This is a genomic window from Sorangium sp. So ce295, assembly GCF_051527405.1.
GTDB lineage: Bacteria > Myxococcota_A > Polyangia > Polyangiales > Polyangiaceae > Sorangium > Sorangium cellulosum_B.
In genome coordinates this window covers 10,731,830-10,787,920 of the sequence record NZ_CP150324.1, presented here as the reverse complement: position 1 = coordinate 10,787,920, position 56,091 = coordinate 10,731,830, and the positions used below count along the sequence as shown (strand labels likewise).

At 71.2% G+C, this 56,091-nt stretch carries 52 protein-coding genes (2 of these 52 only partly in view); 25 read left to right on the top strand and 27 right to left on the bottom strand.

Features of this window, described 5'->3' with window-relative positions:
- From WMF11_RS40955 to WMF11_RS40915, 9 genes are all read left to right on the top strand, one after another.
- Positions 1-267, top strand: partial view of a DegT/DnrJ/EryC1/StrS family aminotransferase gene (locus WMF11_RS40955; protein WP_437974635.1) — the 3' portion only. The gene continues 852 nt to the left of window position 1, outside the view; the window shows 267 of its 1,119 coding nt (coding positions 853-1,119); the start codon falls outside the window, past its left edge; the stop codon is at positions 265-267.
- Positions 268-412: 145 nt separating this feature from the next.
- On the top strand, positions 413-1,519 hold the full coding sequence (locus WMF11_RS40950; protein WP_437904536.1) for a hypothetical protein: 1,107 nt from the start codon (positions 413-415) through the stop codon (positions 1,517-1,519).
- Positions 1,516-2,073, top strand: coding sequence for a hypothetical protein (locus WMF11_RS40945; RefSeq protein WP_437974634.1), 558 nt, complete (start codon positions 1,516-1,518; stop codon positions 2,071-2,073). Before WMF11_RS40950 ends, WMF11_RS40945 begins: the two co-directional genes overlap by 4 nt.
- Before the next feature lie 5 nt (positions 2,074-2,078).
- A complete protein-coding gene (locus WMF11_RS40940) occupies positions 2,079-2,855 on the top strand; it encodes a formyl transferase (RefSeq protein WP_437974633.1) in 777 nt (258 codons plus the stop codon).
- 161 nt (positions 2,856-3,016) lie between these two features.
- Complete coding sequence (locus tag WMF11_RS40935) at positions 3,017-3,967, top strand: LysR family transcriptional regulator (protein ID WP_437974632.1); 951 nt, start codon at positions 3,017-3,019, stop codon at positions 3,965-3,967.
- A gap of 97 nt (positions 3,968-4,064) precedes the next feature.
- Positions 4,065-5,156: a redox-regulated ATPase YchF gene (gene ychF, locus WMF11_RS40930; protein ID WP_437545263.1), complete on the top strand. Its 1,092-nt coding sequence runs from the start codon at positions 4,065-4,067 to the stop codon at positions 5,154-5,156.
- A gap of 178 nt (positions 5,157-5,334) precedes the next feature.
- Positions 5,335-5,739 (top strand): hypothetical protein, encoded by a 405-nt coding sequence (locus tag WMF11_RS40925; RefSeq protein WP_437974631.1) that lies wholly within the window; start codon positions 5,335-5,337, stop codon positions 5,737-5,739.
- A gap of 162 nt (positions 5,740-5,901) precedes the next feature.
- Positions 5,902-6,540 carry a hypothetical protein gene (locus WMF11_RS40920; RefSeq protein WP_437904532.1) on the top strand — a complete coding sequence of 213 codons (639 nt, stop codon included), beginning with the start codon at positions 5,902-5,904 and terminating at the stop codon, positions 6,538-6,540.
- Positions 6,537-7,163, top strand: a complete 627-nt coding sequence (locus tag WMF11_RS40915) for a hypothetical protein (RefSeq protein WP_437545257.1) — start codon at positions 6,537-6,539, stop codon at positions 7,161-7,163. The genes WMF11_RS40920 and WMF11_RS40915 overlap by 4 nt, the downstream gene beginning before the upstream one ends.
- 61 nt (positions 7,164-7,224) lie before the next feature.
- On the opposite strand, the gene WMF11_RS40910 is transcribed toward WMF11_RS40915, so the two are convergent.
- Positions 7,225-7,485, bottom strand: a complete 261-nt coding sequence (locus WMF11_RS40910; RefSeq protein WP_437904531.1) for a DUF4142 domain-containing protein — start codon at positions 7,483-7,485, stop codon at positions 7,225-7,227.
- Here WMF11_RS40910 and WMF11_RS40905 point away from each other — a divergent pair.
- Positions 7,466-7,741 (top strand): hypothetical protein, encoded by a 276-nt coding sequence (locus WMF11_RS40905; protein ID WP_437741649.1) that lies wholly within the window; start codon positions 7,466-7,468, stop codon positions 7,739-7,741. The two genes, WMF11_RS40910 and WMF11_RS40905, sit on opposite strands and share 20 nt — an antisense overlap.
- A 53-nt stretch (positions 7,742-7,794) precedes the next feature.
- On the opposite strand, the gene WMF11_RS40900 is transcribed toward WMF11_RS40905, so the two are convergent.
- From WMF11_RS40900 to WMF11_RS40870, 7 genes are all read right to left on the bottom strand, one after another.
- Complete coding sequence (locus tag WMF11_RS40900) at positions 7,795-8,151, bottom strand: 2Fe-2S iron-sulfur cluster-binding protein (protein ID WP_437295123.1); 357 nt, start codon at positions 8,149-8,151, stop codon at positions 7,795-7,797.
- On the bottom strand, positions 8,151-10,157 hold the full coding sequence (hscA, locus tag WMF11_RS40895) for a Fe-S protein assembly chaperone HscA (RefSeq protein WP_437974630.1): 2,007 nt from the start codon (positions 10,155-10,157) through the stop codon (positions 8,151-8,153). The genes WMF11_RS40900 and hscA overlap by 1 nt, the downstream gene beginning before the upstream one ends.
- Positions 10,154-10,690 (bottom strand): Fe-S protein assembly co-chaperone HscB, encoded by a 537-nt coding sequence (gene hscB / locus WMF11_RS40890; RefSeq protein ID WP_437974629.1) that lies wholly within the window; start codon positions 10,688-10,690, stop codon positions 10,154-10,156. The genes hscA and hscB overlap by 4 nt, the downstream gene beginning before the upstream one ends.
- 55 nt (positions 10,691-10,745) lie before the next feature.
- Complete coding sequence (locus WMF11_RS40885) at positions 10,746-11,222, bottom strand: HesB/IscA family protein (protein WP_437545247.1); 477 nt, start codon at positions 11,220-11,222, stop codon at positions 10,746-10,748.
- A gap of 73 nt (positions 11,223-11,295) precedes the next feature.
- Positions 11,296-11,745, bottom strand: coding sequence for a Fe-S cluster assembly scaffold IscU (iscU, locus tag WMF11_RS40880; protein WP_437904528.1), 450 nt, complete (start codon positions 11,743-11,745; stop codon positions 11,296-11,298).
- 72 nt (positions 11,746-11,817) lie between these two features.
- Positions 11,818-13,035, bottom strand: a complete 1,218-nt coding sequence (locus WMF11_RS40875) for an IscS subfamily cysteine desulfurase (RefSeq protein ID WP_437555576.1) — start codon at positions 13,033-13,035, stop codon at positions 11,818-11,820.
- Between the two features lie 18 nt (positions 13,036-13,053).
- Positions 13,054-13,581 (bottom strand): MerR family transcriptional regulator, encoded by a 528-nt coding sequence (locus WMF11_RS40870; RefSeq protein ID WP_437545243.1) that lies wholly within the window; start codon positions 13,579-13,581, stop codon positions 13,054-13,056.
- A gap of 513 nt (positions 13,582-14,094) precedes the next feature.
- Between WMF11_RS40870 and WMF11_RS40865 the strand changes: the two genes are divergently transcribed.
- The 5 genes from WMF11_RS40865 to WMF11_RS40845 all read left to right on the top strand — a co-directional run bounded on the left by WMF11_RS40865 (position 14,095) and on the right by WMF11_RS40845 (position 19,492).
- Positions 14,095-15,201, top strand: a complete 1,107-nt coding sequence (locus tag WMF11_RS40865) for a glycosyltransferase family 4 protein (RefSeq protein ID WP_437974628.1) — start codon at positions 14,095-14,097, stop codon at positions 15,199-15,201.
- Positions 15,198-15,662 carry a serine O-acetyltransferase gene (locus tag WMF11_RS40860; RefSeq protein WP_437904526.1) on the top strand — a complete coding sequence of 155 codons (465 nt, stop codon included), beginning with the start codon at positions 15,198-15,200 and terminating at the stop codon, positions 15,660-15,662. Before WMF11_RS40865 ends, WMF11_RS40860 begins: the two co-directional genes overlap by 4 nt.
- 364 nt (positions 15,663-16,026) lie before the next feature.
- Complete coding sequence (locus WMF11_RS40855) at positions 16,027-16,719, top strand: class I SAM-dependent methyltransferase (protein WP_049876490.1); 693 nt, start codon at positions 16,027-16,029, stop codon at positions 16,717-16,719.
- 404 nt (positions 16,720-17,123) lie between these two features.
- Complete coding sequence (locus WMF11_RS40850) at positions 17,124-18,689, top strand: glycosyltransferase family 4 protein (RefSeq protein WP_437974627.1); 1,566 nt, start codon at positions 17,124-17,126, stop codon at positions 18,687-18,689.
- A gap of 56 nt (positions 18,690-18,745) precedes the next feature.
- Complete coding sequence (locus WMF11_RS40845) at positions 18,746-19,492, top strand: class I SAM-dependent methyltransferase (RefSeq protein WP_437904524.1); 747 nt, start codon at positions 18,746-18,748, stop codon at positions 19,490-19,492.
- A gap of 20 nt (positions 19,493-19,512) precedes the next feature.
- On the opposite strand, the gene WMF11_RS40840 is transcribed toward WMF11_RS40845, so the two are convergent.
- The 5 genes from WMF11_RS40840 to WMF11_RS40820 all read right to left on the bottom strand — a co-directional run bounded on the left by WMF11_RS40840 (position 19,513) and on the right by WMF11_RS40820 (position 27,248).
- Complete coding sequence (locus tag WMF11_RS40840) at positions 19,513-21,069, bottom strand: heparinase II/III domain-containing protein (RefSeq protein ID WP_437974626.1); 1,557 nt, start codon at positions 21,067-21,069, stop codon at positions 19,513-19,515.
- Positions 21,066-22,331, bottom strand: a complete 1,266-nt coding sequence (locus tag WMF11_RS40835; protein ID WP_437974625.1) for a glycosyltransferase family 4 protein — start codon at positions 22,329-22,331, stop codon at positions 21,066-21,068. Before WMF11_RS40835 ends, WMF11_RS40840 begins: the two co-directional genes overlap by 4 nt.
- 59 nt (positions 22,332-22,390) lie before the next feature.
- Complete coding sequence (locus WMF11_RS40830; protein WP_044966717.1) at positions 22,391-23,200, bottom strand: hypothetical protein; 810 nt, start codon at positions 23,198-23,200, stop codon at positions 22,391-22,393.
- A gap of 169 nt (positions 23,201-23,369) precedes the next feature.
- On the bottom strand, positions 23,370-24,923 hold the full coding sequence (locus tag WMF11_RS40825) for a hypothetical protein (protein ID WP_437974624.1): 1,554 nt from the start codon (positions 24,921-24,923) through the stop codon (positions 23,370-23,372).
- A gap of 12 nt (positions 24,924-24,935) precedes the next feature.
- Complete coding sequence (locus WMF11_RS40820) at positions 24,936-27,248, bottom strand: GumC family protein (RefSeq protein WP_437974623.1); 2,313 nt, start codon at positions 27,246-27,248, stop codon at positions 24,936-24,938.
- A gap of 265 nt (positions 27,249-27,513) precedes the next feature.
- On the opposite strand from WMF11_RS40820, the gene WMF11_RS40815 reads away from it, so the two are divergent.
- The gene (locus WMF11_RS40815) at positions 27,514-30,993 is read left to right on the top strand and encodes an FG-GAP repeat domain-containing protein (protein ID WP_437974622.1); all 3,480 of its coding nucleotides are present in this window, start codon (positions 27,514-27,516) and stop codon (positions 30,991-30,993) included.
- Here the strand turns inward: WMF11_RS40815 and WMF11_RS40810 are convergent.
- Together WMF11_RS40810 and WMF11_RS40805 are read right to left on the bottom strand one after the other, a co-directional pair.
- Positions 30,990-32,252 (bottom strand): hypothetical protein, encoded by a 1,263-nt coding sequence (locus WMF11_RS40810; protein WP_437974621.1) that lies wholly within the window; start codon positions 32,250-32,252, stop codon positions 30,990-30,992. The two genes, WMF11_RS40815 and WMF11_RS40810, sit on opposite strands and share 4 nt — an antisense overlap.
- 58 nt (positions 32,253-32,310) lie before the next feature.
- Positions 32,311-34,989 (bottom strand): O-antigen ligase family protein, encoded by a 2,679-nt coding sequence (locus WMF11_RS40805; protein ID WP_437974620.1) that lies wholly within the window; start codon positions 34,987-34,989, stop codon positions 32,311-32,313.
- A gap of 149 nt (positions 34,990-35,138) precedes the next feature.
- Between WMF11_RS40805 and WMF11_RS40800 the strand changes: the two genes are divergently transcribed.
- The gene (locus WMF11_RS40800) at positions 35,139-35,774 is read left to right on the top strand and encodes a phenylalanine--tRNA ligase beta subunit-related protein (protein ID WP_437911074.1); all 636 of its coding nucleotides are present in this window, start codon (positions 35,139-35,141) and stop codon (positions 35,772-35,774) included.
- Positions 35,775-35,839: 65 nt separating this feature from the next.
- Here the strand turns inward: WMF11_RS40800 and WMF11_RS40795 are convergent, their stop codons facing one another.
- Positions 35,840-37,144, bottom strand: coding sequence for a hypothetical protein (locus tag WMF11_RS40795; RefSeq protein ID WP_437974619.1), 1,305 nt, complete (start codon positions 37,142-37,144; stop codon positions 35,840-35,842).
- 322 nt (positions 37,145-37,466) lie between these two features.
- Entirely contained in the window at positions 37,467-38,717 is a 1,251-nt protein-coding gene (gene metK / locus WMF11_RS40790) for a methionine adenosyltransferase (protein WP_437545213.1), read from the bottom strand.
- A gap of 274 nt (positions 38,718-38,991) precedes the next feature.
- Here metK and WMF11_RS40785 point away from each other — a divergent pair, with 274 nt between their 5' ends.
- Positions 38,992-39,387, top strand: coding sequence for a YbjN domain-containing protein (locus tag WMF11_RS40785; RefSeq protein WP_437545211.1), 396 nt, complete (start codon positions 38,992-38,994; stop codon positions 39,385-39,387).
- A gap of 18 nt (positions 39,388-39,405) precedes the next feature.
- Here WMF11_RS40785 and WMF11_RS40780 read toward each other — a convergent pair whose 3' ends face one another.
- Entirely contained in the window at positions 39,406-39,774 is a 369-nt protein-coding gene (locus WMF11_RS40780) for a PDZ domain-containing protein (protein ID WP_437904514.1), read from the bottom strand.
- Between the two features lie 413 nt (positions 39,775-40,187).
- On the opposite strand from WMF11_RS40780, the gene WMF11_RS40775 reads away from it, so the two are divergent.
- Positions 40,188-41,141 (top strand): CDP-alcohol phosphatidyltransferase family protein, encoded by a 954-nt coding sequence (locus WMF11_RS40775; RefSeq protein ID WP_437974618.1) that lies wholly within the window; start codon positions 40,188-40,190, stop codon positions 41,139-41,141.
- A gap of 56 nt (positions 41,142-41,197) precedes the next feature.
- Here WMF11_RS40775 and WMF11_RS40770 read toward each other — a convergent pair whose 3' ends face one another.
- The 5 genes from WMF11_RS40770 to WMF11_RS40750 all read right to left on the bottom strand — a co-directional run bounded on the left by WMF11_RS40770 (position 41,198) and on the right by WMF11_RS40750 (position 45,297).
- Positions 41,198-41,905 (bottom strand): NTP transferase domain-containing protein, encoded by a 708-nt coding sequence (locus tag WMF11_RS40770; protein ID WP_437974617.1) that lies wholly within the window; start codon positions 41,903-41,905, stop codon positions 41,198-41,200.
- Positions 41,902-42,465 carry a thiamine pyrophosphate-dependent enzyme gene (locus tag WMF11_RS40765; protein WP_437904511.1) on the bottom strand — a complete coding sequence of 188 codons (564 nt, stop codon included), beginning with the start codon at positions 42,463-42,465 and terminating at the stop codon, positions 41,902-41,904. The genes WMF11_RS40770 and WMF11_RS40765 overlap by 4 nt, the downstream gene beginning before the upstream one ends.
- Positions 42,462-42,983 carry a thiamine pyrophosphate-binding protein gene (locus tag WMF11_RS40760; protein WP_437325131.1) on the bottom strand — a complete coding sequence of 174 codons (522 nt, stop codon included), beginning with the start codon at positions 42,981-42,983 and terminating at the stop codon, positions 42,462-42,464. The genes WMF11_RS40765 and WMF11_RS40760 overlap by 4 nt, the downstream gene beginning before the upstream one ends.
- A gap of 4 nt (positions 42,984-42,987) precedes the next feature.
- Positions 42,988-44,652 carry an isocitrate lyase/phosphoenolpyruvate mutase family protein gene (locus WMF11_RS40755; RefSeq protein ID WP_437904510.1) on the bottom strand — a complete coding sequence of 555 codons (1,665 nt, stop codon included), beginning with the start codon at positions 44,650-44,652 and terminating at the stop codon, positions 42,988-42,990.
- 333 nt (positions 44,653-44,985) lie between these two features.
- Entirely contained in the window at positions 44,986-45,297 is a 312-nt protein-coding gene (locus WMF11_RS40750) for a 2Fe-2S iron-sulfur cluster-binding protein (RefSeq protein ID WP_437904509.1), read from the bottom strand.
- 80 nt (positions 45,298-45,377) lie between these two features.
- Here WMF11_RS40750 and WMF11_RS40745 point away from each other — a divergent pair, with 80 nt between their 5' ends.
- Entirely contained in the window at positions 45,378-46,667 is a 1,290-nt protein-coding gene (locus WMF11_RS40745) for an NAD(P)/FAD-dependent oxidoreductase (RefSeq protein ID WP_437545200.1), read from the top strand.
- Positions 46,668-46,734: 67 nt separating this feature from the next.
- Here the strand turns inward: WMF11_RS40745 and WMF11_RS40740 are convergent, their stop codons facing one another.
- The 3 genes from WMF11_RS40740 to WMF11_RS40730 form a co-directional block, all read right to left on the bottom strand.
- Complete coding sequence (locus WMF11_RS40740; RefSeq protein ID WP_437904507.1) at positions 46,735-47,076, bottom strand: hypothetical protein; 342 nt, start codon at positions 47,074-47,076, stop codon at positions 46,735-46,737.
- Between the two features lie 165 nt (positions 47,077-47,241).
- On the bottom strand, positions 47,242-48,543 hold the full coding sequence (locus WMF11_RS40735) for a DNA methyltransferase (protein ID WP_437974616.1): 1,302 nt from the start codon (positions 48,541-48,543) through the stop codon (positions 47,242-47,244).
- The gene (locus WMF11_RS40730; protein WP_437974615.1) at positions 48,521-49,462 is read right to left on the bottom strand and encodes a zinc ribbon domain-containing protein; all 942 of its coding nucleotides are present in this window, start codon (positions 49,460-49,462) and stop codon (positions 48,521-48,523) included. The genes WMF11_RS40735 and WMF11_RS40730 overlap by 23 nt, the downstream gene beginning before the upstream one ends.
- Positions 49,463-49,470: 8 nt before the next feature.
- Between WMF11_RS40730 and WMF11_RS40725 the strand changes: the two genes are divergently transcribed.
- Positions 49,471-50,079: a CPBP family intramembrane glutamic endopeptidase gene (locus WMF11_RS40725; protein ID WP_437545191.1), complete on the top strand. Its 609-nt coding sequence runs from the start codon at positions 49,471-49,473 to the stop codon at positions 50,077-50,079.
- Positions 50,080-50,118: 39 nt separating this feature from the next.
- On the opposite strand, the gene WMF11_RS40720 is transcribed toward WMF11_RS40725, so the two are convergent.
- On the bottom strand, positions 50,119-51,411 hold the full coding sequence (locus tag WMF11_RS40720; RefSeq protein ID WP_437545190.1) for a response regulator: 1,293 nt from the start codon (positions 51,409-51,411) through the stop codon (positions 50,119-50,121).
- 214 nt (positions 51,412-51,625) lie between these two features.
- Here WMF11_RS40720 and mnmA point away from each other — a divergent pair, with 214 nt between their 5' ends.
- From mnmA to WMF11_RS40700, 4 genes are all read left to right on the top strand, one after another.
- Positions 51,626-52,783 (top strand): tRNA 2-thiouridine(34) synthase MnmA, encoded by a 1,158-nt coding sequence (mnmA, locus tag WMF11_RS40715; protein WP_437904504.1) that lies wholly within the window; start codon positions 51,626-51,628, stop codon positions 52,781-52,783.
- Entirely contained in the window at positions 52,780-53,433 is a 654-nt protein-coding gene (locus tag WMF11_RS40710; protein ID WP_437545186.1) for a hypothetical protein, read from the top strand. The genes mnmA and WMF11_RS40710 overlap by 4 nt, the downstream gene beginning before the upstream one ends.
- Positions 53,434-53,623: 190 nt before the next feature.
- The gene (locus WMF11_RS40705; RefSeq protein ID WP_437974614.1) at positions 53,624-55,900 is read left to right on the top strand and encodes a protein kinase domain-containing protein; all 2,277 of its coding nucleotides are present in this window, start codon (positions 53,624-53,626) and stop codon (positions 55,898-55,900) included.
- A protein-coding gene (locus WMF11_RS40700) for a class I SAM-dependent RNA methyltransferase (RefSeq protein ID WP_437974613.1) crosses the window boundary here: on the top strand, positions 55,897-56,091 show its start. Its footprint extends 1,203 nt past the window's final position; the window shows 195 of its 1,398 coding nt (coding positions 1-195); the start codon lies at positions 55,897-55,899; its stop codon lies off the right edge, out of view. The genes WMF11_RS40705 and WMF11_RS40700 overlap by 4 nt, the downstream gene beginning before the upstream one ends.

The following is a 56,091-nucleotide window of genomic DNA, read 5'->3' as shown; positions in this document are numbered from 1 at the left end:
TTCAATCAGTATGTGATTCGCCTGAAGGATGCCTCTCTGCGCGATCCGCTGCGGAGCTCGCTCGCGGAGCGGGGCATCGGCACCGAGATCTATTATCCCGCGCCGCTCCACCTCCAGCCCTGCTTCGCGTGCCTTGGCCCGCCGGAGGGCTCCCTTCCGGTCGCGGAGGCGGCGGCGCGCGACACGCTCGCGCTCCCCATCTTTCCCGAGCTCACGGGCGACGAGGTCGCACGCGTGGCGGCCGCTATCGCCTCGTTCTTCGGTTGAGCCGGGCGCCTCGGCGCGGCGGCGTCAAGACACCTCGGCTGCACCTCGGCTGCACCTCGCGTCGAGCGCGGCGCGCGTGCGCCATGGCGCCGGGCTCCGGCTTGCCGGATCGCGTGAGCGGGTGCTAGCGTGCGCCGCGCTGACGATGTTGCCGGCTCGCGCCATCACCCCGACGCCTTCCAGCGATCACCTCGCGCTGGGGGTCTCGGTACGGGAGCGGGCTCCGGCGGTCTCGACCGTGCACCACGTCGACGCCGACGGCACGGTCTGGGCGAGCCAGGGGCGCGTCGTGCTGCGCCGCGCCCGCGGCGTCGGCGCGTTCGAGCCGTTTTGCCGGTTTCCCGCGGCGATGCCGCGTGACGCCATGGCCTTCCAGCGCCTGCTCGTCCGGGCGGCGCGCGCCGACAAGTGCAATGTGTACCGCACGTCGCGCGGCGTCGTCATCGGGGTTCGCGCGGGGACGATCTACCGGCTCGAGGAGGGGCGCGATCCGGCGCCGCTGGGTGCGATCGCTGGCGACTGCGTCCTGCACCGCGGGATCGCGGAGGACCCTCTCGGCGCTGCGTACCTCGGCGAGTACACGAGGAACGAGCGCCGTGGATCGGTGCGCGTTCACCGGGTCGCCCCTGACGGCGACCGCGTCGAGGTAGCCCACGAGTTCTCCGCGGGGTCGGTGCGGCATGTTCATGGCATCTTCGCCGACCCGTTCGACGTCGGCGCGGCGTGGGTGACCACCGGTGATCTCGACGGCGAGTGCTACCTGTGGCGAACGCGCGACTGGTTCCGCACGATCGAGAGGTTCGGGGACGGCACGCAGCGCTGGCGCGCCGTGCAGCTGTTCTTCACCGCGGACCACGTGTGCTGGTTGACCGACTCCGAGGTGACGCAGAACCATGCATGCCGCGCCGATCGACGCACGCTCGCCCTCGAGGTGGGCTGTGCGATCCCCGCCTCGGCGTGGCACGGGGCCCAGCTCCCCGGTCCGGTGCTCATCGCGCTCACGGTCGTCGAGCGCGGCGCCGGGGTTCACCGCGATACGGCGGCCGTCCTCGCGAGCCGCGACGGGATCACCTGGCGGGAGCTCGCCTGCTTCCGCAAGGATCGATGGAGTCCCTACTGGTTGTTCAAGAACGGTGTCCTCACGCTGCCGTCTGGGCACCTGCGTCAGGACGATCTCTGGTTGAGCGGAGAGGCGCTCGTGGGCCTCGACGGGAGCAGCGTGCGTATCGCGATCGACGGAGGATTGCCGTGACCCTGCGCGATCGCGTGCTGGCGGGCGTCCGCGCCGCCGCGGTGTGGCTCGATGATCCCGCCCGGGGGCGCGAGCGCCGGAGCCGCCTCGAGGCCGCGCTGCGACGGGCTGCGTCCGGGGTGACCCGCACCGCGCCGGCGCGCGCCGAGGGCGCCCTCCGCCCGGCGCTGGAGCAGCGCCGGTGGCGCGCCGGCGCGTGCGCCGACATCGAGGCGGCGCTCGCCGCGGGCGACGCTCGGGGAGCCGAGGAGCTCGAGCGGCTGCTTCGTCATGTCGAGCTGCGTCGCGGCGACGCCTTGGCGGAGATCGAGCCGCCGCAGGATCGCACCGGCGTCGCGCGTGAGCGCGCCGCGGTCTGCTCGCTGCTCGCGCGGCAGGCGCCAGCGCGCCGCGACTGGCGGCTGCTCAACGCCGCCCTCAAGCTCGCGGATCGGTTCGCGCCGGGGATGTCGTGGCGGGTCGGACCCGAGGTCGCCGCGGACTGGGCCGCGGCGCTCCGTGACGTCGAATCCGCCCTTGCGGAGCTGGAGTCGCAATGCGCATCGCGCTCCTAGCGCCCGTGCATACAAGCATGTACGCGCGGCTGCTCGCGTGGCGGCTCGGTCGCACCGACGGCATCGAGCTGACCGACGTCCTGCTGCGAGCGCCTTACCAGCTCGACCGGCTCCGCGACGAGCTTCGCCTCACCACGCCCGGCCGCGTGCTCGCCAAGGTCACCGGCAAGGTCCTGGTCGGCAGCCTCTCGTCCCCCCGCGAGGGGGAGCGATCGGTGCGGGACATCGCCGCCGAGGAGGGGCTCCCCGGGGCGTCCCTGCGAGACGTCGCTGCGGCGATCGGCGCGCGGTTCCACGTGGTCCAGAACCACAACGACGAGCGGTCGCTCGCCGCGCTCCGGGCCGCCGCGCCCGACCTGATCGTGTTCGCGGGCGGCGGCCTGCTTCGCGCCCCGCTGCTGGCGATTCCCAGGATCGGTGTCCTCAACGCCCATGCGGGCGTCTTGCCCAGGTACCGTGGCATGGACGTCGCGCTGTGGCCCTTCCTCGAGGACGGCCCGCCCGAGCTCGGGGTCACCGTGCACCTCATCGACACGGGCGTCGACACCGGGCCCGTCGTGCTGGTCGAGCGGTTCGCGCTCGAGCCCGGAGACGACCACCCGGCCGTGATGAGGCGCGTCGAGCGCGTCGGGCTCGAGCTCATGTGTCGCGCGGTGCGCGGCCTGCGCGACGGGACCTTGACGCCTGCCCCCCAGGCCGCCGACGCGGGGCGCCAGCATTTCGTGCTGCACCCCGCGATCGCGGCGATCGCGGCGCGGCGGCTCCGGGCGCTCGCCCGCTGATCACGCCCCCGCATCGCACGCGCGCCGCCGGCTCCTCGGCTGCGAGATCTCCCCTCGCCGGGGCCCCGGGTCGATGACCCGCCGCGCGCCCTCATCCGGCGGCTCCTTCGCGCGGCGCTCCGCGACCGGTGAACCCCATCTCCGGAGCGTACAATCGACGCGTGAAAGCGAGGATTCATGAGACCGGTTCATCAATCGACCCCTCCGAGGCCGCGCACGCGCTGCAGCTCCTGGTCGCGATCGCGGATCTGCGCTCGTTCTCCGCGGCGGCCGAGCGGCTGGGTCTCACGCCCTCGGCGGTGAGCAAGGCCGTCTCCCGCGCCGAGGCTCGGCTCGGCGTGCAGCTCGTGCAGCGCACGACGCGACGGGTCTCGCTGACCGATCTCGGCGAAGCGTACGTCGCGCGCGGCCGGCAGCTCCTCGCCGACGTCGAGTCGCTCGAGCGCGACATCGCCGCGCGCGACCAGGCGGTGCGCGGTCCGCTGCGCGTCGCGGCGCCCGCGGTCTACGGCGCGTGCCGCGTCGCCCCGCTCTGCGCGCGCTTCCAGGCCGAGCACCCGGGCGTCACCGTGGATCTCCGCTGCGGCGATCGGCTCGCCGATCTGGTCGAGGAGCGCATCGACGTCGCGGTGCGCATGCTCTCCGCGCTCCCGGCCGAGCTCGTCGCGCGGCCGCTCGAGGACGATCGGCGCGGGCTCTACGCGAGCCCGGGCTACCTCCGCCGCCACCGCGCGCCGCGCGGCGCGGCGGAGCTCGGATCACACGCCGGGCTCCGCTACGGCGCGGGCGGCGCGTCGCACGTCGCCTTCCGCCTCGTCGAGCCCGGCGGCGCCGCGGCGACGGCGCGCTTGCCCGCGGTCTTCTCCAGCGACAGCGTCCTCGCCGTGCTCGAGGCGACGCGCGCCGGCCTCGGCCTGGCCGAGCTGCCCGCGTACCTCGCCGCGCCCGACGTCGCCGCGGGCAGCCTGCGCGAGGTGCTCGCCGGGTGGCTCCCGGTGCGCCGCCAGGTCGTCGCGGTGTACCTCCCGTCGCGCTTCCTGCCCGCGCGGGTGCGCGCGTTCGTCGACCACCTCGCCGGCGCCCTCCGCGCGCCCGGCCGCGCGCGGCGCTGACGGCGGACGGCGGCGCGGGCAAACCGGGAATCTCGCTGTGGCGGTGCTGCCCACGGGGCCGGGCCGCGCGACCCTGCCTGTGCTAGACGTGCGCGCCATGAGCGTCGAGGTTGGCATCGTCGGACTGCCCAACGTGGGCAAGAGCACCCTGTTCAATGCGCTGACGGCCGCCAAGGCCGAGGCGCAGAATTACCCCTTCTGCACGATCGAGCCCAACGTCGGCGCCGTCCCTGTCCCCGACGACCGGCTCACGACGCTCGCGAAGTTCATCAAGACCGAGAAGATCATCCCCGCCATGGTGCAGGTGGTCGACATCGCCGGGCTCGTGCGCGGCGCGAGCACGGGCGAGGGGCTCGGGAACAAATTCCTGAGTCATATCCGTGAGGTAGACGCCATCCTCCACGTCGTCCGCTGCTTCACGCTCGCCGACGTCGTGCACGTCGACGGCGGGGTCGACCCGCTCCGCGACATCGACACCATCGAGACGGAGCTGATGCTGGCCGACCTCGGATCCCTCGAGGGGATGCTGGAGCGCACGCGGAAGCAGGCCAAGGGCGACAAGGAGCTCCTCCCGAAGATCGCGCTCATGGAGAAGTGCCTCGAGGCGCTCCAGGCCGGCAAGCCCGTCCGCGGGCTCTCCTTCGACGACGAGCAGCGGAAGGTCGTGAAGACGTTCGGCCTGATCACGGCGAAGAAGGTCCTCTACGTGGCGAACGTCGACGAGTCCGACGTCTCCGGCACGGGCCCGCTCGCGGCGAAGGTGCGCGAGCGCGCCGCCTCCGAGGGCAGCGGCGTCGTGCCGGTCTGCAGCAAGCTCGAGGCGGAGCTGAACGAGCTCGCGCCCGACGAGCGCAAGGAGATGCTCGAGAGCCTCGGCATGAAGGAGCCGGCGCTCTCGACGCTCGCGCGCGAGGCCTACCGGCTGCTCGGCCTCCAGAGCTACTACACGGCCGGTCCCAAGGAGATCCGCGCCTGGACGATCCCGATCGGCTGCACGGCCCCGCAGGCCGCGGGGGTCATCCACAGCGATTTCGAGAAGGGCTTCATCCGGGCGGAGGTCTACAGGGTGGACGACCTCGTCGAGCACAGGACCGAGGCCGCCATCCGCGCCGCAGGCAAGCTGCGCGTCGAGGGCAAGACGTACGTCTTCCAGGACGCCGACGTCGCGCACTTCCTCTTCAACGTCTGACCGTCCGTCCCACGAGCGCGCCCGCCGCCGTCGCTCTCCCCGAGGGCGCCTGGTGCGCCCCTGCTTCGCGGGCGGCGCGGCACCGCCGTTGCTCCTCCGGCGTTCGCGCAGGCGCGGTGTGCCGGCCACGACCGCCGGCGCTCCGCGGACCTCGCGCTTCTCGGACGGAGGCAGGACGGTGCCCAGGGCGAGCGTCGGCGCGTGGTGTGTGCTGGTTCTCCTCTCCTCGTGGGGGAGCGCCGCGGCGGGCTGCGTCGCGGCTGCCACCGACGTCCCGCCCGAGGAGGCGGGCGCCCCGGACCCGGGCGGCGGCGCGGCGCGCGTGCCTCTTCCGCCCGCGCCGTGCGACGTGCCGCGCGGGTTCTCGGAGGGCGCGCCGCCCCGCTTTCCTGCGGTGCCCGCGCCGGCCATCGGCCACAGGCCATCTGCGGAGCCCGGCGACGACGTCTTCGGCCGCTTCCTGCGATCCACCGTCGTCTTCTGTGGGCCCGACGAAGAGCCGTATTTCCTTCGCTATCGCTTTTACCTCACTGGCCCGTTCTCGGGCCGCTGGCTGCGCCCGCCGCTGGTCCAGCCGCTCTGACCGCGCCCCACTGCCCAGCCCGCCTGGCGGCCGTGGCGATCGCCGTTCGTCGCCGTTCGTCGTCGTTCTCCGCCCGATGGCCGCGCCGCCCCGTCCGGTTTTTTGACCCCCTGGATCCGCTCGGCTACCTCCTGCGCCTTCACGAGACGAAAGGACGATCATTTGGGCGCACTCAAAGGATCCATCTCATTCTCGAAGTTCTATGTCCGCGGCGAGCTCACCGAGGGGTTCCGCGACAGGTTCGTCGAGCGAATCCAGCTCCGCGCGTTCCGGCCGCTCACGGTCGAAGAGGACGCGGAGCAGCGCGCCGGGTGGTGCTCCATCGAGAATCCGCTCGATTGCGAGCTCGATCACGGCAAGATCTTCTTCAACTCGTACATCAACCTCGGCCTCAGGACCGATCGCTGGCAGGTGCCCTCGGCGCTCTTCAAGGCGCATTTCGCCGAGGCGGAGCGGGAGCACCTCGCGAAGCGCGGGCGCGAGAAGCTCGGGCGGCGCGAGAAGGAGGAGCTCCGGGCCGTCGTGTCGAGGAAGCTCCGCGCGCAGCTCATGCCGGTGATGAAGGTCGTGGATCTGTCCTGGAACCTGGAGGCCGGCGTCGTCCGGTTCTGGAACCAGTCGCCGCGCGCGCACGAGGGGCTCTCGGAGCTCTTCGAAGAGACCTTCGAGCTCGATCTCGTGCCGGAGAGCCCGTACACGGCCGCCCGTGAGCTCGGCTTGTCGGCCGAGCAGCTGGCCGCGTTCGAGCTGCTCAAGCCCACGGTCTTCCACGCTGAATCCACCCTTCGAGGTGCCCTGTGAGCCTCGCTGAGCTGATCGAGCAGCGCCGGTTCGTCGGCCGCGAATTCCTTGTCTGGCTCTGGTTCGAGAGCGAGCTCTTTGAGGGCCGCTTCTCCCTGGACGCCCTCGGCGTCTGCGAGCTCTGGCTCGAGGGGCAGATCACGCTCGTCCAGGAGAAGGAGCAGAGCCGGCTCAAGGGCGCGGCGCCGAGCAGCGCCCCCGAGGCCCACGAGGCGCTGCGCCAGGGCAAGCTCCCGTCGCACGCGCGCGTCCGCGTCACGCGCGGAGAGCTCGAGTATGCCTTCCTGTTCAACGCCGACGCGTTCTCGCTCTCGGGCGTGAAGATCCCGAGCGTCGTCAAGGACGCCGCGGACGAGCAGTTCTACGAGCGCATGTACCTCATCGAGGAGCTCGAGACGCTCTTCACCGCGCTCTACGGCGAGTTCCTCGCGCTCCGCCTCGGCGCCGCCTGGGAGTCCGGGGTGGCGCCGTTCATCCGCACCTGGGTCCGGGGCGAGCCCGTCGACACGGCCGCGTACCAGAAGCTCCGGGGCAAGCTCGCGCCCGTCCGCGGCGCGGCGAGGTCGAGGACGACCCCGCCGCCAGCGGCGAGGCCCGAGCGCGCGGCGCGCGTGGTCGCCTGAGCGCGCCGGCCGCGGTGCGCCGGCCACGCCGCGCAGGGCCGGCGCGCTCGCGCCGCCACGTCTACTTCACCTTGTCATAGGCCTGCCTCGCCGTCGCGAGGTGCTCCCGGAGCAGCGGCAGCCCCGTGGCGGCGAAGCGCTTCACGCCGGCGTCCTTCGCCTCCTTCGCGGCCTCCTCGAACTCCTCGACGCCGTCCTCGTGGTCGCGAGCATGGGCGAGCGGGTGATCGCCTCCGGCTGGAAGGGCGAAAGGCTCCCGAGAACTGGGCCCCGGCCGATCGCTCCATCTACGGTTGGCGCCTGTGGTCGGCGAGTTCTTCAAGCGCCTCACGAACGGCGTCGTCTTCCTCCTCGCCGCCCTGACCTTCTTCCTCGTCCCCATCGGCAGGAAGACGGCCGCGCAGCACCTCGTCGCGATCGTCTCGACGCCGCCGGCCAGGGAGGCCGCCTCGGCCTTCGCCCACATCGCCCGGCGCATCGCCACCGAGGCGAGCACCGAGCTGGACAAGCTCCGCCGCCCGCCGCCCTCGCAGCGCGAGCCGAAGCCGGCGACCGCGAAGGTGAGGCCGCCGCCGTAGCCGTCCCTGCCGTCGTTGCGGGTTGATCGCGCTGGTCGGCGCGCGCCGGGGGCTCAGCCCTTGCGCGGATCCTTCACGTTCGGGTGCTCGTTGTAGAAAGCGTCGAGGCTCTCGCGGGAGATCTCCGCCTCGATATCGCCGTCTTTCAAGATCTTCGCCTGACAGCCGAGGCGGCTCGTCGACCGGACGTCGAAGGCCTTGTCGAGGATGTCCTCCTCGTCCTCCTCGGCCTCGCTGAGGAGCTCGCGCCCCTTCGTGACGTAGACGTGGCAGGTGGAGCACGCGCAGACGCCGCCGCACGCGTCGCCCTCGGGCGCGCCCACGGACTTCGACGCCTGGAGGACGGACGAGCCCACCGGGGCCTCGACCTCCCACGCGCGTCCGTGCGCCAGAAATCGGACCTTGGCCATCAGCTCCTCCTCGCCTCGACGCCGGCCTTCGCCGCGCCAGCGCCGCCCGCCTCGACCTGCGCGTGGCTCGCGTCGTCCCCGGCGTGCTCGGCCAGGTGCGCGTCCACGCCCTTCGCCGCGGCGACCTTCGCCTCGACGTCCTCGACCTGCTTGCCCGCGATCGCCCTGGCCACGGCGCGGTCCATCCGCCGCCCCGCCCACCCGTGCGTCGCCTCGTCGAGCGCCTCCGTGCGCGCCAGGATCAGCCCCGGCTTGTCCCCGCGGATCGCCGCGTCGAGGCCCTTCAGCGCGCCCTCGATCGCCTCGCGCTCGCCGGGCTCGAGCAGATCGGCGTCCGCGGAGAGCGCCTTGCGCGTCGCCATCGCCACGCGCTCGCCCTCGACCCGCGCCTCGACGAGCCGGCGCTTGAGAAGGTCCTCCTCGCCGTGGTCCAGCGCCGCGAGGAGCATGTCCTCGACCTCCTCGTCGGTCAGCCCGTAGCTCGGCTTGACCTCGACCTTCTGCTCGACCCCCGTCGTCTGCTCGCGCGCGGTCACGCCGAGCAAGCCATCGGCGTCCACGCGGAACGTCACCTCGAGCCGCGCCATGCCCGCGGGCATCGGCGGGATCCCCTTGAGCACGAAGCGCGCGAGCGAACGGCAGTCGGCGGCGAGCTCCCGCTCGCCCTGCACGATGTGCAGATCGAACCCGGTCTGGTGGTCCGCGTAGGTCGTGAAGGTCTGCCGCGCCCCCGCCGGGATCGTCGTGTTCCTCGGCAGGATCTTCTCGGCGACGCCGCCCATCGTCTCGATGCCGAGCGACAGCGGCAGCACGTCGAGCAGGAGCACCTCGTCCGCGCGATCCATCGAGCCGGCCAGGATGTCGGCCTGGATGGCGGCGCCCAGCGCGACGACCTCCTCCGGATCGATGTCCTTGAGCGGCTCCTTGCCGAAGAGGCGCGCCACGTAGTCGCGCACGTGGGGCACGCGCGTCGCGCCGCCCACGAGGATCACGCCGTCGATGTCCGCGGCCTGGACGCCGGCGTCGCGGAGCGCGCGGCGGCACGCGACGCCCGTGCGGTCCAGGAGCGGCGTGATGAGCGCGTTCAGCTCGTCGCGGGTCACGGTGACCAGCTTCGACGCCGGGCCGCCGGTCGCCTCGGCCGCCTGCACGGGCAGCTCGATCTCGATCTGCGTCGCGTCGGTCAGCGCGTGCTTGATGCTGCGGGCGGTGTCGAGCGCGAGCCGCACCACCTCGGGCGTGCGCCGCGTCGCGCCCATCTCCTCGAGCAGCCGCTCCGCGAGCGCCCTGTCCATGTCGTCGCCGCCGAGCGAGCTGTCGCCCCCCGTGGACTTCACCTGGAAGACCCCGTTGTCGAGCAGGAGGACGGTGACGTCGAACGTCCCGCCGCCGAGGTCGTACACGGCGAACAGGCCGTTCTGCTGCTTGTCGAGCCCGTACGCGAGCGCCGCGGCGGTCGGCTCGTTGAGCAGGCGCAGCACCTCCAGCCCGGCCAGCCGGCCGGCGTCCTTGGTCGCCTGCCGCTGGGCGTCGTCGAAGTACGCCGGCACCGTGATCACCGCGCCGCCCACGGAGCGGAGCTCGCGCTCCGCCGAGGTGCGGAGCTCCCTCAAGATCTCCGCTGACACCTCGACGGGCGTCACGACCGCGTCCCGCACCTTGAAGCGCACGCTCTTCGCGTCCTCGGGGCCCTTCGGCTCCGCGAACTCGTACGGCCCGAGCCGCCGCGTCTCCGGATCGTCCGCGCCGCGGCCCATGAAGCGCTTCACGCTGACGATGGTCTCGCGGGGGTGGCTCTGCGCGAGCCGCCGCGCGCTGTCGCCCACGACCGCGCGGCCGCGCTCGTCGTAGTGCACGACCGACGGCACCAGCCGCTCTCCATTGCAGTCGTCGATGACCACCGGGCGGCCGTCGCGCACGCGGGCGACGAGCGAGTTCGTCGTCCCGAGATCGATGCCGATCGGGCTGGGCCTTGCCTTGGGGTCGAAAATTTCGAGGAGGGTCATTTCAAATCTGCGAGCTCTTCTTCGATGGCGCTCACTTCTTCGAGGAACCGCCGGATGTAGCGGAGCTCGCTGAGCAAGGCGAGCACGCCATGCAGCTGCTCCGGATCATTCCCTGCGGCGGTGAAGGCGCCCTGGATCGCCGTGAGGGTCGCCTGCTCGCGCGCGAGCATCGCCTCGCCGAGCCGCGCGATCCGCGCGGGGTCGCGCCCCTTCGCCGCCTCGGCGAGCTCTTCGCGCGACTCCATCATCTCCATGAGCAGGGCGGGGGAGGCCTTCTGCTCGCCCTCCTCGCCCCGCGCGACCCCGGCGCGCTGGAGCAGCGCCTCGGCCCGGCGGATCGGATCCCTGAGCACGCGCAGGGCGTCGTTCGCCTCGATCGCGCGGCCGAGCGCGAGCCGGCGCTCGGCCGCGGGGGCGCCCGCGTAGCGATCGGGGTGGAGCGCGCGCGAGAGATCGCGGTGGCGCTGCTCGAGGGCGCGCAGGTCGAGGTCGAACCGCGGCTCGACGCCCAGGGTATCGAAGGGATCGGTCATGGCGTGCTCTGGGGGGAGGCGCCTTGGAGACGGGGCGGGCGCTCCCAGCGGCGGCTCAGGCCACCGTGAACGAGTGCCCGCAGCCGCAGCGCGTCGCCTCGTGCGGGTTCTTGAACTTGAAGCCCTGGTACATGAGCGTCTTCTCCCAGTCGAGCACCGAGCCGCCCAGGTAGAGGATGCTCTTCTTGTCGCAGAAGACGCGCACGGTCGCCTTGTCCGGCTCGGCGAACTCCAGGACGAGGTCGCCGGACCGGGGCGGCTTGTCCTCGAACTCGATGACGTAGGAGAACCCGGAGCAGCCGCCGCCACGGATCCCGACCCGGATGGCGCCTTCGGGCGTGCCGCGCTTGGCGAGCTGCGCCCGGATGGCCTGCACCGCGGCGTCGCTCACCGAGAGCGTCCGCTTCGGCTTCGCCTCCGCCTCGCCCGAGGCCCCGTCGCTGCGCGCGGGCGCGGCGTCAGCGGTCGTGGTGGGCGCGGCGTGCGGACCGGTGTCCGCCGGCTTGGTCGTGGTCTGCTCACTGCTCTGCATGCGTCGTTCCTTCTCCGGTTCCGGTTCCGGTTCCGGTGCTGTGGGCCGCCTCCGCCCCGAAGCCCCGGCGCTGTTACTCCGCGCTCGCCGTCGCGGCGGCCGGGGCGGGGACCGAAGGCGCCGCGCCCGCGAGCTCCTTCTTCGCCTGCTGCTTGGCGCGGAAATCGGCGATGGCGCTCTTGATCGCGTCCTCGGCGAGGACCGAGCAATGGATCTTCACCGGAGGCAGGTGGAGCTCCTCGGCGATCATGCTGTTCTTGATCGTCTCGGCCTCGTCGATCGTCTTGCCCTTCAGCCACTCGGTGGCGAGCGACGACGATGCGATGGCCGACCCGCAGCCGAACGTCTTGAACTTCGCGTCCTCGATGACGCCGCCCTCGCCGACCTTGATCTGCAAGCGCATGACGTCGCCGCAGGCCGGAGCGCCGACGAGCCCGGTGCCGACGTGCTCATCATTCTTGTCGAGCGTGCCGACGTTGTGGGGGTTCTCGTAGTGCTCGATGACCTTATCGCTGTATGCCATGGCTCTCTCCTCGACCGTTTCCTTTCGTCTCGAAACCTTGCTCTGTCGGGCCGGCGGCGCCCGCGCCGCTCGTCAGTGGGCCGCCCACTGCACGGTGTTCAGGTCGATCCCCTCCTTGTGCATCTCGTAGAGGGGCGACATGTCACGCAGCTTGTTCACCTTCCGGATCACGAGGTCAGCCACGTAGTCGACCTCCTCCTCGGTGGTGAAGCGCCCGAGCCCGAACCGGATGGACGAATGGGCGAGGTCGTCGCCGATGCCCATCGCGTGGAGGACGTAGGAGGGCTCCAGGCTGGCGCTCGTGCACGCCGAGCCGCTCGAGACCGCCACGTCCTTGATCGCCATCATCATGGCCTCGCCCTCGACGAAGCTGAACGACACGTTGAGGTTGCCCGGCAGCCGCCGATCGGGCGAGCCGTTCAGCTGGATGGCGTCGAGCTCCTTCCAGAGCCGGCTCCTGAGCCGCTCGCGCAGCGACAGGATGCGCGCCGACTCCGCCTCGCCCTCCTCCATGAGGATCTCGGCTGCCCTGGCGAACCCGACGATGCCGGGCACGTTGAGCGTGCCGGACCGCATGCCGAACTCGTGGCCGCCGCCGTCCATCTGCGCGGTGATGCGGACGCGCGGCTTCGACCTCCGCACGTACAGGAAGCCGATGCCCTTCGGGCCGTAGATCTTGTGGGCCGTCACCGACGCGAGGTCGACCCCCATCTGCTCGACGTTGAACGGGACCTTCCCGACCCCCTGCACCGCGTCGGAGTGGAGGAGGATGCCCTTCGATTTCGTGATCTTTCCGATCTCGGCGATGGGCTGGACCGTGCCGACCTCGTTGTTGGCCAGCATGATCGAGACAAGGATCGTCTTGTCGGTGATCGCCCGGGCGACGTCGTCCGGGTCGACCATCCCGTACTTGTCGACCTTGAGGTAGGTGACCTCGTAGCCCTGCTTCTCGAGCCGCTTGCAGGTGTCGAGCACCGCCTTGTGCTCGATGACGCTCGTGATGATGTGGTTGCCCTTGTCCTTGTAGAACTCGGCGACCCCCTTGATGGCGATGTTGTCGCTCTCGGTCGCGCCCGAGGTGAAGACGATCTCCTTCGGGTTCGAGGCGCCGATGAACCTGGCGAGCGTCTCGCGAGCGTGGCCGACCGCCTCCTCGGCCGTCCAGCCGAAGACGTGGCTCCGGCTCGCGGCGTTGCCGAATTTGCCGTTGAAATACGGCAGCATCACGTCGAGGACACGCTGATCGACGGGCGTCGTCGCGTGGTAGTCCATGTAGATCGGAAGCTGGATAGCCATGGTGTTTCTCGCTCAGCGGTGATTCGAGCCGTGGCGGCAATGCCCATTGCCGCGGATCCCGGCGACGAGCTCGGGCTCAGCCGTGCTCTTGTCGTGGAGGTTACAGTTCGTACAGGCGGCGACGAGCTCTGCCGGGTCGCACGCCTCGCAGGTGTCGAGGTAGGCGAGGCTCGCCACGAGCTCGTGCTCGAGGGTCTTGAGGTGCGCGACCTGCTCCCGCACCTCTTCGAGCTTCTGCTGGTAGACGTGGCGGATCTGCGCCATCGCGCCGGGGGCCGAGGGGGACGACTCCCAGGTCGAGACGATCTGCTGGATCTGGCTCAGCGACAGGCCGAGGTCGTGGAGCTTGCCGATCCACCGGACGCGGGTCAGGGCCGCGTGATCGTAGAGCCGGTAGCGCCCCTTGGAGCGGGCGTGCGGCGTGAGCAACCCCACCTCTTCGTAGTGGTGGATCGCCCGCACGGTTTTCCCGGTTGCCTTGGCGATGTCCCCCACCTGAAGGAGGCGCTCCTCGTCCTCGGCACCACCGAGAGCCCCCATCAGGTCGTCCGTTCGGGACGTGCTGGACGTGACGGGCCCCGCGATGCTTTGCTCGTGGGCTAGCGGAAGGTGGTGGCGGGTGGTCATCGGGTGGTCAACGGCCCGTCGCGATCGAAACCGTGCTCGGTTGAAACCATGACCCTTACGTGCGCGTGAGGGTTGGGGACCTTGTAGGTCGGAGCGCCAAGACTGTCAACCGGGTCGTACGGGGCCAGCGTGAAACAGCGGAAGGAGGCGGAATCGGCGGCCGCTCGAGATGCCGGAGGAGCAACGTCCCGGGCCACCGGCCGCGGCCGCGAGAGGCGGCCGCGCCGCGGCGGGTCGGGTCAGCGGGAGGGCGCGCCTGCAGAGCCCGCCGCCACCGCCCTGTGCCGAGGCAGGCTGACTGCTTTCCTGGGATCGCGGGCCGTTCGGTGACGATCCGGCGCTGTCGGCGCGGCGCTCGGCGAGCGGGCGTTCCCGCCATCCATCGCCGGACAGGTATGGTATCACCTCCGCGACGATAGCGACGCGATGGCAGACAAGAAACGAATCCTGTTCGTGGGCTCGTTCAATCCCCCGGCTGACGGGAAGATGGGTGGGCAGTACTTTGCTTGTCGCTCTCTGATCGAGAGCGATCTGAAAGACGATTTCGATTTCCTCCTCGTCGACTCCACCCTCGACAGCATCCGGGTGCAATCGGTGCGCCGCAGGCTGCACAGGATCGCGCCGAGGGTGCTGAGGTGCGTCAGGGCGCTGCTCTTCTCGAGGGTGGATGCGGTCCTCTTGTTCTCGAGCTCGGGGCTGAGCTTCGTCGAGAAGGGGTCGATCGGGCTCCTCGGCAAGCTGCTCGGCAAGAAGGTCGCCATCTTCCCTCGCTCGGGGCCGATCGTCGACAACGTCGCCAGGAGCAGGCTGTACCGGTCGTACCTGAGCGCCGTCGTGAGATCCTGCGATGTCGTGATATGCCAGAGCGAAACCTGGCGGAGCTTCTTCCAGAGCCTGGTCCCCGAGAAATATGGGGACAAACTCGTCGTCATCGAGAACTGGCTGCCCGACTCCAGCTTCGGCGACGTGGAGCACAAGGCATACCCTCGAGCCATGGACAGGCCCTTGAGGCTGCTCTATTTCAACCGGATCGAGCGGCAGAAGGGTATTTACGACTTTCTCGAGGCCATGCTCCTCTTGCAGCGGGCGAACGCCTCGGTCAGCGCCAAGATCTACGGAGACGGAAGCGAGCTGGACGACGTGCGCAGGTTCATCTCCGAGAACCAGCTCGAGAACACCGAGTACATGGGCTGGCTCTCGACGGACAAGAACGAGGTCATCTCGTCCTTCGATCTGTGCGTGTTCACCTCGCACAGCGAAGGGTTCCCGAACGCCTTGCTGGAGGTCATGGCCCTCGGGGTCCCCGTCGTGTCCAGCAGGGTGGGGGCCGTGAACGATCTCGTCGTGTCCGGGAGAAATGGGCTCCTCGTGGACGTCGGGAGCCCGGGGCAGATCGCCGAGGCGGTCCTGACCGTCCTCCGCGAGCCGGCGCTGCTGGAGGAGTTCTCGCGGCGCTCGCTCGAGAGGGTGAGGCAGACCAACAGGATGGGTCATGCCGTGACCAAGTTCAGAGACCTGTTGTCGACGCTATGAAGAACCCTTCTGTGCTGCTGTATCGGCTGGGAAACTTCTTTTATCGGAACAACCTGACCTTCGTCGCCACGCTCATCACGTGGTTGAACAGGTTCGTGTTCGCGGTCTTCGTCCCCTCCTCGGCCACGATCGGGGCAAATTTCAGGCTCGCTTACTGGGGGCTCGGGGTCGTGATCCACACGAGGACGGTCATCGGCGACAACTGCCTCATCTGCCAGAACGTCACGATAGGGAGAAACTTCGGCAGCCAGGGCGTCCCACGCCTGGGCAACGACGTCTATGTCGGAGCGGGGAGCGCCATATTCGGCGACATCACCATCGGGGATAACGTGATCATCGGCGCCAACAGCGTCGTGAACAAGGACGTGCCGTCCAACTCCGTCGTCGCCGGGAACCCGTTCAGGATCATCGCGTCCGACAGGAAGCTCAAGTACTACGAGCTGGATAACCCGAGCGCCTGATCCGCAGGATCGGGTCGGCTCGACCGGGTGACCGGGCGCATCTCCGTGCGTGCCCGGTTCCATGGCGCGCGTGGCCCGTGCGGGCCCGCATGGCCACGGGCGTGCTGGCTTCGCCCGGCCGGGGAGCGCCCGGGGTGCCGCGCTGCGACAATTCGTCCAGATTTGTCCTGGACCGAGCTGGGAAACCGTGATTCCTTTCGCGAGGCATCCGCCCCGCCGGCGGCCCTGCCCTAGCGAGGACGTGATGAGCAACGCGGCTTCGTCGGCCGGAGACAAGGCAGGAAAAGCGCATTGGAATCAAGTGTGGTCGAACCGGTCGCTCCCAAAGCCGGTGGATCCGCACGCGCGTGGGTTTCGGCAATACGTGCGCCAGGCATTTCATCGGGAGTTCGTTCGCGCGTTCGAGGGCATGGACACGAAGGGGCAACGCCTGCTGGAGATCGGCTGTGGTCGTTCCGCCTGGCTCCCCTACCTCGCGCGTGAGTTTGGCTTTCAGGTCAGCGGGCTCGACTATACCGAGATTGGCTGCGCGCAGGAGCGGGACATCCTCGCGAGCGCAGGCATCCCTGGAGAGATCGTGTGCGCCGATCTGTTCGAGCCGCCGGAGCGCTTCGTGGGCGCCTTCGACGCGGTGGTGTCGCTCGGCGTGGTCGAGCACTTCGAGGACACGGCGGGCTGCCTCCGCGCATGCGCGCGCTACCTGCGCCCAGGCGGGCGCATCGTCACGGAGATCCCGAACATGCGCGGGCTCGTGGGGTGGGTGGCCAAGGTCACCGACAGGCCCACCTACGACGTTCATGTTCCGCTGGACCGCGAGGCGCTGGTGAAGGCGCATCGCGACGCGGGCCTCCATGTGCTGCGGAGCGACTACATCCTTCCGCTGGACGTCAGCCTCTTCGGCGTGGGCAGCATCGGGTCGCGCTGGCTCCGCCTACCGGCGGTCGGCGCTGCCTCCGCCGTTGCTGAGCTCGTCTGGGCGCTCGACGCGCGCGGCCTGGCTCCCCGACCGAACGCCGTCACGTCCCCGTACATCTTCTGCGTCGCCGAAAAGAGCTGATGGCCCGACTCCATCACACCATGGAGTCTCGGGCCAGAAAGCGCACACCAGGCGCGGGATCCAGCGCTGCTTCGGAGCGCCACGCGCCTCGCGAGGGGCTCCAAGCGCTGCGGGGACGAGGAGGGCCGCCGAGGCCACGTCTCTGTTTCGATGAAGGCGTTTCCGCTTTCACGGCAAACCCTGCTACGGCCGAGGCCGGCATAACGACATTGTCATCAGGGCGACGCACCACGGTAAACACTCACAGGTAAAATTGTACAATGTGACTGTAAAATGTAAGCAACGGAGGAAAGTTCCAGACCCTCGCCGGATTCCAAAGCCTGCTCCTGGGTTGTTCCGTGTGCTGACTTGGGGTACTAGGTGCGCACCAACAACGGGCTGTCCGCCATGGTGATGAGCTATGAATGCCGCCCGCCGCGCCGCACCTTAGGGGTGCGGGATTTCCAGAGGAGCGAGCGATGGTAAGTACGCTCACGGCGGTTATTCTGGCGCTGGTGCTCTCGTGGGCAGCGACGCCGCTCGCGCGCCGTTTGGCGGTGACGGTGGGGGCAGTGGATGAACCGACCGCGCGACGCGTACATACGCGGTGCGTCCCGCGCCTGGGCGGGCTCGCGATCGTGGCGGGTTTCGTGCTGCCGCTGTTCATCCTGGCCGCGCTGGGGACGCAGATCGGGCTGATGTGGTTCTCGCAGCACTCGCTGGTGGTGGGGCTGCTGGCTGGAGGGCTGGCGATCGCCGCGGTCGGCGCCTGGGACGATACGAAGGGAATGCGCGCGCGGCACAAGCTGGCCGCGCAGGTCCTCGTCGCGTCGATCGCCTGGGCCTTCGGGCTCCGCCTCGAGTGCGTGACGCTGCCGTACTTCGGGCATGTATCGTTCTGGCCGCTCTCGTTCCTGGTGACGATTCCGTGGTTCGTCGCCATCATCAACGCGGTCAACCTGATCGACGGGCTCGACGGGCTCGCGGCGGGCGTCGGCTTCTTCGCCTGCGTCGCGAACTTCATCACCGCGTACCTCGGCGGCTACCCCGGCAACATGGTGATCTGCCTGCTCGCGGCGACGCTCGCGGGCGCGATCGTGGGGTTCCTGTTTCACAACTTTCACCCCGCGACGATCTTCATGGGGGACACCGGGAGCATGTTCCTTGGGTTCATGCTGGCCGCGATCCCTCTCTTCGGCGTGGGCACGCACAAGGGCGGCACCGCGCTCGCCGTCATGGTGCCGCTGCTCGCGCTGGGCCTGCCGATCTTCGACATGATCTCGGCGATGGTGCGGCGTTATGTCGCTCGCCGGCCGATCTTCGCCGCCGATCGTTCGCACATCCACCACAAGCTGCTCGACAAGGGCCACTCGCATCGCAGCGCGGTGCTGATCCTGTATGGGCTCAGCCTGCTGTTCACCGTGGTCGCGCTGGTGGCGTATGTCGGTCGCTCGCTCGAGATCGGGTTCGCCCTCGTCGCCTGCAGCGTGGTGCTCTTCATCGTGGTGCGCACGGCGGGCTCGCTCCCGCTCTTCGGGGCGCAGCCGCAGGACCCCCGGCGCCCCCGCGAAGCCGCCGTGGAGGCGCTGCGCCGCGCTGTGCCGTGGGCGCTGATGGAGATCGAGGCCGCGAGCGGCGTGGACAAGCTGCGCCCGGTGCTCGAGCGCTTCGCCGAGGAGGCGAAGCTCGTCGCGCTCGAGGTGAGCTCCGCCGGGGCCAACGGCAGCGCGCGCGTGAAGCCCTGGAGCTGGGCGCAGGACGCGGCGACGCCGCAGCAGCTCCGCGAGGCGGTGGTCGCGGTGTTCCCGATCAAGCTCGAGGGCGAGACCGTCGAGCTGCGCTTCCGCTGGGACAGCGAGGAGTGCGCGGTCAATCCGCAGGCCGACATGCTGCTGCAGCTCGTCGTGGACTCTGCAGAGCGCCTGCTGCTGCGCCGGCCGCCGCCGCGCGCTCGGGACTCGCGCCCGCATGGGCGCTTCTCGGTGGTGTGAGGGGCCGCTATCCCGCGCTGATGTGTTCGTGCCGCCGGACTGATTGAGGAGATATCGTGGATATTGCCCGCAAGATCGTTGGTCTCAACTGCAAGACGAACGAGCTCTATTATCGTTTCAGCGATCATGCGCATTACTGGAAGGTCTATCAGGGCATCGTGGACGAGGCGGTCGCGCCGGCGACGGACATCATCCACCTCGGCTGCGGGCCGCTGTGGTTCGGAAAGGTCGCGACGGTGCCTCTCGACGGCAAGACCATCTACGCGGTCGATCCGGATGAGGCGGCGCTCGCGCGCAACCCGGCGCAGCGGCATATCTGCGCGTACGGCGAGTCGATCCCGCTGCCGGACGGCTGCGCGGACGTGATCGCCGCGGACCACCTGCTCGAGCACCTCGAGCGGCCCGAGGCGGTGCTGCGCGAGGCGCACCGTCTGCTGCGGCCGGGGGGGCGGTTCGTGTTCACGGCGCCGAACCTCCTCTCCTATTCGGGCCTCGCGACCCACCTCACGCCGCACTGGTTTCATACGCTCTACGTCGGGCTCCTGCGCGGGACGAGCGGCAGCGGCAATGCCAAGCCGTACCCGACGTACTTCCGCATGAACACGGTCTGGGCCGTGAAGCGCCTCGCGAAGGCCGCGGGCTTCCGCGTCGACAAGCTCGCTACCGGGGTCGACCACCCGAGCTATACGGTGTTGATCCCCGGGCTCCACCAGGCTGCGCTGGCGCTGCACCTCGTGCTCGACAAGGTCGAGGCCCTCGCGCCTTTTCGCATCACGCTCACAGGCAGCCTCGTGCGCGAGTAGCGCACGAAGACGCGCCCGCTCTAAAAGCGGATGCGAAAGCCGCTGCGCCAGGCGTCGCGCACGTCGCCGCGTCCGGAGAACACCGTGGCTGCCTGGGGCTTCCGGAAGCAGGGGTGCCATACGCCCGGGCTCCGCTCGGGCGTGAGCTGGATGCCCTCGATCTCGATGGCCTGGCGTCGCAAGGTGGCCTCGTCGAGCCTGAGCCGGGAGCAGGCGCTCGTCCTGCCGCCGAGGATGTCGTCGAGGACCACGAGCTCCCGAGCGGACAGCTCCACCGTCCGGCGATGCCGGGGGGCTCCGGGGAGAGCGCGATACCCGTCGTGTTCAGCCTCGACGGCGACGTGCGCCGAGGCGCGCTCGAGCCTGCGCACCCCGGCGCGCGCCCGGCGGCCGACGCGGAAGGCGCTCCACACCTCGCTCGAATCCATGTCGCCGAGCTCCACCGTGTTGTGGGCGCGCGTGGAGCGGGTGGTCTGCCGGTCGCCGTCGGTCTTGTAGCTGGAGACCCCGTAGTCGACGACAGCGCGCTCTCCGTGGAGCCATAGCTCGAAGGTGAGCGCGTCCGCGTGCACGTGCCCGGGCTGATAGGGGGCTCCATCCATCCCCGCGTCGAGCGCGAGCCAGGCCCGGTCGCCGAACCGCAGGATCACCCAGCCGGTGGCCGCGAGGTGGTCGAGCGACGGCGTGTCGTCCGGTGGCGCGCCGGGGGCTCCCCGCCCGCCGCCGGAGGCCCTGCCCGGCGTGAAGAGGCCGAGGTCCTCGCCGAGGGCGAGGACGTGGTCGAGCTCGGGCGCGGCGTCGAGCGACGCATCGTTGAAGAGCGGGTACGAGCCGTCCGGCGCGCGCACGGCGGCGGCCCACTCGAGGGCCCCCTCCGCCGTGGTCCTCCAGCGCTCGGGCACCTCGCGGCCGGCCGCCTGCGCGAGCTCGATGGCCTCGAGCAGCCCGGCCGTCAGCGCGAGGTGGTACGACGCGGAGAGCTCGAAATGGCCGCCGTCCGCGAGGAACTGCTCCGGCAGCTGCCACGCCAGGATCGCGGAGCCGAGCCGCCACCACGCCTCGGCCTCGGGCCCGTGGGCCACGGCGCCGCCGCACACGAGCCCTATCGCGTTCTCCAGGAGGTGATTGGCGAGCAGGTGAAGCTCGAGGCCGAGCGCGATGGCCCGACACGCGCGCGCCAGCTCGGCAGAGAGCCCGGGGCGGCCGAGGCGCGCCGCCGCCGCGAGCCGGCGGGCGCGCACCGACGCGGGAAACGGGTGTGACGCGATCGGGTCGTCCCACGCGCTCGGGGCGGGGAGGGTCGGCTCGGCGCCGAGCTCATAGCCGTAGGCGCGCTCGTAGGCGTGCAGGAGCGACCCTTCGGGAATTGCGGCCAGCCGCGCGCGCCCGCGCTCCTTCTCGGCGTCGGCGAAGGCCGCGAACCGCGGGCTCGACGGGGCAAAGCCCGGCCGGAGGCGAGGCGCCAGCGCCGCGCTCGGCCCCCCGCCGAGCGCGCGGTGGCCGAGGGCGATCGGGCGGGCGAGGACCTGCAGCGGATGGAGCTGGACGAGGGTGCGGGCGATCCGCGGGAGGTTCATCGCTCGCTCCTGCTCTGGCCTTCACGAGAGCGCGAGCGGCAGAGCACGCGCTCCAGCACATCGACATACTCGCGCGCGAGCATGTCGCGCTCGAACGAGCGCATCACGTAGGCCCGCCCTGCCGACCCCATGCGCCTTCGCCGCTCTGGATCGGAGGCGAGCTCGACGATCGCCCGGGTCATGGCCTGTACGTCTTCCGGGGGAGCGAAGACGCCGGCGCTCGCCTCCTCGACGATGGACCGCGCTTCGCCGTCGACCGAGATCACGATGGGCCGCTCCATGGCGAGGATCTCGAAGATCTTGGACGGGATGACCGTCTGAAAGAGCTCGGTCTTGCGCAGAGGAACCAGGCAGATATCGGCGGTCGCATACACCTCGGTGACCGCATCGCGCGGGAGGGCGCCGAGGAACGTCACGTTGGAGAGCCCGAGCTCCCGGGCGCGCGCCTCCAGGCTGGCCCGCTCCGCCCCCTCGCCGACGAACAGGAAGCGAATGTCGTCGCGCGCGCGCAGGCCGCTCGCCACGTCGAGCACGGCGGAGAGGCCGTGCGCCATGCCGTGCGTCCCCACGTACGCCACGACGAGGCGGTCGCCGAAGCCGAGCTTCTCCCGGAGCGGCGTGTCGCGCGAGGCGGGGGTGAAGCGCCCGAGGTCCACGCCGTTCCTGATGACGTCGATCTTGTCGGCGGGGACTCCTCGCTGGATGAGCCGCTCCCGGAAGCTCTGCGTGACGACCACGATCCCGTCGGACGCCTCGTAGAGGTGCTCCTCGACGCGCGTGAGCCCGCGCACGACCGCGTGCCCGGCCGACAGCGCGCCCACGGCCACGATCGACTCGGGCCAGAGGTCGCGCACCTCGAACACGAACGGCATCCCGCGGAGCCTGGAGAGCCCGTAGCCGGCCACGGCCGCGAGGAACTGGGGGCTCGTCGCGATGAGGACGTCGGCCTGCGGTAAACCGATCTGCGCGAGCGAGAGCGCAGACAGGGCGAAGGACCCATACGCGAGCGAGCGGCGCACCTTGCCCCGGTTGGCGGCGGCGTAGATCCAGGTGCGGAGGACCCGGACCCCGTGGAAGTCCTCCTCCACGCGGAGCCGACCTCGATAGGCAGCCGGGATCACCCCTGTCGGGTGGTTCGGCATGCCCGTCAGGACCGTGACCTCGTGTCCGGCACGCCGCCAGGCCCGGGCGAGCTCGGAGACACGCGCGGCGGGGGCCCCCGACTCGGGGGGAAAGTAGGGAGAGACGTAGAGGATGCGCATGAGGGCTTCAGGAGGTCCGTGCGTGGGAAGCGAGCTTCGCTGCCGATGAACGAGGGGCTTCAGCAGCTCAGGATGAGCTCCTTGATCTCGGTTCCGCCATGGATGCTGTCGATGTGCCCGAAGCCGCCCTCCGTTCGCGCGAACAGCGAGGCCTTCTCGGCGTCGCGGTTGTCGATCACAAGGAGCAGCCCGTCAGGCGCGAGCGCGCGCCAGAAATTGCGCGCGGCTCGGCGGATCTGATCGTCGGAGAAATAGGCGCGGTTCAGGATGTTCGCTGCCTTGACGACCGTCGGCGCGGGGCCGTCCCACGGCTGGAAGATGTCGTGGGGCCTGAGGCGCACGCGCGCGTCACGGCGCGCGATCTCGCGGAGCCGCGGCTGGACGAGCGATACCTCCGGATAGGCCGGGTCGAACGGCGGGATGGCGCCGCGCCACCCGGGGAGCACCCAGCGCGGCCAGCGGCGCGATCCCGCCGCTGCGGGATAGAACAGCAAGCGCGGGGTGGCGGCGAGGACGCAGGCGCCGTCCGCATCATAGAAGAACGCGCGCCCGCGGTCGTCGGCGCGCACCCGGAGCGAGAGCGCCCTGTCCGTCACATAGTACGCCTCGAAGGCGTCGCCGAGCGCGGTGATCAGATCGAGCGCCGTGCTCCCGTCGGAGGCACCGACGTCGAGGACGACGGGACTCTTCTGGCGGAGCGCTCCCACGAGGAGGGCGTCGCTCTGCCGGTGCCTGCCCGGCCGCGTCGTCTTGTAGGTGCCGCCCAGCAAGAGGACGGAGATCCGCTCCGAGAACACCTCGGGCGACGTGATCTCCTCGGGCCGGAGGAGGGCCCGCGGGTCCGGGAAGCAGACCCTGCGAGGCAGCATGCGCGCCGGCCAGCCTGAACGGTTCAAACGAAAGGGAAATCTCATGACGATAGGGACCTGGCTTCTCCGCTCTTCATGTTCCGACGCCGCGCGCCGCGCGGTCCATCCTGCGGCTTGCGGGCGCGCGGTCCCGCGTTGTCCTCGCGCCGGCCAACCCCGGTCGGCGCGGCTACCGCCCCAGCGCCGACGAGGGCCCGAGGCGCGGATCGCGCAGGCGCTGCCCGGATCTCCGGCGTGTCGGGCCGAGGGCGGCCAGCCCGCGCCGCAGGTGCGTGACCACCGAGGTGAGCACCACCGCCGCGAGCAGCGCGATCGCCAGCGACACCGTGATCTTGAGCAGCGCGGTCAGCTCGCCGCGAAACTGGTTGTACGCGAACGAGGCGAGGTTCACCGCCGCGGCGCGGGCGAGCAGGGGCGAGCCGCGCGCGCCGGCCACGAGGAGCGGCATCATGAAGAAGAGCCCGCTGAAGACCGCGATCTCGATGGCCGTGCCGGCGAGCCCGAAGTTCAGGTACCCTTCGGCGGCGGCGCCCATCGCGAAGCCGGCGCCGCGGCGCGCGAGGTCGGGGGCCGTCCACATGGCATATCGCTGCGCGAGGCCGAGCGGCCGCTCGCTCCAGAGCGGCTTGGGCACCAGGATGAGGAACGCGTTCACCCAGCTCTCGCCTGGGTAGCTGATGATGGGCGGCTGCTCGTTCACGACGCTGACGAGGTTGGCGTAGACGCGCTGGAGCTCTCCGATCTCCAGCGGGTTCTCTATCCGATCGAGGTACGCGCTGGCCGACGATATCTGCGCGTCGAGCCCGCTGCCCTGCTCGGCGCGGGCGCCTTCCACGACGATGCCGTAGAAGAGGACGCCCACCATGCCGATGGCCAGCCACACGCGTCGGATCTGGATGCCGAAGGCATGCGCGGCGAGCGCGACGGAGAGGATCGTCCAGACGAGGGGGCCCCGCCGGCCCATGATCGTGTTGAGCAGGAAGCTCACGAAGAAGCAGAACCCCGCGAGCGAGACCACCCTCGGCACGGTCAGCCCCGCCTTGCGGAGCGATACGACCCGGAGGAAGAGGTAAACGACGGCCACCCCGATGAGGTGCCAGCCGCCGGTGAGCAGCCCTTTGCCATCTGCCTCGAGGTGATTGGAGGCATAATTCATCGAGAAGAACCGCCCCACGCCGATCGTGGCGATCCACGTGGCCACGAGCCCCAGGCCCACCATGCCGACGAGGATCGTGGCCCAGTCCTGGTCCAGCGTCGCCTTGGGCCTGTGCGCCGGGACGAGGCGCTGCAGGTCGGGCGCTTCCTTGGGGCGGCTCAGCGCGGTGCAGGCGAGGGCGCACCCGACCGCGCCGGCATAGGCCACCTCCATGGCTGCCGTCTCATGGCTCGACAGGGAGAACTCGCGGGAGATGAGGAGGCGCAGGATAGGTGAGTAGGCGACGCTGAGGAAATAGGCGGCTGGTATGTAGGTCTCCGGATCCAGCGGATGGAACCGGGGGCCGCTGGCGCGGGCGAGCGACGGGGCGGCCAGCAAGAGCAAGAGGCCGATCGTCCATCCGCGGCCGTCGCCGAGCGCTCCCTCGAGGATCGGGCCGAGGGCCGCCAGCGTCCCGACGAGGAGCGTCGCGGTGACCCGGCCGAGGGGCGTCTTCGTCCGCCGCGCGGGCGCCGCGCCGGCGGCGCGCGCAGCGCCGCGCGCGCGGGGGAGTCTCAGCGAGGGCAACGGCGGCGCTCCTCAGTTCGGCAAGGAGGGTGGAGAGGGGGGTGGCGAGGGGGGTGCAGGAGCGTCCGTCGGGGCCGGGGGCGACGGCTCGGAGGGCGCATGGTAATAGCCGTCCTTCCTGTCGCCATAGTAGTGGTACACCCCGTACTCTTGGCGCTTCAGATCGACGGCGTTCAGCACGACGCCCACGGTCTTGCCGCCGACGTCGAGCAGCGCGCGGATCCCATGGCGCGCGAAGTCGTGCCTCGTCGCGGAGGCGCGCACGACGAGGACCGTGCCGTCGACCAGCGTCGACAGCACGGCGCCGTCGGTGACCGCCACGATGGGCGGGCTGTCGATGATGACCCGGTCGAAGCGGCTCTGGAGCTTCTGGAGCAGCGCCTGGAAGCGCTCGCTGTGCAAGAGCTCCGCCGGGTTCGGCGGGATCGGCCCTGCCGGGATGACGTAGAGGTTCTCCACCTCGGTCTTGAGCGCGCTCTCGTCGTCCACCACGGAGTCGTCGAGAAGCGCGCTGGTGACGCCGAGCTCCGGGCTCTTGCCGAAGATCTGGTGGATGCGCGGCTTGCGGAGGTCGCAATCGATGAGGACGACCTTCTGTCCGGCCTGCGCCATGGCGACGGCGATGCAGCAGCACACGGTCGTCTTGCCCTCGCTGGGGCCGGCGCTGGCGATGAGGAGCGTCTTGTAAGGCCGGTCGGGCGACATGAAGAGCAGGTTGGTCCGGATCGCGCGCGCCGCCTCGGCGATCCCGCTCGTCGGCTGATCGTGCACGACGAGCTCGCGCCGGCCCAGCTGGGGCGCGGCCTTGCCGCGGTGGCGCGCCCTGCGGCGCTGGGCTTCCTTCTGTTCCCGCTTGTCGAACTCCGGGAGGAGGCCGAGGAAGGGCAGCCCGAGCTCCCGCTCGACCTCATCCGGCGTCCGCAGCGTGCGATCGAGCATCGCTCGCGCCAGCGCAGCGCCGATCCCGAGGAGCAGCCCGGCGAGGATGCCTATCCCGATGTTGACGCCGACGCGCGGCCGCAGGGCGGTGAGCGGGAAGTTCGGCCGATCGAGGACGTGGATGTTGTTCACCCGCAGCATCCGCTGGAGATCGCTCTCCTTCGTGCGCTCCAGGACGAGCTGGTACAGCTTCTCTGTGTTGTCCTTCGTCCTGCGGAGTCGATCGTACTCGATCTTGAGGGAGTTCAGCTCGAACGCCTGCTTCTTCGCGTCCTCGAGCAGCCCCACGAGGCCCCCCTCCTGGCGCTTCACGATGGCGAGATCGCGGTTGACGGCGCCCTGAACGTTCTTGATCTCGGCGACCAGCGCGCTCCTGTTGGCGGCGACCCGCTCGGTCGCGGCGCGGACGTCGGGGTGGTTTTCGCCCTTGCCAGAGCCGATGAGCGCGTCGCGCTCACGGACGCACTCCTCCTGGCGCGCGCGCAGCATCTGGAGGACCGGGCTCTGGATGAGCTCGGAGGCGGGGAGGTCGAGCGGGGTGTTCGGATCGAGCTTCGACAGCTCGTGGCTCCGGGCCGCGAACTCTTCACGCTTCGTGCGCACGGACGTGAGAGCGTCGTTGATCTGCTTCATCTCCTCGCGCAGCAGGTTCGTCTTGTCCTCGAAATCGACGTCGAGGATGTTCTTGCTGAGCTTGTATTCGTGGAGCGACGTCTCGCTCGCCTCGAGATCGTACTTCAGCTTGTCGAGCTGCGCCCGGAGCCAATCGACCGCTGAGTTCGTCGAGGCGAGCGCGTCATCGAGGTTCTGCTCGATGTAGAGGTCCATCAACGTGGTGAGGATGCGCTGAGCCCGCTCGCGATCCGCGTCGTTGTAGCGGATCACCGCGAGGCGGCTGTCCTTCACCGGCTCGACGACGAGCCGCTCGCGCAGGATCTCCGCGGCCTCCTCCGGGGTCACGGACATCGGCCCGGGCGAGGCCGCGTCCTTCGGGAGGTCCTTCAGAAAATAGGCATCGTTCTGCAGGTTGAGCTGGGCGACGACCGCCAGCGCCACCCGGATGGACCGGATGACCTTGTACTGGGTTTCATAGTACTCGCGGTTATTCCAGTACGAGCCGGCGCCCATGTCGACCACGGTGTCGACCCCGCGGCCGAGCGGCCGAGGAGGGTTCGGATCGAACTGCACCGTCGCCGCGGATTGATAGATCTTCTTCTGGCCGAGCGTATAGAACGTGACGCTGAGGGCGACCAGGAGCAGGGTGGTCAGCGCGATGGCCCAGTGCTTGCTGACCGTTCGCCAGGTGACGACGAGGTCGAACGCGCGCTCGTTTGAGATGTCGTCGCGGAGAGCGGTCGTGGAGGGGGCTCTGGAGTCGTCGGCCATAAGTCATGCGCTCGAAGCGCCTTCGAAGCGCCTTCGTGGAGGGTAGAGGTCCGCGCGGAGGGGTAAGGTGCCCGCGGCGTCTCCAAAATTCAAGCTGGGGTTCTCGACAGGGGGACGATGTGGTACAATGTGCGCGTCGTGACAATGCGCGGCTTGGCGTCGGGGAGGCGAGGTGCGGCACATTCTCGCGCGGTGCGACGCTCGCGCTGATGGAGTACACTCCGGCCGCGCGTCCGGAAGCGGAAAACGCGCTCGGGCAGTCAGAATGGAACGATCGTCCTTCATGGCGCGCGGCGCGGTCGCGAGCGCGGTTTGCTCTGCGCTCCTCCTCGATGCGGCCTCGGCCTCCGCCGACTGGCCATCTGCCCGTCACGACGCGCAGCGCACGGGCGCCACGTCGTCCACGAGCAATATCGTGAAGCCGGCGCCCTACTGGCGGGCGTACCTCGGCGGTGTCCTGGGGACAGGCCGGGTGCTCGCAGGGGATACGAACCAGGATGGCGATATCGACCTGCTCTTTGTGTCCGGCGGCCGCGTCGTCCTCTCCGATCCGCTGGGATTCGTCCGCTGGAGCACCCCATCGCTGGGATTGCAGACGCTGCACTCCGTCGACGATCTCGACGGAGACGGGCGGCTCGAGATCGTCGCGCTGAGCGGCGCGGGCGCGGCGGTCATCGATGGATCGAGCGGACGCATCCTGTGGCGCGAGGACGCCTCGGAGCTAGGAACGCTCGGGGCCGCGCGCCTCGCCGATTTCAACGGCGACGGTCATCTCGATCTCTTCCTGGACGAGTGTGGCTGTTGCACCGTGCGCACGGACAGCCCGGGTGTCATCTACAGCTTCGCGGGGGGGTTCGGCGCTGTCGAGCGGTTGCCTCCTCCTCCGCGGCGCGTGCATTGCAACGCGACGATCGACACGGTGGGCGACTGGAACGGAGACGGCGCGGACGATCTCCTCGTGTCCTCCTATGACCAGCTATTCCTCGTCTCGGGCTCGGGGGACGTCTTTGCGGAGTCGGCCAGCATCGGCGTCCATCTCGGCGGGGCCGTCTGCGAGGCGGTGACCATGGGCGATCGGGCGAGCCCCGGTCAGCACGCGCTCTGCTTCCAGAATCGGGTCCGCGGCAACCAGGGCGCGCGCGAGGTCACCCTGCTCGCGTACAGGCCGGACGAGAGCCCGTCGCTCGCTGTGGTCTGGCGAAAGACCCTCAGCCCCAATGACGGCGGCGACGCCCGCGCCCCGACGCGCCTCGCGTGGGATCTCGACGGAGACGGCGCGCTCGAGGTGCTGGCGAGCGGCAAGGTGGGCGAAGCCTGGACGTCCTTCGTGCTCGATGCCGCCACGGGCGCCGTGCTCGCCACCATTCCCGACGCGATAGCGCAGGGCGCGGTCCAGGGAGACGCGGGCTCCGAGCAATGGATCGTCACGTCGCGCGAAGAGCGCGTGTCGGCGTACCGGTTCAGCCGCGCCGCCGGGGGCTCGCTGGAGCGGCTCTGGTCGCTGGACGGCGAGCGGGTGCGCACGCGGGTCGACTGGGCGAGATCCCGCAGGACGAACCTCTCCTTCTCGCTGGTGACTCCGGATCTCACGGGCGACGGACGCGGCGAGCTCGTGCTCGAGTCGACGTCGGAGCCCGTGGCGCTCACCGCGGTGGATATGCAGGGGGGCGGGGCGACGGTCGCGGCCGTCTACTCCGTCGGGCCCGGAAGCGGCATCGCGGCGCTCGAGCTACCCGTCGCGAGCGCTCCGTCGTGGCCGCGGCTGGTGGTTTCCCGGGCCGATGGGTTCCTCACGCTGCTCGACGCGTCGTTCGAGCCCTTGAACCTCGTGCGGGAGGGGCGCGACGTCCTGCCCGGGATGCGCGTCGGCGGCTTCTACACAGGCCCGGGCGCCTTCGTCAATTTTGGCCGCGCCCCGCTCGCCGCGAGGTTCTCTCCGGAGGACGCCGCCGCCAGCGTCGTGGTCGTCGACAGCCGGGGCGACCTCGTCCGGGTCGCGTCCGACGGCGCGAGCAATGTGGCGCCGGCCAAGCCTGCCTGGCGCGTGAGGGACGCGTTCGGCGCGTCCATCGCCCCCGCCGAGGGGAGCTCGCCCGCGACGCTCGCGTGCTTCAGGCGGCTGCACCCGCTCACCGACCCGGTGAAGTACGCCGTCGCGACGCTCGACGCGAACGGCAGGCAAACGAGCGAGACTCCGCTCGAGAAGCCCCCCGCGTGGGACGTGCTGCACGGAGATCTCGACGGAGACGGCGCGCGCGAGCTCGTGGCGGTCACGGTGGATCCGAACCTGCGCACCGAGGTCGTCGCGATCGATGGGGGCGGCGGAGAGCGGTGGAAACACCGTATCGACGCCTCCGCCGGCACCCAGGCCGTCGCGATCGCCGACTGGAACGGAGACGGCGCGGAGGACGTGGCGGTCGCGATCAACAGGGCCAAGGTGCTCTCGGGTCGGAACGGCAGCCCCCTCGGCGAGAACCCGGAGACGCTGCTCTATTTCATGCCCATCCTCGCCGATGTGTCGGGAGATCATCGGCTCGAGATGACCCTGCAGGGGGGGTATGCCCCCGCGCGGGCGCTGCCGCACGACCTGAGCGCCGCGCTGTGGAAGGGCGCGCAGGACATCCGTCCCTACCCGCACGGCGCGATCGCGCGCTGCGACGGCAAGACCGTCCTCGTCGAGGGGTCGTTCATGAATCCGGCGCGGCTGACGTTCTCCGTGCTGGACGCCGCCAGCGGGGGGCAATCGAGCTTCATCGTCCTCGCGGGCGACGGCGCGTTCGACGCGGAGGACGCCGCAGCACAGGCGGGCGCCCCGATGGGCCAGCTCGGAGATGTGGCGATCTCGGGGAACCTGACCGGGCGCGCGTCCGCCGGTCCGACCGCCATCGTCGGCTCCACGAACGGCTTCCTCTATGCGGTCGACGCGTGCTCGGCGCGCCTCGTGTGGTCCTATGCTTTCGGCAGCCCCGTCGGCTCACCGAGCCTCGCGGACACCGACGGTGACGGACACGACGACATCCTCGTGAGCGTGGCAGACGGCTACCTCTACAACATGCGGCACGAGATCCTGCCGGCGCCCGAGTTCGTCTGGGATGTCGATCCGGGCAGCGGCGAGCAGGGCGAGGACATCGACGAGATCGAGACCAGGGACACGCTCCACATGAGGTGGTCGAAGGTCGAGGGCGCGACGTCGTATCAGGTGACGGTCGTGGGCGGGCAAGGCGATTACCTGAGCTCGCCTGCTTGGCAGGACGTGGGCGACGTCGTCGAAGCCTCGGTCGGCGGGCTGCCGCTCCTCGACGGGGCGAAGTACTACGTCGGCGTGCGCGCGATCTCTGCCGCCGGGCTCTCGCCGGACCGGGGGTCGGACGGCGTGATCGTGAGGATGCCGCAGGGCGAAGGGGGAGGCGGCGGTGGAGCGGGAGGCGCTGGCGGCGGTGGAGCGGGAGGCGCTGGCGGCGGTGGAGCAGGAGGCGCCGGCGGCGGAGCAGGGGGCACCGGCAGCGCAGGTCCTGGCGGAGCCGGCGCGGCCGGATGGGACGACACGCTCCTCTACGGCCGTGGTTGCGTGTGCACCGAGGCGCCGGGGCAGCGCCCGGCCTCGTGGGCGGCCGGCCTCGGCGCTATCGCCCTGGCGCTCGTCGCCCTCGGCAGGACCCGCGGGACGACGAGCGCGCCGCCGGGCCGCCGCGCGATCAGGGCACCTCGCGGGCGCTGGCCGCGCGACGTGCGGCCGGCGCGTTAGAAGCTCACACCCCCGCCGAGCGCCAGCGTGAGCGCGAACGCCGCGATCAGCAGGAGCAGTGCGCCGAGCGTGTACCGCCGCACAGGCGCGTCGATCACGAAGGCGAGGCGCGCCACGCCGACAAGCACCGAAGGGCCGAACACACCGAAATGGCGGACCAGGGGCGCCGGCGCCAGCAGGAGCCATCCGGCCACGCATGCGCTGCTCAGCACGCTGCCCGCCGCGAGCACGCGGCGCGAGCTTGGGCCGGAGAAGTAAATGCACATGGCGTCCGTGACGAGCGGAGCCACCGCAGAGACCAGCATCGTCATCGTCATCGCGTCGCGCGCGGCCCCCGAGTGCGGCAGGCCGGGGATCCGGACCGTGAAGATCACATAGATGGCGGCGCCGAGGAGCGACAGCAGCGCGGCCGGAGGCAGCCAGGCGCGCACGGCGCGCGCCTGCCAGGCCGCCTCGTCTCCCGATCTGCTCGCGCCCGCGACCGCGCGCGCGGCGAACGCCTGCGACGCCTGGGACAGCACCGCGGCGAACGACCAGTAGAGCACCTGCTGCCCCACGCGATGATCGCCGATGAGCTTCAGGTTGGCGCTGAGCGAGATCGGGTAAACGATGACGGTCGCGAAGTTCGCGATGGAGTACGGGACCGCGCGCCGGACGACGAGCATCGCGTAACGCGCGGCGCGCCGGAGCCGGGTCGGGCGCACGAGGAGCAGCGCAGGCGAGGCGCCGGCGATCCCGATCGCGACGGCGACGGCATCGGGGCGCCCCGCGAGCGCGGCCAGCATGGACGCGCCCGGGGAGAAGACGAGGAGCACCGCGAGCGCGTGCAGGTACCGCCCCCGGAGCTGCCAGCTCGGCCAGATGCTCGGCGAGGCGGCGGCGAGCAGCGAGCACGCGCTGAAGAGCGCGGTGACCAACCCCGCCGTCCCGCCCAGCCCGGTGGTCAGCTCATGGGCGAGCGTGCAGCTGAAGGCGAACACCGCGACGAGCGCGAGGGCGCCGCCCACGAGCGCGCGGCCCCCCCTGGTCGCGAAGGCGCGCGCCCGGCGCGCGAGGGTCGGCGCGAGGCCGGCGGAGACCAGCGCGACGACGACCATCCCGCGCGACGTGTAGTTGGCGAGCGCGGCGAGCGCCGCGGGGGCGGCCGACAGCGCAAGCACCCACTGGGCCGCGAGCGAGACGGCGCGAGGCAGGATGACCGCGAAGGCGACCCCGGCGCCGCCGTGCATCCCAGCGCGCAGCAACGACGACAGCTTCACAGGGCGATTCGAAGGAGAGGGAGGAAGGCGAAGAGGGGCACGATCGTGCGCAATCTACCTACGGGCTGAGCGAAGGCGCCAGCGCCTTCGCCTTCTCCTCGAGGACCCGCTTGCGCAGCGCAGGGTCCTGCCCCCCGCGCCGCTGCAGCAGGCGCTCCAGCGCCTTCGACGCCTCGATGTGCGCGCCCGCGCGGCTGGCGGCGTCCGCCAGCTTGAGGAGGCGCTCCTCGGTCGGCTCGTCCTGCGCTGCCCGCGCGTAGTAGGTCACGGCCGACGGATGGTCTTGCCGCGCCGCGAGCAGGTCGCCGGCCCAGGTCGACGTCGCCGCGCACGCCGCGAGCGTGGTGCACGACGCGGAGAGCAGCTCGCGGAGCGCGGGGAGGAGCTTCTCGGACGAGGCCATCTGCGCCGCCGCGACGACCCGCAGGCGAAGACAGCCGGCCCGGTTGTCCAGCCGCTCGCAGCTCCCCGAGAGCAGCTGCTCCGCCTCCGCGCTCTTCTTGCCCAGGAGGAGGAGCCGCGCCCTCAGCTGGACCGCGAAGAACGAGTCGTCGTCGAGGCCCTGCACCGCCGCCGCGTGCGCCTCGATCTCCCGCTCGCAGGCGGCCCTCCGCCCGTCGTCACCGCCGCAGCGGGCGGAGCCCGGGACCTCCAGCATCGCGAGCAGCGCGTCGCCTGCGGCCCAGTGCGCTCCGACCCGCGCGGGGTCGCGCGCGATCGCCTCCTCCGCGCAGCGCAGGCGCAGGTCGACCTCTTCCCGGCGGTCGCCCGCGGTGGCCATGCGCTCGAGCACCTCGACCCCGGCCTTGCCTTCCGGCACCGCCCGCAGCAGCTCCTCCCACGTGTGGGTCCACTGCCGGGCGAGCACCGCGGCCGTGTCGGTCACGCCGGGGTCGTCCTCCACGGCGAGCCGCAGGCTCAGGAGCGCCTGCTCCTTGGCGCCGCGGGACGCGAGCACCTCCGCGAGCAGGAGGTGGGCGCGCCCGTGGCGGCGTGAGCGCTCGAGCGTGCGCTGGAGCCATGGGATGGGGCTCTCGCCGCTGCCCCGGAGCGCGGCGACCGCGCCGAGCAGCGGGAAGTACGGCTCCGCGGGGTGGCGGAGGATCGCCGCGCGGAGCTCCTCGCGGAAGCGTGGCCAGCCGGCGCCGCTCGCCGCGCCGGCGTCGCTCTGCGCGCGCAGCGACCGGCGGTCGTGGTCGACGTCGCGCCAGCCGAAGCGCACCATCAGGGAGACCAGCGCGAGCGCGGAAACCACGGCGCAAGCCGCCGCCTGCCACGGCCGCCACCGCGCCGGGCCGGGCTCGCCTGCCGGGGCCTCGTGCCGCGGCCGCTCGCCGTGGGCCTCACCCCAGAGCGAGCCCAGGGTCGCTGCGAGCGCGATGCTGACGCCTGGCACCTCGAGCCCGAGGTCGAACAGGTTCTGGAGGACGAGCACCGCGCAGCCGACCCAGGCGCCCAGCGCCGCCGTGCTCGCGCGCAAGGCGATCTTGCCCGGGCGAAACGCGACGCCGAGCGCGACGAGCGAGGCCGCCGCGACCGGAGCGCCCCACTCGGCCGCCCACTGGATCACGACGTTCTCGGCGTGCGTGAAAACGATGTTCCCCGGCGACTGCCGGTACGCCGGGAACACCGTCTCGAACGCGCCGCGCCCGATGCCGAAAAGCCAGTGATCCGCGAGCAGCGGGAGCGTCGAGCGAAAGAGCGACAGCTTGTCGAGGTTGTCGTCCGCCATCTCCGCGAGCGTGCGGTTCGTCGCGGCGAGCGCGGCCAGCAGCGCGCCGCCGCCGATGGCCACGCTCAACAGCCAGGCCGCCGCGCCCCGGCCGCGGGGGCCGGAGCGGTGCCTGCCGCGCCGCCGCCGCGAGAGCAACGCGAAGAGGGCGAGGCCGAGCGGCAGCACGAGCAGCCCTCCGCGAGACGACGCGATGATGCCGACCCCGACGATCGCGGTGAGCCCGACGCCGGCGACCCAGGGCGGCAGGAGCGGCCTGCTCGTGAGCAGCAGCCCGACCCCCGAGAGGATGCCGAGGTTCAGGTAACCGGCGAGGTTGTTCGGGTTGAGCAGCGGCCCGACGTGCCATGACGCCACCGAGAACCGCGGTTGATACAGGCCGAAGACGGTCGTCGCGCCGAGCAGCCCGTGGGCGATCGTCGTGAGCGCGGCGAGGAACGCGCTGCCGAAGACCAGGGTGATCCCGAGCTTCGCGCCGCGCCGCGCGCCGACGAACGCGGCCGTGAGGAAGACGCCGGTATAGGTCAGCCATTTCAGGGCCTCCACCAGCGTGGCGCCGGGGTCGAGCGAGACGCTGGCGTACCGCGGCGCCGCCTCGCCGAGCGGCATCAGGGAGCGCGACCAGATGTCGGCGCTCGCCGGCGAGAGCCGCTCGAGCCACGCGAGCGGCAGCGGCGCGGCCTGCAGCAGCGTATACGCGGTCAAGCCGAGCAGCGTGAGCGCCGGAAGCGTCTTCACGGGAGACGGCTCGCCGGCGAGCGCGCTGGCGCGGAGCGAGAGCGCGGCGGCGATCGCCACGACCGCGGACACCAGGGCCAGCGTCGGCGTATGGACAGCGCCGATGGCGAGCACGGACCCGGCGACGACGGCCCCGAGCAGCCACGGGATCACGCGCTCGGCGAGCGGTGGTGCGGCGCCTCCTGGGCGGCTCCGCGCCGCGGCGCCCGTCGAGCGCCGGAGCTCGGCGGGCGACCTCAGCTTCGGGCGTGTGGAGTCCGTCGTCACGGCCGGCCAGGGTAGTCGATCTGCGCCGCAGAGGGACGGGGTCGCTCACGGCACCATCGAGTCGACCTGCGCACTCCCGGGATTGACCGAGAGAGCGTGAGATGACGAGCATCCATCCAGGAGCGCTGTCGTCGTGTAGAGTGCGCCGCGTGCTCACGCTCTCGGCGCATCCTCTGCTCGAAGTCGCCGCCTTCGTCACGACGTTCCCCGCGCCGCTCGGCGAGCTGCAGGGGAACGACGCGCTCCGCGGCCTCCTGTCCGACAAGGCCTCGGCCCCGTTCCGCTCGGACGACGCCGTGCGGTCGGCGGTCCGCGATCTGCTCCGGCACGGCGGCTACAAGCCGACAGGCCGGGGCAAGCCGGCCTCCGAGTACCTCATCCGCGCCGCCGAGGGGGGATCGCTCGCGCCCATCAACGCGGCCGTGGACGCGTGCAACGCCGTGTCGCTGCACACGGGCCTGCCCATCAGCGTGATCGATCTCGATCGCGCCCGCCCGCCGCTCCGCATCGAGGTCGCGCCCGCCGGCTCCCGGTACGTGTTCAACGCCTCGGGGCAGGAGATCGACCTCGAGGGGCTCCTCTGCGTCTTCGACGCGGACGGCCCGTGCGCGAACGCCGTGAAGGACGCGCAACGGACGAAGACGCACGCGGGGACGACGCGCACGCTCTCGGTCCTCTGGGGCAGCCGCGCGCTTCCGGGCCGCGCGGCGGGAGCGGCCGCCTGGTACAAGGAGCTGCTCGCCGGCATCGGCGCGGCGACCTCGGACGCACCGATCGCGGCCTGAACGCCCGGCGCGCGGGCCATCGCCTCTCGACGCGCGCCGGCGCGCCGCCGCTGCCGCGATATGCCCTACGGCGCCGGCGCAGGGGGATCGGGCAGCGTGATCACGCTCTCGTCCTTGTCGGTGAGCCACCGCCAGTTGTCGACGAGCCCGGTCGAATCGAGCTGATGGTCTCCGGCGTCGTATGCGCCCCACCGGATCTTGATCTCCGTGTTCGGCTCCACGGGCGCCGAGGTGACCAGCCAGCTCGTCCCTGCGCGGCCCTCGAACCCCGTCCCGAGCAGCTCCCGGATCCCGCGGGTGCACGCGTACACCCTGCCGTCGAGATCGCAGGGAGGGCCGCTCTCGCAGGCGCAGACGTCGATGAAGGTGCTGTTGACGCTCATCGCGTTCCGCTCGCTGTCGAACAGGATGTGGCCATCGATGAGGTTGGCCGGCCGCGGTGAGAGGAACGCGACGAAGTAGTCGTTGAAGCTGTCGCAGACGACGGGCCAGTCGAACGTGACGTAATTGACGTTGAACGCGAAGCCGCGGACGTTCGACGGGACCCGGAGGGTGATCTCGACGGCGGTCGGGTCGGACGGCTTCGCGAGCACCAGATCGTCACAGCCGCGGGGGTCCTTCGGGAAGTCTTCGGGGAAATCACCTTCGTATTTCTTGTCGAAGCCTTGCGGGCTCTCGAACCCCTCGTCGTTCTGCGTCCGCGCCGTGCCGCTCGAGAGGGCGAGCAGCCGCGTGCCCGCCCTCGGCGGGACGTTGGGGCCGAACTTGGGGAGGATGCCGTGCCCGAGATGGAAGTTGGCGAGCAGCTCGGCTTCCTGCGGCGGCGGCGCGCCGTCGACCATGACCCAGGCGGCGGAGACAACGCCCCAGTCGTCGGGCCCGGACGACATCTTGCACAGCTCGACGGCCCTCGCGGCGTTGAGCGGATCCAGGTCGTCGAGCGGGATCCCGTCGTCGCACGGCTCGGGCACGTTGTCGGCGATGCCGTCGCAGTCGTCGTCCACGGGCTCCGGCGAGGCTCCCCCTTCTCCTCCGACCGTCGGGAGCTCGAGCGCTCGCGGGTTGATCAGCGCGTTGCAATCGTCGCAGTCGCCGCCGAGCTCCGTGAAGCCGTCGCCGTCGTCGTCGGCGTCCGGCGAGCCGCTGCAGCCCGCGCCCCCCGCGCCCACCCCCGCGGACGTGGCGACGGTCGTCGCGTCGGCCGTCGTTTCGGCTGTTGTCGTGGCCGGTATCGCGCCGGTGCTGGAGGCGCTCGCGGCGCCGCCCTCCCCGACCTCAAGGCCGCCTACCGGTCCGATGTTCCCGGTGCAGGCCGTGCCCAGACACCCGGCCGCAGTGATGAAGCTCAAGAAATTCAACCAAGGTCTCATCGGTGCTCCTCGAGGTCGCATGGAACCAGGGAGGTTCGGTCGATCCGGCGATACGGGAGTCGTCGATGATTTTATCAGCAGAAGCGGCCGCAGCAGTCAGCCCATCCCGGCAAAGGCCGGTGCTTTTTTGTGAGGTGAATGCCCACATCGTGGCCCCTCCCTCCGACCCAGGCGCCATGGTCACGCGCGCTCCAGGAGACGCGGGTCGTGGCGACAAAACGCAGAGCGCCGGCGCTTTCACAGCGCCGGCGCTCTCGGCCGCTCCGGGGGGCCGTCCACGGTTCGCCCCGCTCACACGCAGCGGGCGGAGCGCTCTGAACGATCAGGCCTGGGCGCCCACTTCCTTCTTGCCCTTGCGCTTCGGCTCCTTCTTGCTCCCGGAGCCGTTCGTGGCCGCGGGGACAGCGGCGAGCGTCGGGCGCAGCAGGTCCTCGGCCAGCTTGGCCGCGCGGTCCGTCTTCTCCCAGGTGAACTCGTCACGCCCGAAGTGGCCGTACGCGGCCGTCTTTCGGTAGATGGGCTTCAGCAGATCGAGCTGCTCGATGATCGCCTTCGGCCGCATGTCGAAGTTCTGCATGATGTACTTCTCGAGCACGTCCTCACCTACGCGGCCCGTGCCGAAGGTGTTCACGTGGACGCCGACCGGCTGGGCGACGCCGATGGCGTAGGCGATCTGCACCTCGCAGCGCGCCGCGAGCTTGGACGCGACGACGTTCTTCGCGACGTAGCGCGCGTAGTAGCAGGCGGAGCGGTCGACCTTCGTCGGGTCCTTGCCGCTGAAGGCGCCGCCGCCGTGCCGGCCCATGCCGCCGTAGGTGTCGACGATGATCTTGCGGCCGGTGAGGCCGGCGTCGCCGAAGGGGCCGCCGACCACGAAGCGGCCGGTGGGGTTCACGTAGATCTTCGTGCTCTTATCCATCAGCTTGGCCGGGATGCACTTCTCGATGATCAGGCTCCGCACCGCGTCCACGATCGTCTTGTGCTTGACCTCGGGGCCGTGCTGCGTCGACACGACGACGGCGCTCACGCGCACGGGCGTCTGGTCTTCGTACTCGATCGTGACCTGGGTCTTGCCGTCGGGGCGCAGCCAGTCGAGCTTCTTGGATTTGCGGAGATCGGCGAGCTTCCGGGCGAGGCGGTGGGCATAGCTGATGGGGGAGGGCATCAGCTCCGACGTCTCGTCCGTCGCATAACCGAACATGAGCCCCTGGTCGCCTGCCCCCTGCTCCTTGAAGAGGCCCTCGCCCTCGGTGACGCCGCGGGAGATGTCGGGCGACTGCTTCTCGATCGCCGTGAGCACCGCGCACGTCTCGTAGTCGAAGCCCATCGCGGCGTCGGTGTAGCCGATGTCCTTGATGGTGTTGCGCACGACGACCGGCATGTCGACCCACGCCGAGGTGGTGATCTCGCCGGCCACGACGGCCATCCCCGTCTTCACCAGGGTCTCGCACGCGACGCGGGCCGTCGGATCCTTCTCGAGGATCCCGTCGAGAATGGCGTCGGAGATCTGGTCGCACACCTTGTCGGGGTGTCCTTCGGTGACGGACTCGGATGTGAACTGGTAACGGCGCATGAATCGCTCCTTCGGCGGACTCGAAATCGGACCTCTACGCATAGTTCGAGCGCGGGGCACCGTCAACGCGAGCCGCGGCCTTCCGCGGACAAAAGCGCCGGCCGGACGAGCTGCCTCCGGGCCGTCGGTGTGGACGCGAGGTGGAAGCGAGACCGGGCGAGCGGGGGGCGTCGGGCCGTCGATCCGTCGATCCGTCGATCCGTCGATCCGGCGCGCTCCCGGCCGGCGCGCTCGCCCCGAGTGCGCCGCGCCGTCAGAGGTTATGATGCCGCGCATGATGTTCGACGAGATCAAGGCGTGCCTCGAGCGCGAGGGCTGGGCTGTGGAGGTCGTATCCAACGACACCATGCGCAGCGACTTCCAGGGGGCCGAGCGGCTCTTCCCGCTGTTCGTGCGGCTCGCGCCCCCCTTCGTCGTCTTCGCGGTGATCCCGTTCGTGCGGCTCCCGATGGAGCTCGAAGAGGGCGACGCGATCGTGCGGCGCCTGCTCCAGCTGAACCGCGAGATCAACATGGCCAAGCTCTCGGCCGACGAGGAGGGCGACGTGATTCTCAGCGTCGAGTACCGCCTCGAGGACCTCGATCCGAGCGAGGTGCGCGACGCCGTCGATGTGCTCTCCTTCTACGCGAACAAGCACTATGCCGAGCTCGTGGCGCTCGCCGCGCAATGAGCGGTCACCGGCCCCGCTTCAAGGCAGGATCTGCTCCTCTCTGGGCTTGAGCCCCTCGTGCGCCCTTAGCTCGGTGCGCACGACCCGGACGCGCCGCACGTCGCGCCCGCGGACGACGGTGAGCTCGACGGCGCTCCCGACGGCGCCGCGGAGCCGATCGCGCACCGCTGCCGACGAGAGATCCCGGACATACACGCCATCAATCATCATGATCTCATCGCCCGGGATCAGCCCCGCTCGCTCGGCGGCGAGGCCCGGCGGCACGTCGCGCACGTAGAGCGCCAGCGACTCGTTATCTCGCCCAAGGACAGCCCCGATGGATCCCACGCTCGCGGTGCACCCCGCGGCCACGAGCAGGAGCGCCGCGCTCCAGGACCTGCTTGCCACCGCGGCACCATAGCGCCGAGGAGCCCCGGCGCGCCGCCATTCTCGCAGGGCGCCCCCCGGAGCGCGCGGCGGGGCGCGGCGGCCATGTCAGACCGGCTCCAGCGGACGCGCGCGCTCGTCAAACGTCGCAACGCCACTGCGCCGCAGGCGAGAGAATGTGATTTTTCAGGAAGGGAGCGCCCGAGTGTGCCTGTCGCGTCCGCACGCGAGGTGCGAAGCGCGGTTCTCGGTGGGGCTTCAGGAGCGCAAACAACTACGCGGCTGGTCGCCGGAGGCGCGGGATACGCCCTGGAAAGCGCGGCGTGGCGCCGGGACGCGGGCTTGCAGCGATCTGTCACGCCATGTCCATCGAGAGGTCGCAATCCAGTTGGTCCCCGGGGGCGGCTGCCCTAGAGTCCGGGCCGGGATCGCCCATGCCTGAACCGCGCGCCGCTGCCGAGAGCTCGACACCTGCCGCCCAGTCCGGCGGTGTGCCCGGCGGCTGGAAGATGCGGATGGAGGACCCGCTCAATCGCTACTATCGGTACCCGATCGCGCGCTGGATCGTGCGGGCGCTGATGAGGACGCCGGTGACGCCGAACCAGGTGACGCTGGTTCAGCCGCTCTTCGCCGCGCTGGCCGGTTACCTGGTGACGTTCGATGATCCGAGGCACCTCATCGCCGGGGCGCTCGTGTTCGAGCTCCGCTCCATCCTGGACTGCGTGGACGGCGCGCTGGCGCGGGCGAAGAGGATGGTGAGCCCCGCCGGTCACGCCATTGACGGCCTGGCCGACTGGCTGGGCGTCGTCTTTCTTTATGCCGGCATCTTCTGGCACGTTCACCTTCACCCGCCGCCGGAGGGCCCGTGGAGCGCGACCGTGTCCACGAACGCACTCCTGCTGATCGCGCTGCTCCAGGGGGCGCTGCGCTCTTTCTCCGCGGACTACTTCAAGCTCAAGTACTGCTCGATCTTCGAGACGGGCACAGACGAGACGGCGGACGTGCTGCGCCGGAAGATCCAGGCGCTCGGCCCCTCCTCCTCGTTCTTTGCCCATTTCGATGTCTTCATCGGGCGCATGGGGCACCTCGCGTTCGAGCACGAGTGGTTCGACCCGCGGCGGAGCCGGTCCTCGACCAGCGCGGATCAGGTAAAGCAGCTGATCCGGGAGGAGGCGTCGCCGCTCACGCGCCTCATCGGCGCGCTCTGGGCGATATCGAACGGCGACGCGTTCCTGTCGATGGTGGTGCTGACGCTCCTCGTGAACCAGCTCTGGCTGGGTCAGGTCTTCTTCGCGACGGGCGGGGTCGTCTGGATCGTCGCGGTCATCGGGCTGAACGGCTGGTTCCTCCGCGGCGCATCCCGCCGCGCGAAGCTGGCCGTCGCCTGAGCTCGGCGCCCTGCGCCGCCGAGCTCAGATCCGCGCAGTCCCCGCCAGAGCCCGCTCTAGAGAGCGCTTGCCAGGCGGCGGGCCTTCTCCACGTCTTCTTCGAAGTCGATCTCGGTCCAGGGCAGGTCATCGACGCGCTCGATACCGAACGGCACCTCCTGGAAAGCGCGGTCCATCGCGGCCTCGTACTCCTGATCGAGGCGGCCGGCGGAGACCTCCTCCTCCAGGAGGCGCTGCATCGTGCGACCGCCCTGCGGGCCGACCTTGGCGAAGCCGACGGTCTCACCGGCGAGGTCCCAGTCCTTGCCCACGCGGCGCGCGATCTTGAGGACGCGGCCGGCGCGGACGCCGACCATCATCTCTTCGCCGCTCTCCTCCGAGCTCGCGTCGACCAGCAGGCAGTTCTCGTGGGGCGAGCTCACGAGGCGCCGCAGCAGCGCGGCGGGGTACAGCACGTCGGCGTCCATCCACAGCCCGCCGTCTGACAGCCGGTCGGCCGCGACGTGGAGCGAGACGATGCTGCCGTGGGTGAACCGCGGGTTCTTGACGAGCTCGATCTTCAGCGAAGGGCGGAGCGAGGCGAGCGCGTCCTCGATCATCTCGTGCCGGAAGCCGACGACGATCGTCAGATCGGTGACGCCGCTCTCGGTGAGGTTCACGAGGTGGCGCTCGAGCAGCGTCTTGCCCTCGATGGAGATGAGGCACTTGGGCGCGTCCCGGCCGATGCGCCGGCCGCGGCCGGCGGCGAGCAGGATCGCCCTCATCGGCGCGCCTCGGCCGCGAAGCGGGAGGCGAGCTCCTGCGGCGTCTCCGCGACGCGGCCGATGCCCTTCACGGTGCCGCCGTCGACGAGGGCGAGGACCATGACCGGGCCCGGCTGCACGAGCGCGACGCGCAGCGACGCCTCGAAGGAATCGACGGAGTCGGCGCGGTGCGTGGCGCGGTAGCCGACCGCGCTGGCGACCGACTCGAGCTTCACGTCGCCCGAGATCGTCCGCTGCCCGCCCGTCGAGGCGTGGGAGCGGTTGTCGAGGACGACGTGCACGAGGTTCGCCGGCCGCTCGCTGCCGACGCTGGCGAGCGCGTTCATGCCCATGAGGACGTTGCCGTCGCCGTCGAGCACGAAGATCCGCTTGCGCGGCTGCGCGAGCGAGAGCCCCAGGCCGATCGACAGGCCGAGCCCCATCGAGCCGATCATGTAGAAGTTCGAGGGCCGGTCCTGCGTCGTGTAGAGCTCGCGGCCGATCATGCCGTTGCAGCAGACCACGAGGTCGTCCTTGCCGACCGCCGCCGTGAACACCTTCAGCGCTTCGAGCTTGTTCATTCGAGCACCCCCGCGGGCACGATGAGCGCCGCCGGCTGCCTGGTGGAGAGCATGACGTCCTTCGCCCACTGCACCTGGGGCCCCATCGGCTCGGCGGCGCGGAGGACGCGGTGCTGGATCTTCATCAGATCCAGGATGGGGAGCATGATCTCGCCCATCATGATGTGCTCCGGGGCGTCGTTGCCGCCCTCGCCGCGCCAGGAGATGACGAGCAGCGCGGGCACCTCGTACATCGTGCTGAGCGAGGCCAGCGCGTTCACGGAGACGCCGAGCCCGGAGTTCTGCATCAGGACCATCGGCAGCCTGCCGCCGAGCCAGGCGCCGAAGGCCATCCCGATGGCGCTGTCCTCGCGGGTCGCCGAGATGTAACGGGCGCTCGCGTCGGCGTCGAGCAGCGAGACAAGGCCCTTCAACAGCGAGCAGGGCACGCCCGCGAAGAAGTCGAACCCCGCCTCCTTGAGCGCGGCGACGAACTCGGGCGCGTACGATTTGCCTGAACCGTGGGAACCGTGGGACATCGCCTCACTCCTTGATGAGCGCCCAGGCGCGACGGTAGTCCTCGAACGTGTCGATCTCGAGCCACCCCTTGTAAACGTCGATCGCCTGCACGTCCGCGCCGCGGTCGATGAGCTCCTGGAGCAGGTCGGTGAAGCTCGCGCTGCGGAGCGACTCGGCCTCGTGGAAGCCGCCCTTCGCGCGGCTCTCCTGCAGCTGGTGGTAGCAGTCGGTGAGCAGGCGCGCGCCCTTCGCGGTGAACATGGCCATGCCCACGAACTCGCCGTGCGCCTCGCCCGCGGGGATCGCGCGGCCGACGCGGGCCACCCGGTGCGGCGCCTCGGCGCCGACGAAGCGGTAGCCGGCCTCCTGCGCGTCCTTCAGGGCCACGAGGTCGGGCACGCCGCGCGCGTCCTTGGGCCGCTGGCCCTCGGCGTACGCGCGGTCGACGACGATCGAGATGTCCGCCGGGCTCTTGAGGAGCTTCTCGAGGTGGCCGCGCTCGAACACGATGTCGCCGTAGAGGAAGAGGAACGGCCCGCTCAGCTCCTTGGAGGCGCGGAAGAGCGAGGACACCTCGTTCGTCGTCGCGTACTCGTCGTTGTCGTAGAAGCGGGCGTTCGGGACCTTGATGGCCTCCTTCTTGTACCCGCGCACGACGGCGACGTCCTTGACGCCGCAGGCGTTGAGCACGTCGATCTGCCGCTCGAGGATGCTCTTGCCCTTCAGGTCGAGCATCGGCTTCGGCAGCTCCTCCGTGAGCGGCAGGAGCCCCTGGCTCTGGCCGGCGGCGAGGATGACGGCGGTGACGCCCGGGCTGCCGGAGGGCAGGAAGCTCGACTCCTCCTGCTTCATCTTGTCGACGCCCACGAGCTGGTAGACGCGCTCGAGCGGCACGACCTTGTCGTCGACGCTGCCGGTGTACATCTCGCGCTTCAGCGTCTGGAGCGTCTCCGTCATCGCCTTGATCGACGAGCGGATCGCGTGGTTCGCGAAGATGATCAGCTTGAAGCCGGCCTTGTGCAGCGTGTCGACGCTCGTCGTGCGGTAGATCGTCGGCACGCAGACGAGCGGCGTGTTCGGGCGGTCCCACGCGCGGGCGAAGGAGAGCACCTCGTCCGGGTCCTTGCTCTTCGAGTGGATGAGGACCATGTCGGCGCCCGCGTCCGCGTAGGCGCGGCCGCGGCGGAGCGCCTCCTCCATCCCCCAGCCGGCGATGAGCGCCTCGGTCCGCGCGATGACCACGAAGTCGCGATCCTTCTGCGTCGCCTTGGCCGCGCGGACCTTGAGCGCGTGCTCCTCGACGTCCGCGAGCTCGCGCTTCACGCCGGCGTAGAAGCTGCAGCGCTTCGGGAAGATGTTGTCTTCCATGCAGATCGCCGCGATGCCCGCCGCCTCGTACTCCTCGACGCAGCGGACGACGTTGACGGCGTTGCCGTAGCCGTTGTCGCAGTCCGCGATGACCGGGAGCGACGTGCTGTTCATCATCTTGGCGGCCTGGAGGTTCTCCGCCATCGTGAGGATGTTCGCGTCCGGCACCGCGTAGCTCGCGGAGATCTCGAAGCCGGAAGCCCAGAGCCCGTCGAACCCTGCCTCTTCACCGATCTTTGCAGACAGCCCATTGTGCGCGCCGATGATGACGATCGGCCCGGGGCGGGCCATGAGTTCGCGCAGCTTCCTGGCTTTGGTCACGTCTCGTCCACTCCTCCGCGCGGTGTTGCCATCTCCGCCCGACGGGCGACCGCGGCTGCAGGTGTCGCGGTGCGCGTCCCAGGCGAGCGGCGCCCCGTCGTCACCGCGCGCGGGCAGCTCCGGGGGGCGCCTGATCTCGCTCTCCTCCCCGAGGAGCCGGGCTTCAGAACGGGGCCTGCCTTAACACCGTTCGCCTGTGCCGCCAATGGAAGGGCACGACCGGGGCAGACGATCGCGAGGGCGGCGGAGCGCGCTCCGCCGCGTCGGGACGTGCGCGCTGCGGCGGTGCCTGACGGAGGGCGCGCGGGATGCTCGCCGCGGGCCCCCTGCCGCTCAGCCCTCGCGGCCGACGACCCCGCGCAAGCGGACCAGCCCGGGGCCCGCGCGGAGCACCGCCTGGCACGCGAGCCGGAGCCGCGGCGGGGCGCCGAAGCGATCGAGCAGATCGCGCTCGCCGCGCGCGGGCGGTTCGAGGAGCTGCTCCCCTTCGACGACCTCGACGCGGCACGTGGCGCAGCGCGCGTCGCGGCACGAGAACACGATCGGAGCGCGCGCGTCGTCGCAGACATCGATGAGCCTGCCGGCTCCCGCCTCCGCGGTGACGGCGGGGCCGAGCGCGCCGTCCTCGAACACGACCGTGGGCACCGCCGATCCCTCCTCCCTCCCTGGCGCGCGACGCCGAGAGCGCATTTTCTCGAGCGTCGGCACGCACTATACGACGAGCGATGACGGATCGCTGGGACGCAATCATCCTCGGCGGAGGGCCGGGTGGGTCGACGCTCGCCGCATCGCTGGCCCGCCTCGGGCGCCGGGCCCTCGTGCTCGAGCGGGAGAGGTTCCCTCGCTTTCACATCGGCGAGTCGCTGCTGCCGCTGTCCCGCGAGGTCTTCGAGCGGCTCGGGCTGGACGAGGAGCTGGACGCGCGCTTCCTCCGCAAATACGGCGCCCGGTTCCTGTGCTCGTCGACGGGGCGGACGCGGACGTACAGCTTCGCCGACGCGTTCGATCCGAGGTTCGAGTTCGCCTACCAGGTGCAGCGCGACGCGTTCGACCAGCTGCTGCTCCGCCACGCCGCGGAGCTCGGGGCGGAGGTGCGCGAGTCGTGGGAGGCCGTCGAGGTGGTGTTCGAGGGCCCCCGCGCGGTCGGGGTGCGCGCGCGGCCCCGCGCTCGACCCGACGGCGCCGGGGCGGAGGAGGCCGCGGCCGCGCGCGCCGACTCGAGCGACGTCGTCGAGCTCCGGGCGCCGGTGATCGTGGACGCGACGGGGCGGGACACGCTGCTCGCGTCGAGGATGCGGCGGAAGGCGCAGCTGGCCGAGCTCGACAAGACCGCGCTGTTCACCCACTACGAGGGCGTGCCCCGCGAGGCGGGGATCCACCAGGGCGACATCCAGATCGTCCTCTTCGAGCACGGGTGGTTCTGGTTCATCCCGTTCCGCGGCGAGGTGACGAGCGTCGGCGCGGTGGTGTCGTCGAGCTGGATCCGCAGCCGGGCGAAGGGGGAGCGGCTCGACGAGCTCTTCGATCGCACCGTCGCGCAGAGCGGCTGGGCGCGCGAGTTCCTCGCGAGCGCGCGGCGCATCAGGCCGGTGGGGGCGCTCGCCGATTTCTCGTACCGGATCGACCAGCTCGCCGGAGACGGATGGCTCTTCGTGGGCGACGCGGGCGGGTTCCTCGATCCGCTCTTCTCGACGGGCGCGCACCTCGCCATCAAGGGCGCCGATCTGGCCGCCACGGCCATCCACCGCGCGCTCGACGCCGGGGACACCTCGCGCGCCGCGTTCGCGGCCTACGAGGCGGAGATCCGCTACGCCGTGGATCTCTTCCTGGGGGTCGTTCAGGGCTTTTACAAAGGCCAGTTCCGGGAGACGCTGTTCGAGCCGAACCAGCGGCCCACGATGCGCAAGCTCATCACCAGCATGCTCGCGGGCGACGTGTTCCACGCCGAGCGGCGGCCGCAGTGGGCCTCGTTCCTCCGGCAGCAGTATCCGGCGGAGGTGCCCGCCTTCGCGTGAAGCGCGGCGGGCGGCCGCGCGTGCCTCGCCGCGTGCACGCTCGCCCGGGCGCTCGGCTGTCCGGCGCTCAGCGGCCGCAGGCGTCGCGGTCCAGGACCGCGTCGCTCATCTGCTTGCAGGCGGCCGCGAGCGCGACGCGCGCCTCCGCCCTCGCGTCGCCCTTCAGCGCTTCGTCGTCGGCCTCCGCCTTGGCCTCGAGCACGTCGCGCGCGATCCGGATCGCGGCCTCGTGGCTCTTCCTGCTCTCCGCGGGCAGCTTGCCGGCGCAGGTGGTCATCGCGGCCAGGTAGCTGTCGCAGGCGTCGACCCCCGTGCTGTCGAGGTCGGCCTTCCCCGGATCGCCGCCTGCCTTGCCGCAGCCGAGGGCGAAGGTGCCCGAGAGGAGAAGTGCCAGGTGAGCTCTCGCCATCGTCGCGCGCGCCGGAGCGCCGCAGGAGGCCGGAGCTGGCCGCCTCGCGCGCTGCCCGACGCCGGCGCACCCTGCCATGAGCCCGCGCCGCGGGGCAATTTTCGGTCGCTCATGCGCGGCGGGGCGCCCTGCCATGCGCCTGCGCCGCGGGGAGAGCCTGGCGGGTCAGGCGCGGATCAGCAGGATGGCGTGCTCGTGGCGCGGGCGGCGCTGGAAGGCGCGCGCCGTGGGGCGGTGGAAGTGGGGGCGCGGCTGCGACGCGACCGCGCGGACCGCGAAGCGCGCGCCGGACGCGGCGGCCCTGACCACGTCGACCGCGTAGACCGGCGCGCCGGCGACCACGCTGTCGGCGATCAGCAGCACGAGCGGCGCGCCGCTCCGGAGGACGCGCGCGAGCGCGGTGAGCACGCCGCCGAGCTCGTCGCGCCAGCGCGCGCGGCCGGCCTCGGGGCCGAGCGGGTCGAGGTGCCGGCGGGCCCCGATCTCGTCCTGCTCGAAGCGGGCGCTGCGGAGCCGGAGCCAGCGCAGCCTCGCCTCGTGGTGGGCGAGGTAGTCGTACACGCCCGGGTAGGGCGGTGACGTGATCGCGAGGTGGACGGAGCCGGCCTCGACGCCGCGGAGCACGCGCGCGTCTCCCTCCTCGACGAGCGCGGGCGGGCTCGCTTCGAGCGGCGCGGCGACCTCGGCGAGGCGCTGGGCGAGCTCCTCCGCCTTGCGGATGAAGAGCCGCGCCGGATAACCGGCGGCGATCCGCCGCGGCAGCTCGTGCTCCGACGTGTCGGACGTGCGGCGGCTGAGCTTCGTCAGGATGGCGGAGAGGACGAGCTCGAGATCGGCGCGGAGCGCGTCGGCGCCGTGGCCCGCGAGGCGGTCGAGGCCGACGCGGAGCCCGTCGAGCTCGAGCAGCACGTGCGGCTCGAACAGGGCGACGTCCTCGGGGCCGTACCGGCGGCTCGGCCCGGCGCGCGCCTTGCGGCGCTCATCGGCCGCGGCCGCGACCTCGCGGGCGGCGGCGACGAGCCGCTCGCGCTCGCCGGGGGTGCTGCCCTGCACCTTGAGGCGGGCGAGGCGCACGGCCAGCGGGTTCGCGTCGACGCCGATCGCCGCCCGGCCCGCGAGCCGGGCCTCGACGAGGACGGTGCCGCTGCCGCAGAAGGGGTCGAGCACCCGCTCGCCCGGCCTCGAGAGGCCCTCGATCAGCCGGCGGGCGGTGTCCGGGTGCATCCGGGCCGGGTAGCTGTGGAACCCGTGCACGTGCGCGCGCGCCGCTTCCTCCGCCGTGCTCGAGCTGGCCACGTCGAGCGCGTGGGCGAGCTTCGCGGCGCTCTCGGGGGCGCCCTCGAGCACCGTCGCGCCGCCGATGTGGGTCAGGGCGCGGCGCTCCTGGGGCGCGGGCCGGCCCGCGCGGGCCTTCTGCTGCTGCGGGCCTGGCTTCGGCTTGGGATCAGCGCTTCGCGGGGTCGACATGGGCGGTCCGTTGCGTCAGGGGCTCGGCGGCGAAGGCTTCCTCTTCGGCGGCGAGGGCGTGCGCCGCGCTCTCGGCCCCCGCCTCGCCCTGGTCTTCGCCGCGCGCCGCGCCGACGCGCAGCTTCGGCGCATAGCCGAACTCGCCCGCGGGGCTCACCGCGCCGCGCACGACGTCGTTGACCTCCAGCAGGGCGAGGAGCTCCTCGGCCTGGGACTCGGCGATGCGGAGGGTCGAGGCGAGCCCGCCGGCGGTGAGCGGGCCCTCGGCCTGGCGGGCGACGTCGGAGGCGACGGAGACCCAGGCGGCGTCGAGCGAGGGCGCGATGTCCCGGCTCCGCGACTTCGTCCGCCGGAGCGCCCAGAGGGCGAAGGCGCCGACGGGCGCCATGGTGAGGAGGCCGGCGGTGAAGAGCCCGACGCTCGCGTTGAGGACGAGCAGCAGCACGGCGAACAGGAACAGCTCGAAGCCGAGCAGCGCGCTGGCCGCGATGCCCGCGGCGCGCCAGACCGAGCGCGCCGAGGCCGCCGCGCGCGCCTTCTGGAGCAGCGGCACCTCGCGGCCGGATCGCTCGACGCGGGCGTCGGTGACGGGGACGCGCGGGCCGCCGCAGGCGTCGCACGCGAAGCGCAGCTCGGGGTGCGCCGAGACGCCGGTCACGCCGCCGCAGTGCGGGCAGGCCTCGGCGCGCGCGGCCGCGCCGCACTGCGGGCAGCGATCGCCCTCCGGCGCGAGCGCCGCGTCGCACACGCGGCAGCGGGCGGCGCCGGGCGACGCGTCGCTCACGGCGCGCTCGCGGATGGGGCCGAGCGGGCGATGACCACGGTCGCGTGCATGGGCGTCGACGTACTCCGGTTGCCGGCGCTCGGCCAGGGGTCCTGACGGCGGGCGCTGCTTCACCGGCTTCTTTCGGCGTGCCATGATGGGACATGGCGTCGCGATGGGCGCGGACCGGTCGAACCGACGCGACGGTGCAGGCGGCGTCCGGCTATCTCGTCCTCGCGGCGCTGGCGATCTCGCTGGGCCTGGTGCTGCGGGATGGATGGCCGTGGATCCACCCGAGCCCGTGGCTCGCGCTGCCGCCGCTGGCGGCGCTGCTGATGAGCGCCGCGCTCGGCCTCACGCTGGCGGCCGGCGTCATCGTGACGACGCGCGTCGCCGTGGCCCGGTTCAGCTGGGCCCGGCGCCTGCACGCGGAGCTCCGCCCGGTCGCGCGCGACTTCTCGCTCGGCCAGATCCTGCTCCTCGCGGGCCTCTCGAGCCTGGGGGAGGAGCTGCTCTTCCGCGGGCTGCTGACGCCGCTCCTCGGCGTGCTGCTGAGCGCGATCCTCTTCGGTCTGATGCACCAGATGCGCGGTCCGAGCCGCTGGGTGTGGATCGGCTGGGCGGTGGGCGTGGGCGCGGGGCTCGGCGCCATCTTCGCGGCGACGGGGTCGCTCGTCGGGCCGATCCTGGCGCACGCCGTCGTGAACGCGGTCAACCTGAGCTACCTGCGCGATCACGATCCGGGCGAGGTGGAGCAGCAGCCGACGCTGTAGATCGGCGCTTCCGTTTCCTCGCTGTCCCCGTTTCTGCCGTCAGCGCTTCTTCGCGTCAGGGCGGGGGGGCCTGGCCGGCGCCGGTCTCGGGGGGATCGGGGTCGCGCGCGGCGGGCCCTCTTCGCTTGCCGGCTGGGTCTCCGGGGGAGCGAGGGTCCCGCGGGAGAGCTCGCCCGTGTCCACGGCGCTCTGCCGCTCGCGCCCTGGCGAGGACGGTCGCGAGGGCGGCGTCAGGCTCCCGCTTCGCGGGAGCGTCGGAGGCTCGCTCTCCTCCACGCGCATGCCGCGCTGGCTCGACGGCTTCGCCGTCCTGCGGGTCAGCGAGGGCAGCGTCGGCGGCGCCGCCGGGGTCGCCAGCTCGAACTCGAAGTTCAGCTCGAGCGACGGCGGCCCATCGGAGATCGCCACGCCGGGGTCGGAGCCCCTCTGTGGCAGAGGGGTGGGACCGCGGCGCAGGCGCTCCTCGGACACGACGCGCGACGACGGCGGCGCGACGTCGTCCAGAATGGACGACGGCCCGCCGAGCGCCGTCGTCGCGCTCCGGGGCTCCGGACGGCGTCGCGACGGCGGGAGCGGCAGCTCGACGCGGGCGCTCTCGTCCTCGAGCCGGGTCGCCTCGAGCAGGTACGCAGCGATGGATGTCCGCTCCGCGGGCAGGGGGCGGACGCCTGGCACGAACGCGAACCGTCCGACCTTCCAGCTCAGCATGGTGCGGAGCGCGGCGAGCGCCGAGGCGCGCGTGCCTCCCACGGTCCCCTCGACGATGCACCCTTCGGCGATGTCCAGCTGAGCCCGACGTTTCTTGCTGCTCACCTCGAACACGCCCGAGCGCCGCTCCATCTCGAGGACCGTGAGGACGGTCGCGATGGACATCTGGCTGAGATCTCCCTCGATCGCGGTCTGATCGACGGAGGCCGGGATGGACATGAGGCTGTCCCGCCGCTGGCGAAGGCGTGACGCCATCTGCACGAGCGCCCCGATCTGCGCGACGACCTCGCCGACCCGGAACGGCTTGGTCATGTAGACGTCGGCGCCCACGTGGAACCCTTCGAGGCGGGCCTCCTGGTCGTCGAGCGCGGAGAGGAACAGGAACGGGGTGACCGATACCCGGGACGGCTGGGTGCGCACGTTGCGCGCGACCCAGTAGCCGTCGTGGTCGGGCAGCCCGATGTCGCAGACGATGCACTCGGGCTCCAGGGTGCAGGCGGTGGAGAGCCCGGCCTCCGCGGTGGCGCAGAAGATGACCTCGTAACCTGCCTCCCGGATCGCGGTGGCGAGCAGGTCCGCGATGTACTCCTCGTCCTCGATCACGAGCACGACCCCGCTCGGCATCAGGCAGACGGTACACGCGCCCTGCGGGGGTGGCCAAGGGTGAATGGCGGCGAGCCAGCCTGATCATTCATTCGCCGGCGCGCCGCCGTCCTGGCTCCTCGCGCGAGCCCTCGCCGCAGCATCCCTCCCGCGCGCGCTCGCCGGAGCATCCCTCCCGCGCGCGTTCGCCCGCGGCGTCCGGCCGCGGCGAGGAATCCACGCTATAAGAACGGAAATGGCAACTCTGGTCCGAGAGGCCGACGGTACGGCGCGGCCCGGCGAGCGGGCCTCCTCGGGGGCACGCGTCTTCATCGCGATGAGCGGCGGAGTCGACTCGTCCGTCGCGGCGGCGCGCCTCTGCGACGCTGGATACGAGGTCGTCGGCGTGACGCTGCACCTCTGGGACTACCCCGACGACGGCAGCGTGAAGAGCCGCTGCTGCGCGCCCGAGGATCAGCACGACGCCCGCCGGGTCGCCGACCACCTCGGGATCCCGCACTACACGTTCGACCGGCGCGCCCTGTTCCGCGAGCACGTCGTCGACCCTTTCGTCGAGGCCTACCTCGCGGGTGAGACGCCGAGCCCGTGCGTGGCCTGCAACCGCTCGGTCAAGCTCCGGGAGCTGTTCCCGCTGGCGGAGCGGCTGGGGGTCTCGTGGGTCGCGACGGGCCACTATGCGCGGGTCGTCCTGGAGGAGGGCTGCGCTCGCCTCTACCGCGGCCGCGATCGGCACAAGGATCAGAGCTATTTCCTGCACATGCTCCGGTCGGACGAGCTGTCGCGGCTCCTCTTCCCGCTCGGCGACTCGACCAAGGACGAGGTGCGCGCCGAGGCGATCGCCCGCGGGCTCCCGGGCGCCGAGAAGGGGGAGAGCCAGGAGCTGTGCTTCATCCCCTCCGGCCGTTACGCGCCGTTCGTGGCCGACCGCGCCGCGGACAGGCTCCGGCCCGGCCCCATCGTCGATCGGGACGGCCGCGTGGTCGGGTCGCATGGCGGGGTGCACGGCTTCACGGTGGGCCAGCGCAAGGGCATCGGCGTCTCGCTCGGCCGGCCCGCGTTCGTCGTGGGCCTCGACGCCGCGTCCGGCGCGGTGCACCTCGGCGACGAGGGCGATCTGTACGCCGCGGGCGCCGAGATCGACGACGCGGTGTGGTGCGACGACGCGGTCTTCCCCCTGGAGGCCGAGGTGCGGGTGCGCGCGCGGCACGAGGCGGCGCCCGGCATCATCGAGCGGCGCCGCGACCCCGCGACGGGCGTGGAGAGCTTCGTGGCGCGGTTCGCGAGCCCGGTGCGGTCCGTCTCCCCCGGGCAGATGGCCGTGGTCTACCGGGGCGATCGCGTCCTCGGGGGAGGCCGCATCAAGGCGGCCCTTCGCTCGCAGGCGGCGTCATGAGGGCCCGTGCGCTCGCGCCCCTCGCCTGCGCGCTCTCGCTCGGGTGCTCGCTCGGGCAGGGGGAAGGCGAGGTCGTCAGCGAACGGCTGCGCGCGGCCGGCTGCTGGGACGACAGCTACGACATGAACCCGGACTTCTTCGCCGCGGTCCCCTACCGCTCCACCTTGCAGGTCCGGGTGCAGCGGGGGAGCGACCTGCAGGAGATCTCGGACGGGCTCGCGGTCCTGATCGACGACGTCGACATCATCCGCGGGGACGGGACCGTGAACAAGCTCGACGTCGACCTGAGCGTCGGGCTCCCGCCCGGCGTCGAGCTGCCGGGCTCGCCTCCGCCGACGCCGAAGCCGGAGGGGCTCGCGCCGCTCGTGCACATGGCGCTTTACCTCCAGCGGTCCTGCCACAACCAGAACATCGTGCTCTACGCCGTCGATGGGACCATCAAGTTCCAGGCGCTGTTCAGCGGCGATCCCAACGAGACGGACGCGGTCGACAAGTACACCGACGCGACGTTCGACGTCTGGGTCGGCGATCCGCGCGACGCAGGGCTCGGTCATCCAGCCGACGCCATCCCTCGGGAGCTCCTCTCGCGGGTCACCGGGGGGTTCCGCTTCTACTTCGAGCGGGGTCAACCTGGGCAACCGTTCCCCTGAGCCCGTCACGACTCCGTCCTGGGTTTCAGGTGGTGTCCTACCTGTCGGGACAGGCGCCTTCAGCGCCCCGGTGGATTGAAGCTGACCATCTGGAAGGTGTCCTGGCCGAGACGACATGGCAAAGCGCCGCGAACTCGCGGTAAAGTAGTGACCGCTCATGCCCCAACCCCCGCCTCGACCCGCATCGCGAATGGGCGGACCTCCAAGCCCCGGGTCGACCCATTCATCGCTCGAAGCGCGCGCGAAGGAGTCCGAGAAGCAGCAGGGGACCTACTTCCTGGGCCGTTACCGTGTGGTCGACGAGATCGGGGTGGGCGGAATGGCGAGCGTTCACCTGGCTCGCATGGATGGCCCGGGCGGCTTCCAGAAGTGGGTCGCGATCAAGCGGATCCACCCTCATCTGGTCGAGGACGATCAGTTCGTCGACATGTTCCTGGATGAGGCGCGCATCGCGGCTGGCATCAACCACGCCAACGTCGCGCAGGTCTTCGACCTCGGGAAGGACGACAACACCTACTGGATCGCCATGGAGTACCTCCACGGCGAGCCGCTCCGCGAGGTGATGCGCCGCGCGGAGGAGCGCCGGCTGCGCATCTCGCCCGAGCTCGCTGCGCGCATCTGCTCCGACGCCGCGGAGGGGCTCCACGCCGCTCACGAGCTGCGCGGAAAGAACGGCCAGCTGCTCGGCCTGGTGCACCGAGACGTCACGCCGCACAACCTGTTCCTCACCTACGACGGCTACACCAAGGTCGTGGATTTCGGGATCGCCAAGGTGGCCGACCGGCTGTCGTCCACCCGCGCGGGAACACTCAAAGGCAAGTTGGCCTACATGTCTCCCGAGCAGGTGCGCGGCAACGAGATCGATCGCACGACCGACGTGTTCGCGCTCGGGGTCGTCCTCTGGGAGCTCACGACGAACCAGCGCCTCTTCCGGATGGATACGGATCTCGACACGCTCGAGAAGGTGCAGGCCTGCGTGGTCCCGCCGCCGTCCACGATCGTGCCCGACTATCCGATCGAGCTGGAGAGCGTGGTCATGAAGGCGCTCGCCAAGCACAAGCAAGACCGCTTCCAGACCGCGCGTGAGTTCTCGCGAGCGCTGCAGAATTTCCTGATGAGGAGCGGGGTCTTCGTTGGCTCCGAAGAGGTCGCGCACTTCGTGCAGCAGGTGTTCGTCGATCGCATCCAGAAGCGCGAGGCGCACCTCGCGTGGGCTGCCGAGGTGACGTCCACCATCAACGTCGAGCAGGTGCGCTCGCGCAGCTCGACGACGGCCACGGACAGCGTCGGGCTGCGCAGCCGCGGTCGGGAGCCTGAGCCGCAGCAGCGCCTCACGCCGCCGCAGATCCTGCGGCACAACGCTCCGCCGGCGAGCGGGATCGCGCCGGTCGGGCGCCCGCCGTCGAGGGACGTGGACGATCGGCAGATGGTCGCCTCATCGCTGATGGATGACGATGAGGATGTCCCGACGACGGTCGCGACGCGCGAGCAAGCCGAGCCGGTGCGCTCCCTTCCTCATGGGGAGCGCCCGATGGTGCGCCCGGCGGCCGGCATGGTGCCCGAGCCGGCGCCAGCGCAGCCGCGCCAGGCCGGCGTCCAGTCCGGCATTGCCACGGTGCGCCCTGGCATGCCGACGGCGCGCCCCGGCTTTTCGCCGGCCTACCCGGGCCCACCGCGCGTGCCCGGCGGCCACGATCCTGCTCCGCCTCCGCTCTCCTCGAGCCCGTACCCTCCGCGCGACTTCGACACCGGCGAGCTCGCGCCCCTCCCCAAGGGAGGCCTCCTCGACAGCGAGCTGGGCAACCCGCTCGCGTCCACGCTCGCGCTCCCGTCGCAGGATCCACCGCCGGTCCCGCAGGGCGCGAGCGAGCCTGCGCGTCACGCGCGGATGACCAGGACCCCGGCCGTCGCCGCGCCGTCGCCGGCGCACGCCGCAGTCCCGTACGCGCTTCCCTTCAATGGCCAGGGCCATGCCGCAGCCCATGCGCCCCCTGTCAGCTCGCCGGCGCATGCGGTCCAGGCGCCGATGACCGTGGGGCAGGCCCAGCTGTTCGCGTCCGCGGCGACAGCGCAGCCTCCACAGTCGCAGATCGAGACCGCGCTCTCCCTGCCGCGCCCGGATCCGGCGGCCATCTGGGCCGCCACGCAGGACGCGGCGTCCAGGGGGAACGGCAGGAACACGCTCGTGCTCGTCGCCGTCATCACCCTCACCGTGCTGTGCGTGCTCGGTATCGGCGCGCTGATCTACATGAAGACGAACGCCGCGCAGTCCTCGCCCTCCAGGGGCGTGGACGCTGTCCCTGCGTCGCCCGCCTCGACGGACGCGACCACCACGGGCCAGTCGAGCTCCTGCGTGCCGGGGAGCTCTGCGGGCGCCTTTCGCGCGCCCTCTCTTGCTGTCCGCGACCGAGCATCCGTCGTCCACCCCGGCCGGATCGGCCTGCAGCGCCTTACGATGAAGGGATGAAGTCTGTCCACCGCCGCTCGAACGGTGTCAGGGCGCGGCACCGCCCCGGCGAGCGAGCTCAGCTGCGTATCGAGGCGCTGGCCGCTGGAGGCGCGGGGGTCGGTCGGCTCGCCGGCGAGGTCGTCTTCGTCCCTGGGACCGCGCCGGGTGATCTTGTCGAGGTCGAGCTCGACCGGAGCGCACGCCCGGCG

What these genes read in the sequence shown, in the direction of transcription:
- WMF11_RS40950 (WP_437904536.1), top strand. Translation starts at nt 413, where the DNA reads ATGTTGCCGGCTCGCGCCATCACCCCGACGCCTTCCAGCGATCACCTC.
- ychF (WP_437545263.1), top strand. Translation starts at nt 4,065, where the DNA reads ATGAGCGTCGAGGTTGGCATCGTCGGACTGCCCAACGTGGGCAAGAGC.
- WMF11_RS40900 (WP_437295123.1), bottom strand. Translation starts at nt 8,151, where the DNA reads ATGGCCAAGGTCCGATTTCTGGCGCACGGACGCGCGTGGGAGGTCGAG.
- hscA (WP_437974630.1), bottom strand. Translation starts at nt 10,157, where the DNA reads ATGACCCTCCTCGAAATTTTCGACCCCAAGGCAAGGCCCAGCCCGATC.
- hscB (WP_437974629.1), bottom strand. Translation starts at nt 10,690, where the DNA reads ATGACCGATCCCTTCGATACCCTGGGCGTCGAGCCGCGGTTCGACCTC.
- WMF11_RS40885 (WP_437545247.1), bottom strand. Translation starts at nt 11,222, where the DNA reads ATGCAGAGCAGTGAGCAGACCACGACCAAGCCGGCGGACACCGGTCCG.
- iscU (WP_437904528.1), bottom strand. Translation starts at nt 11,745, where the DNA reads ATGGCATACAGCGATAAGGTCATCGAGCACTACGAGAACCCCCACAAC.
- WMF11_RS40870 (WP_437545243.1), bottom strand. Translation starts at nt 13,581, where the DNA reads ATGGGGGCTCTCGGTGGTGCCGAGGACGAGGAGCGCCTCCTTCAGGTG.
- WMF11_RS40865 (WP_437974628.1), top strand. Translation starts at nt 14,095, where the DNA reads ATGGCAGACAAGAAACGAATCCTGTTCGTGGGCTCGTTCAATCCCCCG.
- WMF11_RS40860 (WP_437904526.1), top strand. Translation starts at nt 15,198, where the DNA reads ATGAAGAACCCTTCTGTGCTGCTGTATCGGCTGGGAAACTTCTTTTAT.
- WMF11_RS40850 (WP_437974627.1), top strand. Translation starts at nt 17,124, where the DNA reads ATGCCGCCCGCCGCGCCGCACCTTAGGGGTGCGGGATTTCCAGAGGAG.
- WMF11_RS40840 (WP_437974626.1), bottom strand. Translation starts at nt 21,069, where the DNA reads ATGAACCTCCCGCGGATCGCCCGCACCCTCGTCCAGCTCCATCCGCTG.
- WMF11_RS40835 (WP_437974625.1), bottom strand. Translation starts at nt 22,331, where the DNA reads ATGCGCATCCTCTACGTCTCTCCCTACTTTCCCCCCGAGTCGGGGGCC.
- WMF11_RS40830 (WP_044966717.1), bottom strand. Translation starts at nt 23,200, where the DNA reads ATGCTGCCTCGCAGGGTCTGCTTCCCGGACCCGCGGGCCCTCCTCCGG.
- WMF11_RS40820 (WP_437974623.1), bottom strand. Translation starts at nt 27,248, where the DNA reads ATGGCCGACGACTCCAGAGCCCCCTCCACGACCGCTCTCCGCGACGAC.
- WMF11_RS40815 (WP_437974622.1), top strand. Translation starts at nt 27,514, where the DNA reads ATGGAACGATCGTCCTTCATGGCGCGCGGCGCGGTCGCGAGCGCGGTT.
- WMF11_RS40795 (WP_437974619.1), bottom strand. Translation starts at nt 37,144, where the DNA reads ATGAGACCTTGGTTGAATTTCTTGAGCTTCATCACTGCGGCCGGGTGT.
- metK (WP_437545213.1), bottom strand. Translation starts at nt 38,717, where the DNA reads ATGCGCCGTTACCAGTTCACATCCGAGTCCGTCACCGAAGGACACCCC.
- WMF11_RS40785 (WP_437545211.1), top strand. Translation starts at nt 38,992, where the DNA reads ATGATGTTCGACGAGATCAAGGCGTGCCTCGAGCGCGAGGGCTGGGCT.
- WMF11_RS40775 (WP_437974618.1), top strand. Translation starts at nt 40,188, where the DNA reads ATGCCTGAACCGCGCGCCGCTGCCGAGAGCTCGACACCTGCCGCCCAG.
- WMF11_RS40770 (WP_437974617.1), bottom strand. Translation starts at nt 41,905, where the DNA reads ATGAGGGCGATCCTGCTCGCCGCCGGCCGCGGCCGGCGCATCGGCCGG.
- WMF11_RS40765 (WP_437904511.1), bottom strand. Translation starts at nt 42,465, where the DNA reads ATGAACAAGCTCGAAGCGCTGAAGGTGTTCACGGCGGCGGTCGGCAAG.
- WMF11_RS40760 (WP_437325131.1), bottom strand. Translation starts at nt 42,983, where the DNA reads ATGTCCCACGGTTCCCACGGTTCAGGCAAATCGTACGCGCCCGAGTTC.
- WMF11_RS40745 (WP_437545200.1), top strand. Translation starts at nt 45,378, where the DNA reads ATGACGGATCGCTGGGACGCAATCATCCTCGGCGGAGGGCCGGGTGGG.
- WMF11_RS40740 (WP_437904507.1), bottom strand. Translation starts at nt 47,076, where the DNA reads ATGGCGAGAGCTCACCTGGCACTTCTCCTCTCGGGCACCTTCGCCCTC.
- WMF11_RS40735 (WP_437974616.1), bottom strand. Translation starts at nt 48,543, where the DNA reads ATGTCGACCCCGCGAAGCGCTGATCCCAAGCCGAAGCCAGGCCCGCAG.
- WMF11_RS40730 (WP_437974615.1), bottom strand. Translation starts at nt 49,462, where the DNA reads ATGGCACGCCGAAAGAAGCCGGTGAAGCAGCGCCCGCCGTCAGGACCC.
- WMF11_RS40725 (WP_437545191.1), top strand. Translation starts at nt 49,471, where the DNA reads ATGGCGTCGCGATGGGCGCGGACCGGTCGAACCGACGCGACGGTGCAG.
- WMF11_RS40720 (WP_437545190.1), bottom strand. Translation starts at nt 51,411, where the DNA reads ATGCCGAGCGGGGTCGTGCTCGTGATCGAGGACGAGGAGTACATCGCG.
- mnmA (WP_437904504.1), top strand. Translation starts at nt 51,626, where the DNA reads ATGGCAACTCTGGTCCGAGAGGCCGACGGTACGGCGCGGCCCGGCGAG.
- WMF11_RS40710 (WP_437545186.1), top strand. Translation starts at nt 52,780, where the DNA reads ATGAGGGCCCGTGCGCTCGCGCCCCTCGCCTGCGCGCTCTCGCTCGGG.
- WMF11_RS40705 (WP_437974614.1), top strand. Translation starts at nt 53,624, where the DNA reads ATGGGCGGACCTCCAAGCCCCGGGTCGACCCATTCATCGCTCGAAGCG.